The sequence below is a fragment of the Streptomyces marinisediminis genome (assembly GCF_026262575.1).
Classification (GTDB): domain Bacteria; phylum Actinomycetota; class Actinomycetes; order Streptomycetales; family Streptomycetaceae; genus Streptomyces; species Streptomyces marinisediminis.
In genome coordinates this window covers 1-56,643 of sequence record NZ_JAPKFL010000001.1, presented here as the reverse complement: position 1 = coordinate 56,643, position 56,643 = coordinate 1, and the positions used below count along the sequence as shown (strand labels likewise).

The window sequence follows — 56,643 nt, the reverse complement described above, 5'->3', positions numbered from 1 at the left end:
GGGTCAGGTGAGGGTCAGCGTCAGGACACTGGAGTAGGCGCCGGGCGCGGCCAGCTCGGGCACCGCCAGGGAGAGGCCGGCGTCGACGGCGAACTCGCCCCCGGTGACCGCGCCGTCGGGCGCGCTCGCCAGCGTCGCGCCCTCGGTGCCGACGACGCCGGGCGAGCCCGCGACGCACGCGCTCCGGGAGCCCTCGGCGGCCACGCACCGCGGCGACCAGCTCAGGTTCTCGGCCTCGATGGTGCCGCCCTCGCCGGTGAAGTCGGTGACCTTGCCGGTGAGCGACCACCCGGCCGAACCGCCGCGGAAGTCCTCCACGGTGACGGTGTGCAGGTCGCCGGTGGAGGTGCCGCCCGCGCCGTAGTCGACGGGGGTCATCCGCACGCTGTCACCGGCCTGCGACATCGACAGCAGGCCGCCGTGCACCGAGGTGTGCAGCTCCTGGCTGCCCGTCGCGCCCGGCTCACCGGGCTCCTCCGGCTCCTCGGGCTCCTCGGGCTCCTCCGGTTCCTCGGCGGGCTCGGTGATCTCGAAGGTGTGCAGCACCGTGTCCTGGTCCGCGGGGGCGAGCACGCACGGCGCCTCGAACGTGCCCAGGCCGGTCTCCCCGCCGTCGACCGTGCGCGGCGTCATGGTCAGCAGCAGGCCGGTGACGTGGATCGTCGCCGTCCCGGGCTCGACGAAGGTCAGCGACGGCGCCTCGCCTGAGGCGTACACCTCGAAGGCCGACGGCGGGCTGGGGACCGGCGTGCGCTCCACCACGTTGTCCACCACGACGTCCAGCGGACCGGCCGGCGTCTCCACGGTGACGGAGGCCGCGGCCACGCCCTCGACGGTCGCGCCGCCGACCAGGCCCATGCCCTGGGCGGCCTTCTGGCTCACCTGGGTGACCGCCTCGATGGCGAACGCCTCCGTGGGCTGCCCGGCCTCGATCTCGGCGGGCATCTCGGAGGTGATGGCGACGTTGATCGGGTCGTCGCCGATCAGCGGGAAGGTGCAGCTGTAGGTCTGCGTCAGGGACACCGGTTCGGCCGTCGCCGGGGCCGCGGCCGCGAAGCCGAGCAGCCCTGCCGTCATCCCCACCGCGGACACCGCGCCCAGCGCGGCCTTCGCTCTGGACATCCGTGCGTGTGCTCCCATGGAATACCTCTCCGAATTCCTGGTCAGGCCCGTGAGCGAACGGCGCGCGGCGCCCTGGGAAAACGCGTCACCGCAGCCCGGAGCGATCCCGGGCGGCCGATTTTCCGGCGGCTTTCACGTGATTTCCTGGACGCGCCGGGCCGCACGCACTCGGCACCTGAGATCGATACGGGTGGTTGGTGGATCGGTAAATTACGGACGAGTAGCCAACGCGGTCAAGGCCGTTGACCTGAGCGGTTGCGGGAGTGGCGAAAAGGCCCGGTGGGTGCGCACGAGCTGAGTACCCGCCGCCCGCTCTTCATCGCCCAGTGAGTGACATATCCGAGAAAGGCGTCGCCGCATTCGACCGTCCGCGCTTTCCCCGGGTTTCACCGCGGCCCACCGGTATACGGCAAGAAAACACCCGGAGTCCCGCGCCGACGGACCCGGCTCCCCGCGTCCCGCCCGGCGCGGACGGCGACCCGCGGGACGGGCCGCGCCGGGCCGCGCACGCCGCCGCCCCACCCGCCCGGCGCCGACCGCACGCCGCGCGGGCCCGGTGCCCCGGGCACCGGGGCCGACCGTCACCGCGCGGCCCCGCTCACCCCGCGAGGGCGCCCCGCGCGGCGGGTCGGCGTGTGCACGTGACGGTCCCGCTCGCCCCGGCGGCGTGGGACGCGCGTCCCCGGCGCGGACGGCGACGCCCGCGAGCGTGCGGAGCCCGCGCCCCGCCGCGCTCGGGTCCGGCCCGCCCGTCAGGGGGCGCCCGTCCTCCGCCCAGCGTGGACGGCCGTCACCGGGGCGCCCGGAGTCCCGCGAGTCCCGGCGCGGTGCCGCCCCAGCCGTCGGGGCGGGAGGGCGTGCCGCGCGGCGGATGCGCGGCGGCGGCGCGACGAGGGGCCGGGCCCGGGGGCGGGGGGCCCGCGCGGTGCCGGTCCCGGCGCCCGGGGCCGGGGTGGTGTCAGTGGGCGATGCCGTCGATGAGCTGGCGCGCGCCCTGGCGCAGCAGCGCGACGGCGACCGAGGTCCCCAGGGTGGCCGGGTCGAGCGGCCCGGCCCACTCGTGCGCGTTGAGCATCGTCTTGCCGTCGGGCGTGAAGACGCAGGCGCGCAGGGACAGGTCGCCCCTGGCGGCCTTGGCGTACCCGGCGATCGGGCTGTTGCAGTGGCCCTGGAGCACGTGCAGGAACATGCGCTCGGCGGCCGCCTCGCGGTGCGTGTCGGGGTGTCCGAGGCCGCTGACGGCGTCGATGAGGTCGGCGTCGTCCTCCCGGCACTGGAGGGCGAGGATGCCCGCGCCGATGGGCGGGCACATGTCCTCCACGGAGAGCACCTCGGTGATCACGTCCGTGCGGCCGATGCGCTCCAGGCCCGAGACGGCCAGCAGCAGCGCGTCGGCCTCCCCGGCGCGCATCTTCTCCATGCGGCGGCCCGCGTTGCCGCGCATCGGCACGCACTCCAGGTGCGGGTGTGCGGCGGCGAGCTGCGCGATCCGGCGCACGGAGGAGGTGCCGACGCGGGTGCCGGGCGGCAGCTCCGCCAGCGTCAGCCCGCCGGGGTGGATCAACGCGTCGCGCACGTCGTCGCGTTCGAGGAAGGCGGCGAACGTGGTGCCGGCGGGCAGGGGCCGGTCGGCCGGGATGTCCTTGACGCAGTGCACCGCGAGGTCGGCCTTCCCGGCCAGCAGGGCGGCGTCGACCTCCTTGGTGAACGCGCCCTTGCCACCGAGCGCTGCCAGGTCCCCCATCCAGCGGTCCCCGGCCGTGGTGACGGGCACCACCTCGGTGCGCACCCCCGGATGGAGCGCGGCCAACTCCGCGCGGACGCGCTCGACTTGCGCGAGCGCCATGGGCGAGGAGCGGGAGACGATGCGGATCAGCTCGGGCGCGGGCATGCCGGAAACGATAGCCCGTCGGCCGGTTCGGGCGCTTCGGGACCCGTAGGGTGGGCGCGGCCCGAACCGCTGTGGGAGGAGCATCCGTGGAGCAGACGCAGACCGTGCCCGGCATCCCGCCGAGCGGACGGCGGGTGCTGGTCACCGGAGCGGCGCGGGGGCTGGGGCGCGCGGTGGCGCACGCCTTCGCGGCGCACGGCGACCGGGTGGCCGTGCACTACGGCACCCGCCGCCGGGACGCGGAGGCCACCGCGGCGGCGCTGCCCGGCTCCGGACACGCGGTGCTCGGCGCGGACCTGGCCGAGCCGGAGCACGCCGTCGGCCTGGTCGACGCGGCGGCCGAGGCGCTGGGCGGCGTGGACGTGCTGGTCAACAACGCCGCCGTCAACACCGCGCATCCCCCGGCCGACACCCCGTTCGCGCAGTGGGACGCGGCCTGGCGGCAGCACGTGGCCGTCAACCTCATCGCCCCGGCCCACCTCTCCCACGCCGCCGCCCGCCGGATGATCGACCAGGGCGGCGGCGGACGCATCGTCAACGTCGGATCGCGCGGCGCCTTCCGGGGCGAGCCGGACCACCCCGCCTACGGGGCGACCAAGGCGGGCCTGCACGCGCTCGGCCAGTCCCTCGCGGTGGCCCTGGCCCCGCACGGGATCGCGGTGGCCTCGGTGGCGCCGGGCTTCGTCGACACCGAGCGCGTCGCCCACCGGCTGACCGACGCCGTGCGCGCCCAGAGCCCGTTCGGCCGCGTCGCCACCCCCGAGGAGGTGGCGGCCGCCGTGCTGTGGCTGGCGTCGCCGCAGGCCCAGTGGAGCTCGGGCACCGTGCTGGACGTCAACGGGGCGTCGTACCTGCGCACCTGACCGGCGCCGCGCTCGGCCGCCGGGCGTCCCACGGCGCGGTGCGGGCCCGCCTCCGTGCGCCGGGCTCCCGGCGCTGGGGGAACGGGCGAAGCCCGGCTGCCCCGCCTGCCCAGGGCCCGCCGCGAGCGCCACCGCCACGGCCCGCACCGCGGCGCGGGCCGACCTCCGCACCGGAGCTCCGGCCGCGCGGGAAGCCACCCGGCGCGGGCACCGGGCCACCGCGTCATCGGGCCACCGCGCCCCCGCGCGGCCCGGCCCGCTTCCGGTCCGGGCCGGGCGGTGCCGTCCGCCCCGCCCCGCGCCGGAGCGGGGCGGGGCGCCGGGCACACTGGACGGATGCATGCGCTGCGCGAGCTGAACCTGGCCGACGAGGCGACGGCCCGGGCCGTCCACCGGGTCGGGCGGGCGGCCTACGCGGTGGAGGCCGAGCTGATCGGCTTCCCCGGCATCCCCGCGCTCTCCGAGACGCTCGCGCAGCTTCGCGCCCAGCCGTGCCGCTGGCTCGGCGCGCTCCCGGGCGAGGGAACGCCCACCGGCCCCGGAGCGCCCGCGGGCCACGGCACGTGCACCGCCGACGGCGCGCCTGTCCGTGAGGGCGCGCGCGCCGGCGGCCCCGCGCTCGCCGCGTTCGTCGCCTGGAGCACGGCGCCGGAGGGCGTCACCGTCGAGCGCGTCTGCGTCTGCCCCGCCTGGTTCCGCCACGGGCTCGCCACCCGCCTGCTGCGGCACCTGCTGGACGCGCTCGCGCCCGCCGGCGACGTCCGTGTCACCACGGGGGCGGCGAACGCCCCGGCGCTCGCGCTCTACAGCCGCCTCGGCTTCACCCGCCAGGCCGACGTGCGCCCCGAGCCCGGCCTCACCCTGGCCCGCTTCGTGCTGCGCCGCTGAGCGTCAGGCCCGCCCGCCGGCCAGCGTGTGGGCGACGAGCGCGTTGGCGTGCCCGTGGCCGAGCCCGTGTTCCTCCTTGAGCCAGGTCACCAGCTCCCCGTGCCGGCTCACCGGCGCGCTGCGGATGAGTTCCTGCCACTGGGCGATGGGCCGCCCGTACGTCTTCTCGATCGACGGGAAGTAGCTCGCGGGTCCCTTGGCCGGTGTCGGCATGGCGCGTGGTCCTCTCCTGCGGCGCTGGTGTCACCCGGTCGGACCGGCGCCGCCGCGCGCACTCATCGCTCGGAGTGGGTGACGTGCACCACACCGCGCGGGGCGGTACCCGCGCGCCCCGGCCGACCCGTCACGGGCGCGGGCCGGACCGCGCCGCCCGGGCCGCGCGCCACTCGGGGGCGAGCACGGACCAGACCTCCATGTCGTGCCGCTCCCCGCGCCGCAGGTAGCTCTCCCGCAGCACGCCGTCCCGCGTCATCCCCAGCCGCCGGGCCACGGCGACGCTCGGCACGTTGCGCGCCGAGGCGTGCCACTCGATCCGGTGAACGCCGCGCCGCTCGACCGCCCAGTCGATGATGGTGCGCGCGGCCCGGGTCACCAGCCCCCGGCCCACCGCCGACGGCTCCAGCCAGCACCCCGCCTCGGCGGTGCCCTGGGCGACGTCCATCGTCCGGAACAGCACGCCGCCGACCAGCGCGCCGTCCGCCCAGATGCCGTAGAGCCGCCCGGTGTCCGCGGCGGCCTTGTCCGCGTACTCGCGCAGGAACGCCCGGCCCGCCTCCAGGTCGCCGACGGCGTCCGCCAGGCCGACGTAGCGCCCGATGAACTCCCGCCCCCGGTCGATGTGCGCGAAGAACTCCTCGGCGTGCCACGGCTCCAACGGCCGCAGCTCCGCCCCGTCCTTCCCCAGCGATACCGCGAACACCCGGTGCCTCCCCGCTCCCCCTGGCTGCGCGGGCATCCTCCCACGGCCCCCGGGCCGCGACGCACGCGGTGGGCTGCGGCCCGGCGTCGGGCCGCAGCCCACCGCCCCCGCGCCCCCGCGCCCCCGGCGGCCGTGCGGCCGCCGGGGGCGCGGGCGGAGCGGCGTCAGGACCGGGGCGGGCGGTCCTCGCCGCGCCCGCGCGGCTGGTCGCCGCCGAACTCCTGGTCGAGCTTCTCCTGGGCGGTGTCGACATGCTGGCTGTACTTGCCGCCGGTGCGGCGGTCGACGTAGTCGCCGCCCTTCTCCACGCCCTTGTGGACCTTGTCCTCGTGGCCCTTGAGCATGCCCTTGAGCTTATCCATCATGGACATGGCACTCCCTTCCGCCGTCGTGCACGGTCCTCGTCAAGCATCACCACACTTCCCGGGCCTCCGCATCCCGGGGCGGGCGGCGTGCGCGCTGCGGACACGGCGGCGCACGCCCGGTGACCGGCGCGCGCCGCCCGTGCGTGCCCTGCGGCCGGGGCGACGGAAGCGCTACCCGGGGCCCGGCCGGCCCGTGAGGAGGTCGGCGGCGCGCTCGGCGACCAGCAGGACGGTCACCATGGGGTTGATCGTCGGCATGGTGGGAAAGACGGAGGCGTCGACCACGCGGACGCCGTCGACGCCGCGCAGGCGCAGCTCGGAGTCGAGCACCGCCTGGGGGTCGTCGTTCGCGCCCATGCGGCAGGTGCCGGCCGGGTGGTACACGGTGTGGGCGACGCGGCGGCCGTACTCGGAGAGCTCCTCGTCGCTCACCAGGTCCGGCCCCGGGGCGACCTCGCGCACCAGCCAGGAGCGCAGCGGCTCCCGCCTTGCCACCTCCCGGGCGACGCGCAGCCCGTCGACGATGGTGCGCTCGTCGTGGCCCTCGGGGTCGGTGAAGTACCGGAAGTCCAGGGCGGGCTTCTCCGCCGGGTCGGCGCTGCGCAGCCACATCCGGCCGACGGAGCGGGCGCGCGGCACGTTGGGCGTCATGCACACCCCGTGCTCGGGCGTGGGGTAGCCCAGGCGCTCGGTGTTGACGGTGAAGGGCACCTGGTAGAAGTGGAACATCAGGTCGGGGCGGGGCTGGTCGCGGTCGCGGCGCAGGAACAGGCCCGCGTCGGAGTCCATCGCCGAGTTGGGCGCGAGCGGTTCGCGCGTCTCCCAGACGATGACGGACTCCGGGTGGTCGAGCAGGTTCTCGCCGACGCCGGGCAGGTCGGCGACGACGTCGATGCCGTGCCGCCGCAGCTCCTGGGCGGGGCCGATGCCCGAGAGCATGAGCAGCCGCGGCGTGTCGATGGCGCCCGCGCACAGAATCAGCTCCCGCTCGGCGCGGATCACGGCGGTGGAGCCGTCGGCGCGGCGGACGCGCACGCGGGTGTGGCGGCCGTCGCCGTCGGTAAGCAGCCGGTAGGCCCACGTCTCCAGCAGCAGGGTCAGGTTGGGCCGGTCCAGCACGGGGTGCAGGTAGGCCACGGAGGCGGAGGAGCGGTTGCCGGTGGCCGGGTCGTAGGCGAGGGAGAAGAAGCCCGCGCCCTCGGGGAAGGGGCGCGCGTTGAAGTCGTCGACGACCGGGACGTCCAGCGCGGCCGCGGCGGCGGCGACGAAGTCGACCGCGATCGGGTTACGGTCGGCCTCCGCCACGGGGACGATGGTGTTCTGCAGCCGGTCGCGGTAGGGCAGCAGCACCTCCGGTCCCCAGCCGGCGCACCCCATCGCCGTCCACTCCTGGAGGTCCTGGGGCAGCGGCAGGAAGCTGATGAGGGTGTTGTGGGAGGAGCAGCCGCCCAGCACGCGGGCGCGCGAGTGCAGGATGTGGGAGTTGCCGCGCGGCTGCTCGACGGTGGTGTAGCCGTAGTCGAACTCGGAGTCCAGCAGGTTGATCCAGTTGCGCAGCTTCAGGATGCGCTCGTCGCCGACGTCGCTGGGGCCGCCCTCGATGACGGCGACGCGGGTGCCGCGGTCCTCGGTCAGCCGGGCGGCGAGCACGGACCCGGCCGTGCCGCCGCCGACGATCACGTAGTCGTAGGTCTCTTCGCCACCGGTGTTCGTCGCCATCGTCGCGCGGCCCCTCAGCCCTTGAACCAGCCGGACGGGGCCGGCGTGAGGTTCTGGTAGATGTGCTTGCTCTCCTGGTACTCGTGCAGCCCGGACGGGCCCAGTTCGCGGCCGATGCCGGAGCGGCCGAAGCCGCCCCACTCGGCCTGCGGCACGTAGGGGTGGAAGTCGTTGATCCACACGGTGCCGTGCCGCAGCCCGTCGGCGAAGCGCTGGGCGCGGCCGGCGTCGGAGGTCCACACCCCGCCGGCGAGGCCGTAGCGCGTGTCGTTGGCCAGGCGCAGCGCCTCCTCCTCGGTGCCGAAGCGCTCGACGGTGACCACGGGGCCGAAGATCTCCTCCTGGACGACGCGCATGGAGCGGTCGCAGTCGGCCAGCACGGTCGGCAGCAGGAAGAACCCCCGCTGGAGCTCCGGGTCGTCGGGGCGGCGGCCGCCGCAGGCGACGCGGGCGCCCTCCGCGCGGCCGATCTCCAGGTAGCCCTCGACCTTCTCCCGGTGCTCGGCGGAGCTGAGCGGCCCGGACTCGGTGGCCTCGGCCATGCCGTCGCCGAGCCGGATACGGGCGGCGCGGTCGGCCAGCGCCTCGACGAAGCGGTCGTGGACGCCGTCCTGCACGATGAGCCGGGAGCCGGCCGAGCAGACCTGGCCGGAGTGGAGGAAGGCGGCGTCCAGTGCGTAGTCGAGCGCGGCGTCGAAGTCGGCGTCGTCGAAGACGACGTTCGGGTTCTTGCCGCCGAGTTCGAGGGCGATCTTCTTCACCCCGTCGGCCGCGGCCGCCATGATCCGGCGCCCGGTGTCCAGGCCGCCGGTGAAGGAGACGAGGTCCACCTCCGGGTGGGCGGTCATCGCCGCGCCGACGGTCGAGCCCTGCCCGAGCACGAGGTTGGCGACGCCGGGCGGTGCTCCGGCCTCCGCGATGAGCCGGATCATGTGCAGCGTGGACAGCGGCGTGGTCTCGCTGGGCTTGAGGACGAAGGTGTTGCCCGCCGCGAGCGCGGGCGCCACCTTCCAGGACGCCTGGAGCAGCGGGTAGTTCCACGGCGCGATGAGGGCGCAGACGCCCACCGGGTGGTAGACCACCCGGCTCAGGACGCCGGGGCCGACGTCCACCACCCGCCCGGCGTCCTTGCCCGCGAGCTCGGCGAAGTAGCGGAAGCAGTCGGCCACGTCCTCGACGTCCACCCGGGCCTCGGTGAGCGTCTTGCCGGTGTCCAGCGTCTCGGTGCGCGCGATCTCCTCCTGGTCGCGCAGCAGGAACCGGGAGACGCGGTGGAGGACGTCGGCGCGCTCGCGGGTGGGCAGTCCTGACCACTGGCCGGAGTCGAAGGCGCGGCGGGCGGCCCGGACGGCGTGGTCCACGTCGGTCTCGTCGCCGTCGTCCACCTCGGTGATCACCGAGGCGTCGAAGGGGTTGACGACCTGGTGGCGCCCTCCGGCCGCCGCGGCGACCCACTGACCGTCGATGTAGAGCTCGGGCACGCGGACACTCCCTGGAGATGGCGGCTGGACCACCACCATCGGCAGGGTGCCGCCCGCGCGCCACCCGGCACACCGTCCGCCGGGGCCACCCGGGGGCGGACGGCACCCTGTCGGGTCAGCGCGGCCCGCCCGCCCGTCCGCGCTCCGGCGCGCCGGCGGGCGGTCGCTTCGGCCACACGGTGTAGCTGACCGCGACGACCACCGCGACGAGGCTGACGAGGCTGACGAGGCCCATCTTGCTCTGCCAGGCGCGCAGCGACTCCACCTGGCCGACGTCCCCGACGTACCAGATCGCCGCCTGGAGCAGCGCGGCGGCGATCGCGGCCCCGGCGACGGCGCGGGCGGACATCCTCCACTCGTGCCGGGCCCGGGCCAGGCCGTAGCGCGGCGGCCTGACCGGCGGCGGCCCGCCCGCGAAGCGGTGCGCGAAGCGCGCGTCCGCCCAGCGGACCAGGTAGCGCCCGTGGGTGGCGGTGAAGCCGATGTAGACGGCCGCCAGCCCGTGCTTCCTTCCCAGGCCGCGGGTGCCCGCCCGCCAGTGGGGCGTCACCGGGCAGCGTGCGGCTTGCCTCGCACCATGCGCTCCGCCAACCTCCGCGGCTCCCGGCACCTCCCTCGGCACCACCTCGTGGAGCTCGCGCCCGGGGTGACTCGCGGGGTCGAGGTCCGTCCTGCGCTCACCGCCGGATTCGTCCAGGGCGGCGCGGGGCGCGGCCGTCGCCTCCGCGGCCGTCAGCGGGCTGGCGGCTGGGGGCGCCGCCGGATTCTCGGCGATCCCGCCGCAGGCCGTGAGTCCGGCGGCCAGTGGGAGCACCGTCGCGGACATTCGCAGCCGCACTCGTCTTCACCCAGGGGGTCCTTGCGTCCTCGCCCGGCACGGCTCCGGGGGTGCCGCGGCACCGTGTCGGCGGCCGGGGCGGGCCCTTGTCCGGCGGCCACCAGGAGCGGGGGCCCGCCGCCGCCCCGGCGTCCCGACGCCGCCAGGCCCGGTCGCCGGCGCCGCCGTCCGCACGGCGCGGAACGGCACCGCGCCCTCGCACATGCGAACAACGGGCGGCGCGGCGGGGACGGTTGGCGGACGCGCCGATTACGAGGACTGTGGTCCAGACCTATTGACCAGTGGTCCAGACCTCTCTAATGTCCACGGACAACTGCGGTGAGCGGGCACAGGTAAGGCCCGCTCCACGGGCGGCGCAGCGACCCCATCGGACCGGCCCCCACCGGCCCCGGCTCAGGAGCGCTCTTGAAAACAGACCGCATCACTCCGCATCGCATACGTCGGCGGGCCCTCGCGGCAGCGGCGGCTCTGCTGATCCCCGTCGGCGGCATGGTCGCCCTCGCACCGACCGCGCAGGCCGCGGAATCGGCGACGGCCACGTTCGTCCGGTCCTCGGACTGGGGCACCGGCTTCGAGGGCAAGTGGACGATCAAGAACACCGGTGACACCACGCTGAACGGCTGGGAGCTGAAGTGGGACTTCCCCTCCGGCACCACCGTCAACAGCCACTGGGACGCCACCGTCACGAAGAACGGCAACAGCTACACCGCCGTTGACAAGGGCTGGAACGGCACGCTCGCGCCGGGCGCCAGCGTCAGCTTCGGCTTCAACGGCGCCGGTTCCGGCGACCCCGCCAAGTGCACCATCAACGGCGCCGCGTGCGACGGCTCCGGCGGCCCCCCGCCGGACCCGGAGCCCGAGCCCGAACCGGAGCCCGAGCCCGAGCCGCAGCCGCCGGGCGACCACATCAACCTCGGCTACTTCACCGAGTGGGGCGTCTACGGCCGCGACTACCACGTCAAGGACCTGGTCACCTCCGGCTCCGCCGAGAAGCTGACGCACATCAACTACTCGTTCGGCAACGTCCAGGGTGGCAAGTGCACCATGGGCGACGCCTACGCGGCGACCGACAAGGCCTACACCGCCGCCGAGTCCGTCGACGGCAAGGCCGACACCTGGGACCAGCCCCTGCGCGGCAACTTCAACCAGCTCCTGAAGCTGAAGAAGATGTACCCGCACATCAAGATCCTGTGGTCCTTCGGCGGCTGGACCTGGTCCGGCGGCTTCGGTGACGCCATGAAGAACCCGGCCGCCTTCGCGTCCTCCTGCCACGACCTGGTCTACGACAAGCGCTGGGCGGGCCTGTTCGACGGCATCGACCTGGACTGGGAGTACCCCAACGCCTGTGGCCTGAGCTGTGACAGCAGCGGCCCGGACGTGATGCGCAAGATGATGCAGGCCTTCCGCGCCAAGTTCGGCCAGGACCAGCTCGTCACCGCCGCCATCACCGCCGACGCCTCCGCCGGCGGCAAGATCGACAAGGCGGACTACGCCGGTGCCGCACAGTACACCGACTGGTACAACGTCATGACGTACGACTTCTTCGGCGCCTGGGACAAGAGCGGTCCGACCGCCCCGCACTCCCCGCTGAACGCGTACGACGGCATCCCGCAGCAGGGCTTCAACACCGCTGACGCCATCGCCAAGCTGAAGGCCAAGGGCGTCCCGGCCAAGAAGCTGCTCGTGGGCATCGGCTTCTACGGCCGTGGCTGGACCGGTGTCACGCAGGCCGCACCGGGCGGCAGCGCCACCGGCGCGGCTCCGGGCACCTACGAGGCGGGCATCGAGGACTACAAGGTGCTCAAGCAGCGCTGCCCGGCCACCGGCACCATCGCCGGCACCGCCTACGCCAAGTGCGGTGACCAGTGGTGGAGCTACGACACCCCCTCCACCATCAAGGGCAAGATGTCCTGGGCCAAGCAGCAGGGCCTGGGCGGTGCCTTCTTCTGGGAGACCAGTGGCGACACCACTGACGGTGAGCTGATCACCGCCATCCACCAGGGGCTCAACGGCTGATCCGCGCCACCTGAGTTCCCCGCAGACCGCCGGGGAGACGGCCCGCCCGCCGTCTCCCCGGCTCTTTCACGTCGCTACACCCGCCGCCGGCTCCCCGACCGCGGGCGTTCACGCTCCGGCCTTCGGCCCCCGGGCCGCCCGCGGCTCCGGCTCCGGCTCCGGCTCCGGCTCCGGCTCCGGCTCCGGCTCCGGCTCCGGCTCCGGCCGCAGCGTCGCCAGGGCCTCCGTCAGCCAGCGGGTCCAGAACGTCTCCAGCTCGATGCCCGCCCGCAGGACCAGGTGCTGCATGCGCCCGACCTCGTCCCCGCGGCCCGGCGGGAAGTCCCGGCGCTCGATCTCCCGGTACTCCGCGAGCTGCCGCTCGTGCAGCGCGAGGTGGCGGGCCAGCTCCGGCGCCAGTCCCGCCGCGCCGACGACCGCCGCGGCGCGCAGCCGCAGGATCGTGGCGTCCCGCAGCGGCCGGGGGTCCTGGCGGGCGCCGACCCAGCGCACCAGCTCCGCGCGCCCGTCCGGCAGCACGGCGTACTCCCTGCGCCGGCCGCGGCTGCCCGGCTCCACCGCCGAGCGCACCCACCCGGCGCGCTCCAGCTTCCCCAGCTCGCGGTAGATCTGCTGGTGCGTGGCCGACCAGAAGAAGCCGATCGACCGGTCGAACCGGCGCGTCAGCTCCAGCCCCGAGGACGGCTTCTCCAGCAGGGCGGTCAGCAGGGCGTGCGGCAGCGACATCGTCGCACCATCCTAGGCGCGCCGCCTCACAGCGCCGCGGCCAGCCGGGTGCCCTGGTCGATGGCGCGCTTGGCGTCCAGCTCGGCGGCGACGTCCGCGCCCCCGATCAGGTGGGCGCGCAGCCCGGCGGCCGCCAGCGCCCCGTACAGGTCGCGACGCGGCTCCTGTCCCGTGCACAGCACCACGGTGTCCACCTCCAGCAGCCGGTCCTCGCCGTCGACGGTGAGGTGCAGCCCGGCGTCGTCGACGCGGCGGTAGGTCACGCCCGGCGTCATCACCACGCCGCGGTGGCGCAGCTCGCTGCGGTGGATCCACCCCGTCGTCCGGCCCAGGCCCGCCCCCACCTTGCTGGTCTTGCGCTGGAGCAGGTGGACGGTGCGGGACACCGCCGGGCGCTCGGGCGCGCACAGGCCGCCGGGGGCGCGCAGCTCGGCGTCCACCCCCCACCGCGCGAAGAAGGCCTCCGGGCGCTCGCCGGCGCCGTCCCCGGGGTCGGTGAGGTAGGCGGCGACGTCGAAGCCGATCCCGCCGGCCCCGAGTACCGCCACCCGCTCGCCCGCCTCGGCGGTGCCGCGCAGCACGTCCAGGTAGCCCAGCACGCTGGGGTGGTCGACGCCGTCCAGGTCCGGCACGCGCGGGGTGACGCCGGTGGCCAGGACGACCTCGTCGAACCCGGCGCCGGCCAGGTGCTCGGCGGTGACGGTCGTCCCGAGCCGCACGGTGACGCCGTGCGCCTGTAGCTGGTGGCGGAAGTAGCGCAGGGTCTCCTCGAACTCCCGCTTGCCCGGGACGCGCCGGGCGACGTCGAGCTGGCCGCCGATCCCGTCGGCCGCGTCGTAGAGCGTGACGTCGTGGCCGCGCTCGGCCGCCGACACCGCGCAGGCCAGCCCCGCCGGACCCGCGCCGACGACGCCGACGCGCCGCGCGCGCCGCACCGGGGCGAGCACGAGCTCGGTCTCGTGGCAGGCGCGCGGGTTGACCAGGCAGGAGGTGATCCGGCCGCTGAAGGTGTGGTCCAGGCACGCCTGGTTGCAGCCGATGCAGGTGTTGACGGCCTCCGGCCGCCCGGCGCGCGCCTTGGCCACGAAGGCGGGGTCGGCCAGCAGCGGGCGGGCCAGCGACACCAGGTCGGCGTCCCCCTCGGCGAGCACCCGCTCGGCGACCTCCGGGGTGTTGAGGCGGCCCGCGGCCACCAGCGGGACGCCGACCGCGCCCATCAGCTTCCGCGTCACCCGGGTGAAGGCGCCGCGCGGCACGGAGGTGGCGATGGTGGGCACGCGCGCCTCGTGCCAGCCGATGCCGGTGTTGATGATCGTCGCACCGGCCGCCTCGACCGCGCGGGCCAGGGCGACCACCTCCTCCAGCGTGGCGCCGCCGGGGACGAGGTCGAGCATGGACAGGCGGTAGACGAGGACGAACTCCGCGCCGACCCGCTCGCGCACCCGGCGCACGACCTCCACGGGGAAGCGCGTGCGGTGCGTGAAGGAGCCGCCCCAGCGGTCGGTGCGCCGGTTGGTGGGGGCGGCGGTGAACTCGTTGATCAGGTAGCCCTCGGAACCCATGATCTCCACCCCGTCGTACCCGGCGCGCTGGGCGAGGGCGGCGGCGTGGGCGTAGTCCTCGATGGTCTGCTCGACCTCGTCGCCGGTCAGCTCCCGCGGGGTGTACCGGCTGATCGGGGCCCGCAGGGGGCTCGGCGCGACGAGGTCGGGGTGGTCGGCGTACCGGCCGGCGTGCAGCAACTGCACCGCGATCCGGCCGCCCGCGCGGTGGACGGCGTCGGTGATCACCCGGTGCCGGTCGGCCTCCGCCGGCGTGGTCAGCGCCGCCGCCCCCGCGGTGACCCTGCCCGCGGCGTTGGGGGCGATGCCGCCGGTGACGATGAGGCCGACGCCGCCTCGCGCCCGCTCCGCGTAGAAGGCGGCCATGCGCGCGAAGCCGTCGGGGGCCTCCTCGAGACCGACGTGCATGGAGCCCATCAGCACACGGTTGGGCAGGGTGGTGAAGCCCAGGTCCAGGGGCTCCAGCAGACGGGGGTAGGCGGGCACGGCTCCTCCTCGGCAGGCGCGGTTACCGAACGGTAGCGTCGGCGCGGAGGATTCTGCAACAAGTTGCATTCCGGGGCGCGGGCTGCCCTCGTCGACCCTGCGTTCCGGCCCGCACCCGCCGGGCTTCCGTAAGGCGCCCGGGCGGCCCCGACCCGGCGGGCGGCTTGGCCCCTCACACCGCCGTGGCCACCCGCCCGGCCCGACCGCGCGCCGCGCAGGCGCGGGAAACCCTGGGAACCCTGGGAACCCGGGGAACCCGGGGAACCCGGGGAACCCAGGGAACCCAGGGAACCCAGGAAAGACGAAAACCCCGGCACCCACGGCCGGGGGAAGGGCTCACGCCACGTTGACGCGCTGGCCCGGGGGCGCGGCCTCCAGCCACGCCAGGAAGCCGGTCAGCGCGTCCTCGCTCATCGCCAGCTCCACGTGCGTGCCCCGGTGACGGCACGCCAGCACCACCGCGTCGGAGAGCAGGGCGAGCTCCTCCTCACCCTCCGGCACGCGCCGGTGCAGCACCTCGACGGCCTCGCGCTCCAGCAGCCTCCGGGGCCGGGGCGCGTAGGAGAAGACGCGGAACCACTCCACCCGGTCCCCCCGGTAGCGGGCGATGCCGTAGCTCCAGCCCTTGCCCGTCGGCTCGGCGTCCCGCGGCGCGAGGACCTCCCACCGCAGGCTGCAGTCGAAGGTGCCGCCCGAGCGCTGGATCAGCCGCCGGCGCAGACCGAAGACGAACAGCGCGAGCACCACCAATCCCACGAACGTTCCGCACAGCACCAGCGCGAGGGCCATGTGTCACCGACCTCCCCGCGTGTCGTGCGGACCGCGCCGGGTGCGCGGTGCGCCTGCCATGATGTCCCCGCCCATTATCGACGCAGCCGCGGACCGTTCCGGAGCGAGGCTCCGGAGCCGTCCGCGGCTGGGGCGATGAGGGGCGTGCGGGCTCAGCGTGCGACCGCCACTGCCCGCAGCCGGACGTCGGCGCGCCGCTCGGCCGCCGCGTCCTGTTCCGCCTTGGCCTTCTCCAGCGCGCGCTCGGCCCGCTCGACGTCGATCTCGTAGCTCAGCTCCGCGATCTCGGCCAGGAGCGAGAGCTTGTCGTCCGCGAACGAGATGAACCCCTCGTGCACGGCGGCGACGACGGTGCCGTCCTCGCCGGTGGTGCGGATGGTGACCGGGCCCGACACCAGCACACCGAGCAGCGGCTGGTGGCCGGGCATGATGCCGATCTCACCCGACGAGGTGCGCGCGACGACCAGGCTGGCCTCGCCCGACCAGACCCTGCGGTCGGCGGCGACCAACTCGACGTGCAGCTCAGCCACTGTGGCTCCTCAGACTGGGATTTTCACAAGGATACGGGGTGCGGACGGTGAGGACGGACCCGGGGCCCGTCCTCACCTCCGGTGGGCCGCGGCGCTCAGGAGACGCCGAGCTCCTTGGCCTTGGCCTTGAGGTCGTCCAGGCCACCGCACATGAAGAACGCCTGCTCGGGGAAGTGGTCGTAGTCACCGTCGGCGATCGCGTTGAACGCGGCGATCGACTCGTCCAGCGGCACGTCCGATCCGTCGAGACCGGTGAACTGCTTCGCCGCGTGGGTGTTCTGCGACAGGAAGCGCTCGATGCGGCGGGCGCGGTGGACGGTGAGCTTGTCCTCCTCGCCGAGCTCGTCGATGCCGAGAATGGCGATGATGTCCTGGAGGTCCTTGTACTTCTGCAGGATGCCCTTGACGCGCGAGGCGCACTCGTAGTGCTCCTGCGAGATGTAGCGCGGGTCCAGGATGCGCGAGGTGGAGTCCAGCGGGTCCACCGCCGGGTAGATGCCCTTCTCCGAGATCGGACGCGAGAGCACCGTGGTGGCGTCCAGGTGGGCGAAGGTGGTCGCCGGAGCCGGGTCGGTCAGGTCGTCCGCGGGGACGTAGATCGCCTGCATCGAGGTGATCGAGTGACCGCGCGTGGAGGTGATGCGCTCCTGGAGGGTGCCCATCTCGTCGGCGAGGTTGGGCTGGTAGCCCACCGCGGAGGGCATGCGGCCCAGCAGCGTGGAGACCTCGGAGCCGGCCTGGGTGAAGCGGAAGATGTTGTCGATGAAGAACAGCACGTCCTGCTTCTGCACATCGCGGAAGTACTCCGCCATGGTCAGACCGGCCAGCGCCACGCGCAGACGCGTGCCCGGCGGCTCGTCCATCTGGCCGAAGACGAGGGCGGTCTGCGGGAGCACGCCCGACTCGGCCATCTCCTCGATCAGGTCGTTGCCCTCACGGGTGCGCTCGCCCACGCCGGCGAACACGGAAACGCCCTCGTGCAGCTTGGCCACACGCATGATCATTTCCTGGATGAGCACGGTCTTGCCGACGCCCGCGCCGCCGAACAGGCCGATCTTGCCGCCCTTGACGTACGGGGTCAGCAGGTCGACGACCTTCAGGCCGGTCTCGAACATCTCGGTCTTGGACTCGAGCTGGTCGAAGGCCGGAGCCTTGCGGTGGATCGCCCAGCGCTCGGTGACCTCGGAGGCGGCCTCCGGCTCGTTGAGGATCTCGCCGAGGGTGTTGAACACACGGCCCTTGGTGACGTCGCCGACGGGCACGGTGATGCCGTCGCCGGTGTCGGTCACCGGGGCCTGGCGGACCAGGCCGTCGGTGGGCTGCATGGAGATGGCGCGCACCAGGCCCTCGCCGAGGTGCTGCGCGACCTCCAGGGTCAGCGTCTTGGTGGCGCCCTCGGCCGCCGGGTCGACGACCTCGACGGTCAGGGCGTTGTACATCTCCGGCATCGCGTCGACGGGGAACTCCACGTCGACGACCGGGCCGATGACCCGCGCGACGCGGCCCGTCGCGGCGGCCGTCTGAGCAGTGGTGGTCATAGTTATCGGTCACTCCCCGCAGAAGCGTCGGCCAGCGCGCTGGCACCACCGACGATCTCGCTGATTTCCTGGGTGATGTCGGCCTGGCGGGCCGCGTTGGCAAGCCGCGTGAGCGACTTGATGAGCTCTTCCGCGTTGTCCGTCGCCGACTTCATCGCCCGGCGGCGGGCCGCGTGCTCGGAGGCGGCGGCTTGCAGCAGGGCGTTGTAGACCCGGCTTTCGACGTAGCGCGGCAGCAGGGCGTCGAGGACTTCCTCGGCCGACGGCTCGAAGTCGTACAGCGGCTGGATCCGGGCCCGGCTCGCCGCGCCCGCGTCCGTCTCGCCGGCGCCCGCCTCGGCGGCGAACGACAGCGGGAGCATCCGGCGCTGGACGGGCGTCTGCGTCATCATCGAGACGAACTCGGTGAAGACGATGTGCAGCTCGTCCACGCCGCCCTCGGCCGCCTCCCGGCCGATCGACTCGATCAGCGGGGCCGCCACCGTCTTGGCGTCCGCGTAGGACGGCGAGTCGGTGAAGCCGGTCCAGGAGTCGGAGACCGGGCGCTCGCGGAAGTTGTAGTACGCCACGCCCTTGCGGCCGACCACGTAGGTCGTGACGTCCTTGCCCTCGCCGTCGAGCCGCCGGGTCAGCTCCTCCGCGGCCTTGATGGCGTTGGAGGAGTAGCCGCCGGCCAGCCCGCGGTCGCTCGTGACGAGCAGGACCGCGGCCCGCTTCGGCGCCTCCGCCTCGGTGGTCAGCGGGTGCTTGACGTTCGCCCCGTCGGCCACCGCGGTGACCGCGGCGGTGAGCTCCTCTGCGTACGGAGTGGAGGCCGCCACCTGGCGCTGCGCCTTGACGATGCGCGAGGCGGCGATCATCTCCATCGCCTTGGTGATCTTCTTCGTCGCCTTGACGGACTTGATCCGTCGTTTGTAGACGCGGAGCTGGGCACCCATGCTCAGCCCTCGCCCAGCAGCTTGCCGTCCGAGGTCTCGAACTGGCGCTTGAAGGAGTCGACGACCTCGCGCATCTTGCCGAGGGTGTCGTCCGACATCTTCCCGCCCTCGCGGATCGACGTCAGCAGGTCCTTGTGCTCGCGGTGCAGGTAGTCCAGCAGCTCCTTCTCGAAGCGGCGGACGTCCGCGACCGGGACCTCGTCCATCAGGCCGTTGGTGCCGGCCCAGATGGAGACGATCTGGTTCTCCGTGGGGTACGGCGCGTACTGGCTCTGCTTGAGCAGCTCGACCATGCGCTGACCGCGCTCCAGCGCCGACTTCGACGCGGCGTCCAGGTCGGAGCCGAAGGCCGCGAACGCCTCCAGCTCACGGAACTGGGCCAGGTCCACGCGCAGCCGGCCCGACACCTGGCGCATCGCCTTGTGCTGCGCGGAGCCACCGACACGGGAGACCGAGATACCGACGTTCAGCGCCGGGCGCTGGCCCGCGTTGAACAGGTCCGACTCCAGGAAGCACTGGCCGTCGGTGATGGAGATGACGTTGGTCGGGATGAACGCCGAGACGTCGTTGGCCTTCGTCTCGACGATCGGCAGACCGGTCATCGAGCCCGCGCCCATCTCGTCCGAGAGCTTGGCGCAGCGCTCCAGCAGCCGGGAGTGCAGGTAGAAGACGTCACCCGGGTAGGCCTCACGGCCCGGCGGGCGGCGCAGCAGCAGGGACACGGCGCGGTAGGCGTCGGCCTGCTTGGACAGGTCGTCGAAGACGATCAGGACGTGCTTGCCCTGGTACATCCAGTGCTGGCCGATGGCCGAGCCGGTGTAGGGCGCCAGGTACTTGAAGCCCGCCGGGTCGGACGCCGGGGCGGCGACGATGGTGGTGTACTCCAGCGCGCCGGCCTCCTCCAGCGCGGCGCGCACGCCGGCGATGGTGGAGCCCTTCTGGCCGATGGCGACGTAGATGCAGCGGACCTGCTTGCTCGGGTCGCCGGTGGCCCAGTTGGCCTTCTGGTTGATGATCGTGTCGACCGCCAGGGCCGTCTTGCCGGTCTGCCGGTCGCCGATCACGAGCTGGCGCTGACCGCGGCCGATCGGCGTCATGGCGTCGACGGCCTTGTACCCGGTCTCCATCGGCTCGTGCACCGACTTGCGCTGCATGACCGTGGGGGCCTGCAGCTCCAGCGCGCGGCGGCCGTCGGTCTCGATGTCGCCGAGACCGTCGATCGGGTTGCCCAGCGGGTCGACGACCCGGCCGAGGTAGCCCTCGCCGACCGCCACGGAGAGGACCTCGCCGGTGCGGCGCACCGTCTGGCCCTCCTCGATGCCGCTGAACTCACCGAGGACGACCGCGCCGACCTCGCGCTCTTCGAGGTTGAGGGCGAGGCCGAGCGTGCCGTCCTCGAACTTCAGCAACTCGTTCGCCATGGCCGAGGGCAGCCCCTCGACCTTCGCGATGCCGTCGCCGGCAACGCTGACCGTCCCGACCTCTTCGCGCGAGGCCGCGTCCGGCGTGTACGACTGGACAAAGTTCTCCAGCGCGTCCCGGATCTCATCCGGCCGGATCGTGAGCTCCGCCATCTGGGTTCCCTGCTCTCCTTGTTGGGCCCGTATGTATCTGCTACGGCCCAACTCGGGCCGCTACGTACTGCTTGTTGAGTTGGTTGGGGGCCGGGGGTTACCCGGCCATCCGCCGTTCGACCTCGTCGAGCCGCGAGGCGACGGTGCCGTCGATGACGTCGTCGCCGACGCGCACCGAGATCCCGCCGAGGACCGCCGGGTCCACGTCCAGGTTCAGGTGCACCTCGCGCCCGTACAGGCGGGTCAGCGCGGCGCCCAGGCGCCGCTTCTGCCCGTCCCCGAGCGGCACCGCGGAGGTGACGACGGCGACGGAGCGGTCGCGGCGCTCCGCGGCCAGCCTGGACAGGGCCTCCAGGCCGCTCTCCAGGCTACGGCCCCGCGGCGCGCTCACCAGGCGGACCACCAGCCGCTCGGTGGCCGGCTTGGCCCGGCCGCCCAGCAGGCGGTGCAGCAGCTCCGCCTTCGCGGTGCGCGCGCGCTCGTCGAGGATCTGGCCGCCGAGCACGGCCCGCAGCTCCGTGGAGGACGCGACGATCCGGCCGAACCGGAAAAGCTCGTCCTCCACCTCACCGAGCGAACCGTCCCGGTCGGCGGCGATCAGGTCGGCGCTGTCGGCGAGCTGCTCGACGGCGTCCACCAGGTCACGCGAGCGGGACCAGCGCGAGCGGACCATGCCGGAGACGAGGTCGACGACCTCCCCGCCGACCCGGCCGCCCAGCAGGCCGCCGGCCAGCTCGGCCTTGGCCTCGCCGGACCGCGCCGGGTCGGTCAGGGTCCGGCGCAGGCGCACCTCGCGGTCGAGCAGCGCGGTGACGGAGGCCAGTTCGTCCGCGAGCGCCCGCGCGTCGACGGCGGTGCTGTCCGTCAGCGCGTCGAGCCGCTCCCGGGCGGCGGCCAGTGCCTCGCGGCTCGCTCCGTTCATCGGGCGGCCCCGGCGGCGTCGGCGGCGTCGGCAGCGCCGGCCTTGGTTTCCAGCTCGTCCAGGAACCGGTCGATCGTGCGGCTCTGCCGGGCCTGGTCCTCAAGGGACTCGCCGACCAGCTTCCCCGCCAGGGTGGTCGCGAGCGCGCCCACGTCCTGGCGCAGCGACTGCGCGGCCTGCTTGCGGTCGGCCTCGAGCTGGGTGTGGCCGGCGGCGATGATCTCCTCACGCTGCCGCTGGCCCTCCGCGCGCATCTCGGCGATGAGCGCGGCACCCTGCTCCTGCGCCTCCTGGCGCAGACGCGCGGCCTCGTGCCGGGCCTCGGCGAGCTGGGCCCGGTACTCCTCCAGCGTCTGCTGCGCCTCGGCCTGGGCGGCCTCGGCCTTCTCCATGCCCCCCTCGATCGCCTCACGGCGCTCGTCCAGGGCCTTGTTGATGGCCGGGAGGAGCTTCTTGGCGAAGACGAAGAAGACGATGCCGAAGGCGAGCAGGCCGATGACGACCTCAGGCCAGACCGGAAGCAGTGGGTTCTGCGGTTCTTCGGCTGCCAGGTACATCATGGGGGACCTTTCGTCGAAAGCGGCTTGCGTTCCGGTCCTTACTGAAGGATGAACGGAACGACGAAACCGATGAGGGCGAGGGCCTCGACAACCGCGAAGCCGAGCAGCATGTTCTGACGGATCAGACCGGCGGCCTCGGGCTGGCGGGCGATGGCCTGCACACCGTTACCGAAGATGATGCCGACGCCGACACCGGGGCCGATCGCGGCGAGGCCGTAACCGATGGTGCCGACGTTGCCTTCAACCTGCGCGAGGGTCTCGAGAGCAGACATTCCCTTGGTTCCTTCTCTTGGTGGGCCGGTGGGTGGTTGGTCCACCGGACGTCTTGGGGTGGTGCGGGATGTGGCGTGTGCCTCGGCGTCAGTGCGGCTCTTCGAGCGCCTGGGCGAGGTAGGTGGCGGTCAGCACCGTGAACACGTACGCCTGGAGCGCCTGGATGAACAGCTCGAAGACCGTCAGGACGATCGTCATGGCGAACGAGGCGGTGGCGTAGACGGTGCCGAGGACCGTGCCGAGCATGTACCAGGTGGCGATCGTGAAGATCAGGATCAGCACGTGGCCCGCGAACATGTTGGCGAAAAGTCGGACGGCCAGGGTGAAGGGCCGCACGAAGATGTTCGAGATGAACTCGATCGGGGTCAGGATGACGTAGATCGGTTTCGGCAGTCCCGAGGGCACGCACAGGTTCCGGATGCCGCCGACGAAGCCGTTGGTACGGAACGTCACCGTCATGTAGGTCAGCCAGACGACGACCGCCAACCCCGCTGGGTAGGCGATGACCGAGGTGACCGGGAACTGGGCGATCGGGATGAGCGCCCACAGGTTCATCATCCAGACGAAGAAGAACAACGAGACGAGCAGGGGGACGAAGGGCTCGCCCTTCTTCCCGATCACCTCGCGAGCGATGCCCTTGCGCACGAACTCGTATCCGGCCTCGGCGACCATCTGCAGCTTGCCGGGGACGACCTTCGGGTTCGAGAACGCCATCCAGAAGAAGGTGAGGATGATGCCGGTACCGATGAGCGCCAGCAGCATCGGCTTGTTGAACTCGAACCCTCCGACCGTGAACATCGGCTCGAAGATGAACGACCACACGCTCGGGGCCTCGAAGCCACAGTCCTTGAACAGATGGCAGTCAACCTCGAAGGCGAGCAACTGATCACTACTCACCGCGAGCTCCTTCGGTCGGACGCATAGGTACGGCTACCTCGATGTGTCGGCGCGGCACAGGGCCACGGAGCGGCACTGGACTGGGTATCGCGGGAGAAGGGGCCGACCGACGCGAGGGCGTGACGGCCCGCAGAAGGGTGGGGAGCACGCGACGCTGTCCCGCACAGCGCACGCTCCGTCGCTCGCCACCCTCTCGGCGTCGGACCATAGCAGCCACCCGAGGGGGTCTTTATGTCGCCCCTACCTTCGGCACTCCCACGGACGGCGCTCATGCGCGGGGCCCCGCGTCCGCGGCTTTCCTGTCACCGGCGGGCTCCACGTACAAGGTTTTCACCCGCGTGTGCATCCACGCCTGCGCGGCGAGCCACGTCAGCAGGCAGGCGAGAACGGTCAGCCCGAACACCCGCCCGTCCAGCCACGTGGCGTCCCGCAGCAGCATGAGCAGCACGAGCATGACCCCGACCTGCGTCGTGTAGACGAGGAACCCGGCGCCCAGCAGGAACTCGGGCCAGGCCTGGCCGATGCGGCTGAGCGCGAGCAGGCCGGCTCCGAAGAAGGCGATGACCAGCACGGTGCCGAGCCCTGCGCCGAGGGCGCCCTGGCCACCGGACACCAGCGTGCCGACGAGGACGCCGACCAGCCCGGCGCACGCCGAGGGAATCGCGGCGCCGCGGAGGATCCGGGCGTCGTTCGACTGCATAAGTGCTGCTCCAGCAAGGGGACTGCGGGGGGCGACGGGACCGTCGGTGGTGAGCGTAGCCCGGCGGCGCGGACGCGTGGGACGGGGGCCTGGGAAGGCGGCCCACCGGTTCTCCTCGCCGGTCTCGTGAACGGTATCACAAACTATTTGATGAGGTCTTTACCAAGTCCGTGTGCCAGGCGTCACACTTGAGGGTGCACCTCGTCATCCGTGCACTGACGCGCGCCGGGCCCGGTGACCGCCCCCGCCGGTGGCCCGGGAGGCGCGTCAGGAGTGGGAGTCCTGGGTGCGGCGGCGGGGGTTGTGGTGCCGGTCGGACAGGGCGGTGGCGCCGCTCGGGGCGGGAGCGTGCGGCCGGGCGGGAGCGCCGACGGTCTCCGGTTCGCGCCGGGCGTCCGCGCGCTCGTCCGCCGGCCCCGGGGCCGCTGCCGACGGCCCCGGCTCCGGCGCCCGGCGGTAGCGCGGCGGCACCAGGCGCTGGGCCCACCCGGGAACCCGCGGGGTGAAGCGCGGCAGCAGCAGGACGACGAGCCCGAGTGCGCACAGCGCGACGACGGTCAAAACGATCACCAGGCTGCTGGACTTCACCGAGAAGGCGACCGCGCCGAAGGCGATCAGCGCCGACCAGAAGTACATCGTGAGCACGGCGCGGCTGTGCGAGTGGCCGATCTCCAGCAGCCGGTGGTGCAGGTGGCCCCGGTCGGCGGCGAAGGGCGACTGGCCCTTCCACGTGCGGCGGACGATCGACAGCGCCAGGTCGGCGATCGGGATGGCCAGGATCGTCAGCGGCAGCAGCAGCGGCATGTAGACCGGCACCATGGCCTGGACGGCGGAGCGCTCCGAGCCGGCGAAGAGCCGCATCGCGTCGGGGTCCACCTGGCCGGTGACCGAGACGGCGGCGGCGGCCAGGACGAGGCCGATCAGCATGGACCCCGAGTCCCCCATGAAGATGCGCGCGGGGTGCATGTTGTGCGGGAGGAAGCCGAGGCACATGCCCATGAGCACGGCCGCGAAGAGCGTCGCCGGGGACGCGGCCTCGATGCCGTAGCTGTACCAGATGCGGTACGCGTACATGAAGAACGCGGCCGCCGCGATGCCGACCACGCCCGCGGCCAGACCGTCCAGGCCGTCGACGAAGTTCACGGCGTTGATGGTGACGACGACGAGGGCCACGGTGAGCAGCGTGCCCTGGAGGGCGGTGAGCGCCACTATTCCGACGCCCGGGATGGGGAGCCACAGGATGGTCAGCCCCTGCCACACCATCGCCCCGGCGGCGATCATCTGGCCACCGAGCTTGACCAGCGCGTCCACGCCCCACTTGTCGTCCAGCACGCCCAGCAGCCAGATGATCCCGGCCCCGGCCAGCAGCGCGCGCGGTTCGTCGGACAGCGTGAAGACGTCGCCGATGTTGGTGAGCTGCGAGGCCACCAGCAGCCCCGCGCACAGCCCGCCGAACATCGCGATGCCGCCCAGCCGCGGGGTGGGCTCGCGGTGCACGTCGCGGGCGCGGATCTGGGGCATGGCACCGGCGGCGATGGCGAACTTCCGCACCGGCCCGGTCAGCAGGTAGGTGACCGCGGCCGTGACGCACAACGTCAGCAGATACTCCCGCACGGGCTCCCCTGGGGTTCTTCGGCGCCTGGGCCCTACAGCGTAGGACACGCCGGCGCTGCTGGCTGGTTCCGCACCTCGGCGACCCTACGCGGGCGCCCGCACTCCGGTGAGGGCGGTGACGACCGGGTCCAGGGCGAGGCAGATCTCCTCGCCCACGCTGCGGAAGTAGGTGATGGGCGCGCCGTAGGGGTCGTAGACCTCGTCCGCCTCCGCGCTGGGGGCCTGCAGCCAGCCGCGCAGCGCGGCGGCGGCCTGGACGAGCGCCCGGGCCCGCTCGGCCACGCCGCCGGGCGAGCCCGCGTCCGGCAGGCTGCCGGCGTCGATGGCCCGCACCAGCCGGGTGAACTCCTTGAGGGTGAACGTGCGCAGCCCCGCGGAGTGGCCCATGGAGATGACCTGGGCCCGGTGGTCGCGGGTGGCGGTCAGCACGAGGTCGGCGCGGATGACGTGCTCGTCCAGCAGCTCGCGGCCGGTGAAGCCGGTGGGGTCGGCGCCGTAGTCGGCCAGGACGGTGGCGGCGTGCTCCTCCATCGCGGCACCCTCGTGCCCCCACGTCCCGGCGCTCTCCACCAGCAGGCCGCCGGCCCGGTCGCCGTCCAGCCGCGCCGCCAGGGCGTGCCGGGTGAGCCGCTCGGTGATGGGCGAACGGCAGACGTTGCCGGTGGAGACGTGCAGGATGCGGAAGGGCGTTCCGGGCGGAGTGGAGGTCGCTATGCCACGCCCTTCGGGCGCGGTCAACTGGCCTCCTTGAGGTCGGGAACCACCGTGCGCAGCTCGTCCGCGCTGATGGCACCCGCACGCAGCAGCACCGGCTCCCGGCCGGTGACGTCGACGATGGAGGACGGCACGGTGTCCGGGGTGGGCCCGCCGTCGAGGTAGACGGCGACGGAGTCGCCCAGCATCTCCTGCGCGGCGTCGCAGTCCTGCGGGGCCGGGTGGCCGGTGCGGTTGGCCGAGGAGACGGCCATCGGGCCCACCTCGGTGAGCAGCTCGATCGCCACGGGGTGCAGCGGCATGCGCACGGCCACGGTGCCGCGCGTCTCCCCCAGGTCCCAGGTCAGCGAGGGCTGGTGCCGGGCGACGAGGGTCAGCGCGCCGGGCCAGAAGGCGTCCACGAGTTCCCAGGCGGCCTCGGAGAAGTCGGTGACCAGGCCGTGCAGGGTGTTGGGCGAGCCGACCAGCACCGGCGAGGGCATGCCCCGGCCGCGCCCCTTGGCTTCCAGGAGGTCGGCGACGGCCTCGGGCCCGAAGGCGTCGGCGCCGATGCCGTAGACCGTGTCGGTGGGCAGCACGACCAGTTCGCCGCGGCGGACGGCGGCGGCGGCCTCGCGCAGTCCGGTCCGGCGGTCGGTGGTGTCGGTGCAGTCGTAGCGCCGTGCCATTACGGCACCTCCCTGCGAGCGGTGGCGAATCGGGGGCGGTTGTTCAGGTCGGGGTGGTCGGCGGCGTCGGCCCAGCCCCGGTCCTCGGTGAAGATCCACGGCACCTGGCCGCCCTGGGTGTCGGCGTGCTCGACCACGACGAGCCCCCCGGGCCGCAGCAGGCGGTGCGCGGTGCGCTCCAGGCCCCGGATGAGGTCCAGGCCGTCCTCGCCGGAGAAGAGCGCCAGCTCCGGGTCGTGGTCGCGGGCCTCGGGGGCGACGTACTCCCACTCGGTGAGCGGGATGTAGGGCGGGTTGGAGATGACGAGGTCGACCTGGCCGTCCAGCTCCGGCAGCGCGGTGCGGGCGTCGGCGTGGTGCAGCCGCACCCGGGAGCCCTCGGTGTTCCTGCGGGCCCAGTGCAGCGCGCCCTCGTCCAGCTCCACGGCGTGCACCCGCGAGCGCGGCACCTCCTGGGCGAGCGCCAGCGCGATGGCGCCGGAGCCGGTGCACAGGTCGACGATGAGCGGCTCGGCGACGTCCATCGCGCGCACGGCGTCTATCGCCCAGCCCACGACGGACTCCGTCTCCGGGCGGGGCACGAACACCCCGCGCCCCACCTCCAGCTCCAGGTAGCGGAAGAACGCCCGGCCGGTGATGTGCTGGAGCGGCTCGCGGGCCTCGCGCCGCGCGACGGCCTCCCAGTAGCGGGCGTCGAAGTCGGCGTCGCGGACGAGGTGCAGCTCACCGCGCTTGACGCCGTGCACGAAGGAGGCCAGCTCCTCCGCGTCGAAGCGGGGCGAGGGCACGCCCGCGTCCGCCAGCCGCTGCGTGGCCTGCGCGACCTCCGCCAGCAGCACGCTGCGCGGAGAGGGGGCGCGGCCCCCGGGAGACTGCTGCATCGCTGTTCCTCACCCGTCCCGAAGTGTGCCGCTCAGCTCGCCGCGGCCAGCTTGGCCGCGGAGTCGGCGTCGACGCAGGCCTGGATGACCGCGTCGAGGTCCCCGTCGAGCACGTGGTCCAGGTTGTACGCCTTGAATCCCACGCGGTGGTCGGAGATCCGGTTCTCGGGGAAGTTGTAGGTGCGCACGCGCTCGGAGCGGTCCACCGTCCGCACCTGGCTGCGGCGCGCGTCCGACGCCTCCCGCTCGGCCTCCTCCTGGGCGGCGGCCAGCAGCCGGGCCCGCAGGATGCGCAGCGCCTGCTCCTTGTTCTGGAGCTGGCTCTTCTCGTTCTGGCAGGAGACGACGATGCCGGTGGGCAGGTGGGTGATGCGCACCGCAGAGTCGGTGGTGTTGACGGACTGGCCGCCGGGGCCCGAGGAGCGGTACACGTCGATGCGCAGGTCGTTCGGGCCGATCTCGACGTCGACGTCCTCGGCCTCGGGCAGCACGAGCACGCCCGCCGCCGAGGTGTGGATGCGGCCCTGGGACTCGGTGGCCGGCACCCGCTGCACGCGGTGCACGCCGCCCTCGTACTTCAGCCGCGCCCACACGCCCTGGCCCGGCTCGGCCCCGGCCCGGGCCTTCACGGCGACCTGCACGTCCTTGTAGCCGCCGAGGTCGGACTCGGTGGCCTCGATGATCTCCGCCTTCCAGCCCCGGCGCTCGGCGTAGCGCAGGTACATGCGCAGCAGGTCGCCGGCGAACAGCGCGGACTCGTCGCCGCCCTCCCCCGCCTTGACCTCCAGGATCACGTCCTTGTCGTCGCTCGGGTCGCGCGGGACCAGCAGGAGGCGCAGCCGCTCGGTGAGCTCCTCGCGGTGGGCCTCCAGCTCCTTGACCTCACCCGCGAACTCCGGCTCCTCGGCGATCAGCTCGCGGGCGGTCTCGATGTCCTCACCGGTCCGCTTCCAGGCGCGGTAGGCGGCGACGACGGGCGTCAGCTCGGCGTAGCGCTTGTTGAGCCTGCGGGCCCGGGCCTGGTCGGCGTGGACGGACGGGTCGGCGAGCTGCTCTTCGAGGTCGGCGTGCTCGCCGATCAGTTCCTCGACCGCCTCGAACATCGGAGGTTCCTCACTGCGGGAAACTGCGGGAAAACTGCGAGAAGGGTGGGCTAAGAGTGGCGACGACAAAGCGCCGGTCCCGCGCCCGCCGCAGAGCGGGCCGGGAACCGGCGCTGAACGTCGCTACTTGGCCGCGGCCTTCTTGCCGAAGCGGGCCTCGAAGCGGGCCACGCGGCCACCGGTGTCGAGGATCTTCTGCTTGCCGGTGTAGAAGGGGTGGCACTCGGAGCACACGTCGGTGCGGATCGCGCCGTCCTTGACGGTGCTGCGGGTGGTGAACGACGCACCGCAGGTGCAGCTCACCTGGGTCTCGACGTACTCCGGGTGGATGTCGCGCTTCACGGTTTCTCCTAGGGTTCGGGAGGGCGCCGGGTCGCCTCGCGGGTGCGGGGCGTGAACCGGGGCCGACGGTCCAGTCTGCCATTACTCGGGCCGCACCTTCAAAACGCGGTGGTGCGGTCCGCTATTCCGGTGGGCGGCGCGGACGGCCGCGGCGGCGCCGCACCGGGAGCGGGCGCCGCCCGGGGGCGGAGGCGGCTCCGGCCGCGCGCCCCCGCTTCCGGTCGCGGGGGCCGTCCCGGCACGCCGACGCCGGACGGACCCGTTCCCGGGCCCGTCCGGCGTCGGCGGACGACAGCGGCGGTGGCCCCGCTCAGTCGCCGTTGCCCGGCGTCGGCGTGTTCTTCTGGATCTGCATGAGGAACTCGCCGTTGGACTTGGTCTGCTTCATCTTGTCCAGCAGCAGTTCGATCGCCTGCTGCTGGTCCAGCGCGTGCAGGACCCGGCGCAGCTTCCAGACGACGGCCAGCTCGTCGCTGCCCATGAGGATCTCCTCCTTGCGGGTGCCGGACGCGTCCACGTCCACCGCGGGGAAGATCCGCTTGTCGGAGAGCTTGCGGTCGAGCTTGAGCTCCATGTTGCCGGTGCCCTTGAACTCCTCGAAGATCACCTCGTCCATCCGGGAGCCGGTCTCGACCAGCGCGGTGGCCAGGATCGTCAGGGAGCCGCCGTCCTCGATGTTGCGGGCGGCGCCGAAGAACTTCTTCGGCGGGTAGAGGGCCGTGGAGTCCACACCGCCGGAGAGGATGCGCCCGGAGGCCGGGGCGGCCAGGTTGTAGGCGCGGCCCAGGCGGGTGATGGAGTCCAGCAGGACGACCACGTCGTGGCCGAGCTCGACGAGCCGCTTGGCCCGCTCGATGGCCAGCTCCGCGACCGTGGTGTGGTCCTCGGCGGGGCGGTCGAAGGTCGAGGAGATGACCTCGCCCTTGACCGACCGCTGCATGTCGGTGACCTCTTCCGGACGCTCGTCGACGAGGACGACCATCAGGTGGCACTCGGGGTTGTTGCGGGTGATGGCGTTCGCCACCGCCTGCATGATCATGGTCTTGCCGGTCTTCGGCGGGGCCACGATCAGACCGCGCTGCCCCTTGCCGATGGGCGAGACCATGTCGATGATGCGGGTGGTCAGCGCGCCGGGGTCGTTCTCCAGCCGCAGCCGCTCCTGCGGGTAGAGCGGGGTGAGCTTGGTGAAGTCCGGGCGCTGGCGGCCGTTGTCCGGCGACATGCCGTTGACCGAGTCCAGCCGCACCAGCGCGTTGAACTTCTCCCGGCGCTCGCCCTCGCGGGGCTGGCGGACCGCGCCGGTGACGTGGTCGCCCTTGCGCAGCCCGTTCTTGCGGACCTGCGCGAGCGAGACGTAGACGTCGTTGGGGCCCGGCAGGTAGCCGGAGGTCCGCACGAAGGCGTAGTTGTCGAGGATGTCGAGGATGCCGGCGACCGGGATGAGCACGTCGTCCTCGGCGATCTGCGGCTCGAACTGCTCGTCGCGGTTGCGGCGGCCCCGGCGGTCGCGGTAGCGGCCCCGGCGGCCGCGGCGGCCGCCGTCGAAGTCGTCGTCGTCGCGGCTGCCCTGACGGCCGCCGCCCTGCTGCTGGCCCTGGCCGCCGTCGCCCTTGCCGCCGCCGTCGCCGCCCTTGCGGCCCCGCTGGCGCTCGCGCTTGGACTGGCGGTCCTGCTGGCCCTGGCCGCCGCCCTGGCCCTGCTGGCCGCCGCCCTGCTGGTTCTGCTGGCCCTGCTGGTTCTTGGCATCGGACTTGCCGCCGTCGGACTTCGCGTCGCCCCTGCCGGGCTCGCCCTTGGCCTGGTCGGCCTTCTGGCCGTCGGACTTCGCGCCGCCGTCGGCGTCGCCCGTCGGCGCGCTCTTGCCCTCGGCGGCGTCGGCGGACTGCTGCGCCCCCGCGTCGGCGGACTGCTCGGCGCGGGCGCGGCCGCGGCGCTGGGCGGCCTGCGGCTCGTCGCTGGCCGGCTGGCCGGGGATGTCGATCTGCTGCTGGGACCGCTCCTGGTCCTCGTCCCGCGCCGTGGCGTCGGCGTCGCCGGTGCGGGCCTTGGACGTCGTGCGGCGCTTCGGCTTGGTCTCGGCGGGCGCGGCGCTCTCGCCCTCGCCGCCGGAGGTGGGCTGCCCGCCGCCGCTCTCGGCCTGCTTCTCCTTGATGACCTCGATCAGCTGGCTCTTGCGCATGCGCGCGGTGCCCCTGATGCCGAGGGCGGAAGCGACCTGCTGCAGCTCCGCCAGGACCATGCCCTCAAGCCCCGTGCCGGAGCGGCGCCGCCGTCCGGCGGTGCCGGAGGGAGCACCGGAGGCAGGCGCGGCAGATGCGTCCGTGGCAGGCGCGTCGGCACCTGCGCCCATCAGATCGGTGGTGTCGCTCACGAAGGGTCCTTCCCTGGAGCGGACGTCGGCCTGTCTGGCTCGGCGACCGGTCGTGCTGTCCGGCTGCGGCTGCGGATACCCGAACCGTGCCGGGGCGGTGGTCCCGCCTGTGCGTACGGCGGAAAATAGAACTCGTCACAAAGGTGTGTGGCGCTTGGCGCGGCAGGGTGACCTGCGTGTTTCGCGCCGGCTCCGGGGCAGACTCGGCACTGCTCGGCATGATGCTCGGACAGTGTGGATGGCTCCCGGAAGAAGGGGTGGCCCCGAAAGGGGGCGCTGTGCACCGCACCGGTACGGCTGTGGGTGCAGACTTGAGGTTAACACTACCGGCTCTTTCAAACATTCCCCCTGTCCGGAACAGGCAATCGTGTCACTGTTCCTGGTCGGTGCGGGCAGGCCGCTCGTCGCCGTGCCCCGCGGCGACGGCCGCGTCCCTCAGCGGCAGCACCGTCGCACCCCCCAGGTCCAGGGCCAGCCGGTTCGCGGTCCAGCCCGCGCCCGCCGCCCTGGCGATCTCCTCGGCCTTGTCGACCGATCCCTCCTCCGCGAGCGCCAGCACCGTGGGACCGGCGCCGGAGATCACCGCGGGGACGCCGTCCGCGCGCAGGCGGCCGACGAGTTCCACGCTCCGCGCCATCGCGGGCGCCCGGTACTCCTGGTGGAGCCGGTCCTCGGTGGCGGGCAGGAGCAGCTCCGGGCGCCGGGTGAGCGCCTCCACCAGCAGGGCCGCGCGTCCGGCGTTGGCCGCGGCGTCGACGTGCGGCACGGTGCGCGGCAGCAGGCCGCGGGCCGTCTCCGTCAGCACCGGCTTGCCCGGCACGAAGACGACGGGGACGATGCCGGCGGCCGGGTCCATCCGGATGGCCCGGGCGGCGGCGCCCTCCGTCCAGGCGAGGGTGAAGCCGCCGAGCAGGCAGGCGGCGACGTTGTCCGGGTGGCCCTCGATCTCCGTGGCCAGCTCCAGCAGCGCGGTGTCGTCCAGCTTCTCCGGCCCGCCGGTGGTCACCGCGCGGGCGGCGACGATGCCGGCGCAGATGGCCGCCGAGGACGAGCCCAGGCCACGCCCGTGCGGGATGCGGTTGGCGCAGACGATCTCCAGCCCGCGCGGCTGCCCGCCGAGCAGGTCGAAGGCGGTGCGCAGGGAGCGCACGAGCAGGTGGCGCTCGTCGCGCGGCAGCGTGTCCGCGCCCTCGCCGGCGATGTCGAGGTGCAGCCCGGACTCGGCGACCCGCACCACGACGTCGTCGTACAGGCCGAGGGACAGACCGAGTGTGTCGAAACCGGGCCCGAGGTTGGCGCTGGTGGCGGGCACCCGTACCCGGACGGCGGCGGCGCGGAACGCGGGACCGGCCATCTGGCGGTGACTCTCCTTGGTCGGTGGTTGGAGCGAAGCCCCGGCGTCGCCGCCGTGGGGAAGCGGCGCCGCGCGCTGTGTGGGGACGCGCGGTACTGGCCCGTGGCACATGCCTGCGTGCGGGGCGGGGGCTGGTGACAGCGTATCGAAGGAAGGTTCAGTGGCGACACAGGGCGCACGGCGGGCGCACGGTGCGTGTCGTCCTCCTTTCCGTGCTCCCGGGCCGCCGTTGTGGCGGCCCGGCGGGGCGGGCCGACCGCCGCGCGCGGGCCGGGTCAGCCGCCGCGCCGCGGGCCGCGACCGGCGCGGCCCGCGGCACACCTCAGGCCAGCCCCAGGCGCGCGGCCGCGGCCGCGGCGTCCACCGGTACGGTCACCGGCTGCGGGGCGCCGGCGACGGCCCAGTCGGGGTCCTTGAGACCATTCCCCGTCACCGTGCAGACAATGCGCTGACCCCGGTCGAGCAGGCCCTGCTCGGCCGCCTTGAGCAGCCCGGCCACCGAGGCGGCCGACGCGGGCTCGACGAACACGCCCTCCTGCGCGGAGAGCAGGCGGTAGGCGGAGAGGATCTGGCGGTCCGTCACCTCGTCGATGCGCCCCCCCGAGGCGTCGCGCGCGGCCTCGGCCAGCGACCACGAGGCGGGGTTGCCGATGCGGATGGCGGTGGCGATCGTCTGGGGGTCCTTGACCGGCTCGCCGCGCACGATCGGGGCCGAGCCGGAGGCCTGGAACCCCCACATGCGCGGGGTGCGGGAGGCCAGGCCGTCGGCGGCGTACTCCTGGTAGCCCTTCCAGTAGGCGGTGATGTTCCCGGCGTTGCCGACGGGCAGGAGGTGCAGGTCGGGGGCGTCACCGAGGCGGTCGACGACCTCGAAGGCGGCCGTCTTCTGCCCCTCGATGCGCACCGGGTTCACCGAATTGACCAGCGCCACCGGGTAGTTGTCCGACAACCCGCGGGCCAGGGCGAGGCAGTCGTCGAAGTTGCCGTCGACCTGGAGGATCTTGGCGCCGTGGACGAGGGCCTGGCCCATCTTCCCCAGCGCGATCTTGCCCTGCGGGACGAGCACCGCGCACACCATCCGCGCGCGCACCGCGTAGGCGGCGGCCGAGGCGGAGGTGTTGCCGGTGGAGGCGCAGATGACCGCCTTGGCGCCCTCCTCCTTCGCCCGGGAGATCGCCATCGTCATGCCGCGGTCCTTGAACGACCCCGTCGGGTTGGCGCCCTCGACCTTCAGGTAGACCTCGCAGCCGGTGCGCTCGGAGAGCACCTGCGCGGGCACCAGCGGGGTGCCGCCCTCGCCGAGCGTGACCACCGGCGTCGCGTCGTCGACCGGGAGCCGGTCGCGGTACTCCTCGATGATGCCGCGCCACTGGTGGGTGGCCGGACGGACCGGGGCGGCGTTGGCGCTTGCGGACATCTTCCTCATTCCCCTTCGACCCGCATGATGCTCGCGACGCCGTGGACGGTGTCCAGACGACGCAGCGCCTCGACGGTGGCGGCGAGCGCGGCGTCGGAGGCGTGGTGGGTGACGACGACCAGGGAGGCGTCGCCCTCGACGCCCTCCTTGCCCTGCTGGCGGACGGTGTCGATGGACACCCCGTGCTCGGCGAAGACCAGCGCGCACTGGGCCAGCACGCCGGACTTGTCCGCCACATCCAGGCTGATGTGGTACCGCGTGACGGCCTCGCCCATCGGGCTCACCGGGAGCTGGGCGTAGGCCGACTCGCCGGGGCCGCGCGCCCCGCCGACCTTGTTGCGGCAGGCGGCCACCAGGTCGCCGAGCACGGCGGACGCGGTGGGCGACCCGCCGGCCCCGGGACCGTAGAACATGAGCTGCCCGGCGGCCTCGGCCTCGACGAAGACGGCGTTGTAGGCCTCGTGCACGGACGCCAGCGGGTGGCTGAGCGGGATCATCGCGGGGTGCACGCGGGCGGTGACCGAGCGCCCGTCGGCGGCTCGCTCGCAGATCGCCAGCAGCTTGACGGTGCAGCCCATGCGGCGCGCGGCGGCGATGTCGGCGGCGGTGATCTCGGTGATGCCCTCGCGGTGCACGTCGTCCAGGCCGACCCGGGTGTGGAAGGCGATCTTGGCGAGGATGGCGGCCTTGGCGGCGGCGTCGAAGCCCTCGACGTCGGCGGTCGGGTCGGCCTCGGCGTAGCCCAGCGCGGTGGCCTCCTCCAGCGCCTCGGCATACCCCGCGCCGGAGGTGTCCATGCGGTCGAGGATGAAGTTGGTCGTGCCGTTGACGATGCCCAGCACCCGGTTGACCTTGTCCCCGGCCAGCGACTCGCGCAGCGGCCGCACCAGCGGGATCGCCCCCGCGACGGCGGCCTCGTAGTACAGGTCCACGCCGTGCTTCTCGGCCGCCCTGTGCAGCGTGGCGCCGTCCTCGGCCAGCAGCGCCTTGTTGGCCGAGACCACGCTGGCCCCGTGCTCGAAGGCGGTGGTGATCAGCGAGCGGGCGGGCTCCAGGCCGCCGATGACCTCGACGACGACGTCCACGTCCGCGCGGGCCACCAGCGCGCCGGCGTCCGTGGTGACCAGGTGCGCGGGCACGCCCTCGCGCACCCGGCCGGGGCGCCGCACGGCGATCCCGGCCAGCTCCACGGGCGCGCCGATGCGGGCGGCGAGGTCGTCCGCGTGCGTCGTCATCAGGCGCGCCACCTCGGAGCCGACCACTCCGCAGCCCAGCAGCGCCACCTTCAGCGGACGCGTACGCATCATCCGACCTCGCCTCTTCGGTCTCTCCGGCCTGTTCGGCCCTGCCGCAATCTCGGTGCCACAAGTCTCACGCACCGGGCCCCCACTTCCGCACCGGGTCCAGCATGTGAAATGTGCCTCTCACCCTGTGTGCACCCCCACCCCGCGCACCCCCGGCCCGGGGCGGCGCTCACCCCACGTCCAGCCGCAGCAGGTCCTCCTCCGTCTCGCGGCGGACGATCACCCGGGCCGCGCCGTCGGCGACGGCCACGACGGGCGGGCGGGCGATGTGGTTGTAGTTGCTGGCCATGGAGCGGCAGTACGCGCCGGTCGCCGGGACGGCGAGCAGGTCGCCGGGGGCGGTGTCGGCGGGCAGGAAGGCGTCGCGGACGACGATATCGCCGCTCTCGCAGTGCTTGCCCACCACCCGGCTCAGCATCGGGGGGGCCGTGGAGGTGCGCGAGGCCAGCGCCACCGAGTACACGGCGTCGTAGAGCGCGGTGCGGATGTTGTCCGACATGCCGCCGTCGACGCTCACGTACGTGCGCAGGTGCGGCAGCGGCTTGACGGTGCCCACCTCGTAGAGGGTGAACGTCGTCGGCCCGGCGATGGCCCGGCCCGGCTCCACCGACAGACGCGGCACCGCCAGCCCGGCCAGCTCGCACTCGCGGCGCACGATGCGGCTGAGTGAGGCGGCGATGTCCGCCGGCTCGCGCGGGTCGTCCTCGGCGGTGTAGGCGATGCCCAGCCCCCCGCCCAGGTCGATCTCCGGCAGCTCGACGCCGTGCTCGTCGCGCACCTCCCGCAGCAGGCCGACGACGCGGTGGGCGGCGACCTCGAAGCCGGAGGTGTCGAAGATCTGCGAACCGATGTGGGAGTGGATGCCGACCAGCTCCAGGCCGTCCAGCTTCAGCGCCCGGCGCACCGCCTCGGCGGCCTGCCCTCCCCCGGGCTCCGCCGGGGAGCCGCCCCCGCCGAGCGGGATGCCGAACTTCTGGTCCTCGTGCGCGGTGGCGATGAACTCGTGGGTGTGCGCCTCGACGCCCACGGTCACCCGGATCTGCACCTTCTGGCGCACCCCGAGCTCGTCGGCGAGGTGGGCGACGCGGACCATCTCCTGGAAGGAGTCGAGCACGATCCGCCCGACGCCCGCCTCGATCGCGCGGCGCAGCTCGGCGGTGGACTTGTTGTTGCCGTGCAGCGCGAGGCGCTCGGGCGGCATCCCGGCCGTCAGCGCGGTGGCCAGCTCGCCGCCGGAGCACACGTCCAGGTTCAGCCCCTCCTCGCGCAGCCAGCGCACCACCGCGCGGGACAGGAACGCCTTGCCCGCGTAGAAGACGTCGGCGTCCGCGCCGAACGCCTCGCGCCAGGCGCGGCAGCGGGCGCGGAAGTCGGCTTCGTCCAGGAAGTAGGCCGGGGTGCCGAACTCCTCGGCCAGATCGGTGACGCGCAGCCCGCCGACGGTGAGCACGCCGTGCTCGTCGCGGGCGGCGGTACGGGGCCAGACACGGGGGTCGAGGGCGTTCACGTCCTCGGGCGGCGGGGCGTGGTGCCCTTCGGGCAGGACGTCGGCGTGGCGGGGCCCGGCGGGGTGGGCGGAACGGCTCATGGTCTTCGGTTCCTCAGAGGTGTTCGGGTGCGCTGATGCCGAGCTGGGTCAGGCCGCCGGCCAGCACCGTCCCGGTGGCCTCGGCGAAGGCCAGCCGGGCGCGGTGGGCGGCCCCGGGTTTCTCGTCGCCGCTGGGCAGGACGGGGCGGGCGTCGTGGAGGTCGAAGAAGGTGTCGGCGGTGCGGACCAGGTGGCGGGCGAGCGCGGCGTCGTCACCGGCCCCGGCCACCCGGTCGGCGTCGGCCAGCAGGGCGGTCAGCTCCCGCTCGGCGGGGCACGGGGCGCCGCCGCACGCGCCGGGTTCGGCGCGGAAGCCCAGGGCCCGCGCGCCGGCGCCCAGGGCCCGGGTGCGGGCGTGGGCGTACTGCACCCGGAACAGCGGGTTCGTGGCGCGGCGCTCGTGGGTGGGCGGCGCCCCGGTGACCCGCGCCCACCGGGCGGCGTCCCGGGCCGGGTCCTCGGGCAGCCGGGCCGGCTCCGGGCGCGCGAGCAGCTCGCGCACCGGTCCGGGGCGGGCGTCCGGGGCGAGGGTGATGTTCAGGAAGCCGGGCCCGGCGACGTCGACGGCGGCGATGCCGGGCGCTCCGGCGAGGTGGGCGCGCAGCACTGCGGCCACCTCGCGGGCCGGGCGGGCGGTGCCGGGCGCCAGGCGCAGCGCCAGGTTGGAGGCGTAGTCGGCGGCGCCGTGCGGCGGACGGCGCAGGGTGACCCGGTGCGGCGGCCCGGCGGGCGGGGGCAGGGCGCCCGCGGCCACGGCACGGTCCAGGGCGAGCCGCAGGGTGCGCGAGAGCTGGGCGGGGGTCACGGGGACCAGCGTAAGGAGGCCGGGGCGCGGCAGGCGAATCCGTTCCGCCCTCAGGGACGCCGGGCCACCCGTCCCGCACCCCCGGGCACGGAGGGTGACGGGCGGGGGCGGCACGGCGCCGCCGCCCCGGCGCGGCGCAGGCGGCGCACCAGGTGCACCAGCTCGCCCGGGTCGAACGGCTTGGCCAGGAAGGCGTCCACGCCGCACGCCGCGCCGAGCTGGGTACATGCGCTGACCACCGCGACGGGGATGTGCCGCGTCCGCGGGTCCGCGCGCAGGCGCTCGGCGGTGCGCAGGCCGTCCAGGCGCGGCATGGCCACGTCGAGGGTGATCACGTCCGGGCGCAGGCGGTGGGCGAGGTCGAGGCAGACGGCACCGTCGGCGGCGGTCAGCACCTCGAAGCCCTCCAGCTCCAGGTTGACCGTGATCAGCTCCCGGATGACCGCGCTGTCGTCGGCGACGAGCACCCGGCCGGACGCACCTGCCACGCCCCCAGCGTAGGTCGCCCCCCACCACGCCGTCCGGCGTTTCCCCGTTTCCGGAGCACGGGCGACGGCCCGGCCGCCGCGGCGCGCCACGGAGCACGGACCCGGCGGCGCGCGGCCCCCGCCGTGCCCGGATCCCGGCCAGGCGCGCCCGGCACGCCCCTGGCACGCCCCTGGCACCGCACCTCCCCCACGCCGACCGGCAACCCGCCGCGTGGACGCGGGCGCGCGGCGCGCCTGGCGCGGGTGGGCACGGCGCGGGCGGTGGGCGGCGGCGGTTCCGGCGCGGGGCGGCAAAGCGGCCGGGTCAGGCGTCCCAGACGGCGGCGACGGCCGCGGCGTGCGCGGCGGCCTGCACGCGGCCCGCGCGGGCGGCGGCGGCCCGGCGCGCCGGGTCGAGCATGTTGCGGCCGAACGCGGCGCGGGCCGCCGCGTCGGGGGTGACGACCGCGACCCGAGCGCCGGAGGCGGACAGCCGCTCGGCCTGGGCGCGCACCGACGGCGCGGGGCCCAGACCACGGGAGATCGGAGCCAGGACGACGACCCGGTCGTGCCCTTCGGCGAGGTCGGCGTTGGCGTAGGAGCGCGCGCCGCCGTCGATCCAGCGGCGCCCGTCGATCGTCATCGGCGGCCACACCCCCGGCACGGCACAGCTCGCGGCGACCGCGTCGACCAGGTCGGCGCCGTCGTCGGCGCCGAAGCACCGCAGCTCACCGCTGGCGGCGTCGACGGCGGTGACCAGCAGGCGCCGCTCCGGCCAGGTGTGCGAGGGCAGGCGGCGCGCCAGCACGGCCCGGCGCTCGGCCTCCCCGACGCTCCCGGCGCGCAGCGCCAGGCGGCCGAGCCGGGCGCCCAGGTCGCGGGTGTCCTTGGCACGCAGTGCCGCGTAGGCCCACGCACCGAGCACGCGCTTGCCCATGCGCGCGGCGATCTCGCCCTCGGGCGGCCTGAGTTGGCGCTCGTAGAGCTCCGGGAGCGAGCAGCCGCCGGAGGTGAGCTGCGCGCCCACCACGGACCCGGCCGAGGTGCCGATCACCGTGTCGGCCGCCGTCACCGCGACGCCCGCCTCGGCCAGCCCGGCCAGCAGGCCGACCTCCCAACCGATACCGGTCAACCCGCCGCCACCCAGCACCAGCGCACCGCCGCCCATGCGCGTCCCTCCTGCTCCCGCGGGGAACTACCGTTACCGGCAAGGCGTTGGGGGTGAGGACCCCTGACCGCCCACCGAGGCACCCCGCCGCGCGGCGTGCCGTCCCCGCACCTTAGGTTCTGCGGTGGGCAAGCCGGAACTTCCGAGGCGTAAAGGCACTGCATGCATTCCGTCACTCTGGCCCTTGAGGGCGAACCCTCAGGCGGCATCGCGGGTTGGGCGACCGGCTTGGTCGAGACCATGGGCGGTCCCGGTGCGGGCCTCGCCATCGCGCTGGAGAACCTCTTCCCGCCGCTGCCCAGCGAGATCATCCTGCCGCTGACCGGGTTCGCCGCCGGACGGGGCTCGCTCAGCCTCGCCTCGGCGCTGTTCTGGACCACGCTCGGCTCGGTCGTGGGCGCCGTCGCCCTGTACTGGGTGGGCGCGCTGCTGGGCCGGGACCGGATGTACGTCATCTGGGGGCGGCTGCCGCTGGTGAAGGTCTCCGACCTGGAGAAGACGGAGGCCTGGTTCTACAAGCACGGGCGCAAGGCCGTCTTCTTCGGCCGCATGGTGCCGATCTTCCGCAGCCTGATCTCGGTGCCGGCCGGCGTGGAGCGCATGTCGCTGCCGCTGTTCATCGCGCTGACGACGCTGGGCAGCCTGATCTGGAACACCGTGCTGGTGATGGCGGGCTACTGGCTGGGCGAACAGTGGCACGTGGTCGAGCAGTACGTCGGCGTATTCTCCAAGGTGGTCCTCGGGGTCGTCGCGCTGGGCGTGCTCGTCTTCATCGCCCGCCGCCTGTTCGCCCGGCCCGCGCAGACCGGCGGCGGCCGGCACCGGCGCGGCTAGCGGGCGTCCGCGGGCGGGCGAGCACGGCGCCCGCCCGCGCCCGCGCCCGCCGCGCCCGCCGGACACCGGCCCGCCCGGCCACCCGCCCGCGCCCGCGACACCCGTGCGGACGCGGGCCGGAGGGGTGAGCACCGGGCATCAACCGACCAGCTCGGACGATGCCCACCGTTCCGCTCCCACCCGCCCCCGCACCCGGCCCCCGTCCGGCGTCGCGCCCCCTGCCGCCGTCCGGACACGGGCCCGGACCGCGTCACGGGGAGGCGTCGCGGGAACGCGGGGACGCGCGCAGCATCGCGGGGACGACGCGGGGACGCGGGGAGCATCGCCGGGACGCCGAGACGCGGAGGCACGCAACAGCTCGCCGTTGACGGAACCAGCCCGGCGTCCAGAACGCCATCCGCCACCGCAGCCGCACGAGCCGGTGCCCCCACCCACACGTCGAGGCCCCACCTCCCCGCGACGCCCCGCCCGCGACGCCCCCGACGCACCGCACCCCAGCCGCACGCCACGCGCCGGAGCCCGGCCGACCGCGGGTGCGGTCGGCCGGGCTCCGGTGTCCTGGCACGGTGCCAGGGCGCGGCGACCGGGACGCATCCCCACATGGTCCCGGCCGACCGTGCCCCGTACTGACGGGTCTCAGACGCGCTGCCACAGGGCGGGCACGTTGGGCGGCTCCCAGCCCTTCTGCGCCTGGTGGCCCTGCAGGCAGCGGTAGGTGGCGCTGCCGTAGGTGACCGTGTCGCCCGCCTTGTAGGTGGTGCCGGCCGCCCAGGTGCCGCCCGGGTCGCCCGGGTCACCGGGGTCGCCCGGGTCGCCGGGGTCACCCGGGTCCGTGGTGGTCTTCAGCGTCAGGCCGTAGGCCTGGAGGATCTCGTTGATCGGCTGGTGGTACGTCGTCCCGCCGGTGCGGCAGTTGCCCGAGCCGCCGGAGGTGACGCCCTGCGCCTGGCTGCCGGAGATGTACGCACCGCCGGAGTCACCGGGCTCGGCGCACACGCTGGTGCGGGTCACGCCGGTGATGGTGCCCTCGGGGTAGGTGACCGAGGTGTTGTGCTGCTGGATGGTGCCGCAGTGCCAGCCGGTGGTGGAGCCGGACCGGCAGATGGAGGCGCCCACCGGGGCCTGCGTCGAGCCGGCGACCTGGATGTTCTGGCCGCCCGAGCCCTTGACGTACGGCGTGGCCGTCCAGCTGCTGTTCGTGGCCACCCAGGCGTAGTCGTTCCCGGGGAAGGAGGAGCCCTGGAAGGTGCCCTGGGAGACCTGGTTGTAGCCGGAGGTGGTGGTGCCGGTCCGGCCGCAGTGGCCGGCGGTGGCGAAGCCCTGCTGGCTGCCGCGGGTCACGGAGAAGCCGACCGAGCAGCGGCCGCCGCTGCCCATGTAGTACGCGTCACCGCCGCGCAGGTCGTACAGCGGGCGCGGGGACTCGTCGGAGGCGACGACGCGGACCAGGTCGGCGTCGGCACCGCTGTCGGCGACGAACTCACGGGCGTCGGCCGGGCGCGGGGAGTGGACGACGACGCTGTTGCTGGGAACGTCGACGTACCAGACGCGGGCGGCGTCCGGGGCCTGGCCCTCGGCGGCCTCGTCCAGCGCGGCCTTGGCGGCCTCCAGGTCGGACAGCCCGTGCGGGACGACCTTGGCGCGGACGCCCTCGGCGGTGATCCGCGCGGCGTCGGCGGCCTTGCTGGTGGCGACGGTCAGACGCGCGCTGTCGCCGCTGACCCAGGCACCGGCGAAGCTGTCCCCGAGCGCGGCGCGCAGGGCGTTCGCGTCGGCCGTCGCCCGGCTCTCGGCGGCCAGTCGACGCTCGGCCTCGGCCTGGCTGAGTCCCAGGTCGCGCTGGAGCGCGTCCAGAAGCTGCGGGTCGGCGGCGACCGCCGCCGGTGCGGCGGCCGGGGCGGGTTCCGCCGCGCTGGCCTGGAGCGCGCCGGCGGCCAGGGCTCCGGCCGCCACGACGGCCGCACACGCGCCCTTGAAGGATCTGTGGAGCATGAGTGTGTCTCTCCTCGGTTTTCGGGGGGTGCCGGAGACGCTAGCCGTGGTCACGTCAAACAAAGGAGAGTTCAGCTAGCCCCTACCCCGGCGTTATGACCGGCGCCTGCTCCGGCGCCCCGGCCGCCGTCTCCGCCGGGGCGGAGGGCGGTGCCACGGTGGCGCACTGGACGCCGTGGGGGTGGTGGGCGAGCCAGGCGGAGTAGCTGGTGCTGCGGGCGGCGGCGTCGGCGTGCGCGGCGCGGACGTGCCCGAGCACGGCCGGGGCGACGGCCGCCGCGGGGGCCTCCGGATGCCAGCCCAGCAGGTGCCGCCACGACAGCGGCGACCCGGCGAGCGGCCGGGTGACCACCCCCGGCGTGGGCGGGAACGTCGCCCGGCACAGCCCCACCGCGCGCCCCACCTGCACCAGATGGACGCAGGACGCCGTGTCCGTCTCGAACACCCCGGCCGGAGTGAAGCCGGCCCGGGCGCAGGCGGCGGCGAAGCAGTCGGCGAAGCAGCCGTCGCCGGGCACGTCGGCCCAGGCGGCGTCGGACAGCTCGGCGAGCGCGATCCGCGTCCGGTCCGCGAGCGGGTGGTCGTCGGGGAGCATGATGAACACCGGGTCCACCGCCACCTCGCGCCACACCAGCCCCTCCACACCGGGCGGGGAGCTGTCGCCGCAGGCCCCGACGAGCGCGAAGTCCAGCCGCCCGCCCCGCACGCCCTCGGCGATCTCCCGCTCCGACCAGGACGCCTGCGTCGTCACGGAGACACCCGGGTACGCCGACGCCAGCCGGTCCACCAGCCCGCCCAGCAGCGGGCCGTGCGTACCGCCCAGCCGGAACCCCGGCACCTGCTCGCCACCGCGCGCGAACCGCACGGCCTCGTCCTGCAACGCGGCCACCGCGGGCAGCACCACCCGCGTGCGGTGCAGCACCAACTCCCCCAGCGCCGTGGGACGTACACCCTGCCGGGAGCGTTCGAACAACCGCCCGCCGAGCATGCGCTCGACCCGCTTGAGCTGCGCGCTCAGCGCGGGCTGAGCGACACCGAGCACGGACGCGGCCTTGGTCAGACTCCCGGCCTCGGCCACGGCCCGCACCACCCGCAGATGCCGCAACTCCAACTCCATCCCCCGAGCTTGGTCCAGACCACCCGGCGGCGGCAAGGGTCGTGCCACCCCGGCCTCAACGCCCCGCACACACCGCGCAGGGGCGCACCAGCCGTCCGTCCGGGCGAGGGCGAACGCCCCGGTGGTGTGACGTGAGCGTGTTGCGCGGCACCGTGCCCGGCCAACCGGCCGCCGCGGGTGAGCATGCCCGCGTACCCGGCTGGTTCCCCCAGCGTGCCGCGGCACGGTGGCGGGCGCCGGTCCAGCCGAACGGACAGGGATGAGCGATGAGAGTCGGAGCAGGCGAGGACGACCCGGCCGACACCACGGACGTGACCGGCGAGGGCACGGCCGCCCCGGGCCCGGCCGACGCCGACGGTGGCCGTGGCGGTGGCGGTGGCGGCCGGCACAGCGACCGGCGGGCGTTCCTCCAGCGCACCGCCGGCACGACGTGCGCCGCCGTCACGGGCTTCGGTGCCCTGGGGGCGCTCGCCCCCGCGCGGGCGGCGGCCGCACCCGCCCCGGGACCGGCAGATCCGGTCCCGCACCACCCCTTCCACGGCACCCACCAGGCCGGGGTGCTCACCCCGCAGCAGCGGTGCGCCGCCTTCGTCGCCTACGACGTCCTGGCCGCGGGCCGCACCGACCTGGCCGAGTTGTTCCGGATCGTCACCGACCGCGCCCGCACCCTCGTGCGCGGGGTACGGCCCGAGGACGAGGAGGTTGCCGCGCAGCCGCGGACCCCGGACGAGCTGACCATCACCCTCGGCGTGGGCGCGTCCCTCTTCGACGACCGGTTCGGCCTCGCCGCCCGCCGCCCCCGGCGGCTCACCGCGATGCCCGCCTTCCCCGACGACGCGCTCGACCCGAAGCGGTGCCACGGCGACCTCTCCCTCCAGGTCTGCGCCAGGCACCCCGACGCGGTGGTGCACGTCCTGCGCGACCTCGCGCGCGAGACGGGGGGCCTGCTGGCCCCGCGCTGGCGCGTCGACGGCTTCCACAACCCGCCGCGGCCGAGCGGCGCCTCCCGCACGTTCATCGGCTTCAAGGACGGCATCGTCAACCCGGACACCGGTTCGCACGAGGAGATGGAGCGTCTGGTGTGGACCGGTCCCTCTGGCGGGGAGCCGGAGTGGACGGCCGGTGGCTGCTACCAGGTGCTGCGCGACATCGAGTTCCGTGTGGAGTCCTGGGACCGGGTTCCGACCCCCGCCCAGGAGAAGATGATCGGCCGGCACAAGGCGTCCGGCGCACCGCTGGGGGGCCGCCTGGAGTCGGACGTGCCGGACTACTCCCGCGACCCGCTCGGCCGCACGATCCCACTCGACGCGCACATCCGGCTCGCCAACCCGCGCACGCCGGAGACGCGGGACTCCCAGCTCCTGCGGCGCAGCTACAGCTACGACGGTGGCTTCCACCCCGATGGACGCATGCGCCTGGGGCTGCTGTTCTGCTGCTACCAGCGCGACCCGGTACGGCAGTTCACCGCGATGCAGCACCGGCTGGCCGACGAGCCCCTGGCCCGCTTCGTCACGCCCGTCGGCGGCGGCTACTTCTTCGTGCTGCCCGGCGTGCGGGACGAAACCGACTGGCTCGGCTCCGGGCTGCTCACCCGGTGACGCCCGCGCCGTCCGCGACCGGGGCGACCCGCCGCACGAAGCGGCGCTGGTCCTCCAGGAAGCCGGGGGCGAACAGCGCACGCGGGGCGAACAGCGCGGTCAGCGTCAGCCGCGTCGGGGAGGAGTCCAGGTCCTCGCGGACCAGGGAGTGCGTGGCACCGGGGTAGTGGGCCACCGTCAGCCGGCCGTCCGGCAGGTGTGCGCGGTAGACGGCCTCGGTTTCGGCGGTGTCGACGTTGCGGTCGTGCCCGGCCAGCACGAGCAGCACCGCCACGCCGGCCGGAAGGGCGGCGAGGTCGGCCGTGGCGTCGGCGGTGTGGTTGCGGCTGACGAAGCGCCAGCGCCGCGCCGACATGCGCTCGGGGTCGTCGGGGAAGGCCGCCCGGTAGACGTCGTAGGAGGCGCCGCGCCGCAGCAGCTTCAGGGTGCGTGCGCGGCGCTGGAGCGCGGCGGCCCGCTCGGCGTCCGACGCGCCCGTGTGGCGCAGCTCGGCGAGCAGGTGGTGACGGCCCTGGCGGTGCCAGTTCACCGCCGGGGAGACGGCCACCACGAAGCGCACGGCGGGCTCCTGGGCGGCGACCCTGGGCAGAACCCACCCGGCCTGGCTGGCCCCCCACAGCCCGATGCGGCCGGGGTCCACCTCGGGACGCCCCCGGGCCCAGGCGATGGCGGCGCGCGCCTCGTCCGCCCGGTCCGCCATGCTCTGCGCCAGCCAGTCGCCCTCCGTGCCCGCCACGCCCGGCTTGTGCCAGGACAGGGACGCGTACCCGGCACGGGCGAAGGACTCCCACAGCGGCCGGTAGAAGGAGTCGTGGGTGGCGTCCACCGGCCCGTCGCCGTGCACGAACACGACCAGCCCGTGGGGTCCGTCGCCCTCGGCGGGCAGGGCGAGGACGCCCTCCCTCGTCTCCCCGGCGTGCTGAAACGTCACCGCGCGTTCCCGGAGGTCGTAGCTGTGCCGCACCACCACGACGCCGAACCCCGCCCCGGTGGCCGACAGCGCGGCCACCACCGTCCACACCAGGCCGCTGCGCCACCGCCGCCTCGGTACCTCACACCGCATACAGCACACCCATCTGTCTATCGTGAAGAGAACGATCGTTGGTCAGTCGATAGTATGCTGCTTGTGTCGGACGGGCCTCCCGGGAGGCCGCTGCGGAGAGGAGAGCCGATGGACGGGGCGAGGACGGTGGTCACGGTGCGGCGCGGCGTGCCGGCGGGCGCGGAGACGCGGGTCGCCGAGCTGTACTGGGAGGCGTTCGACCGCAAGCTGGGGCCCGCCCTGAACCCGCCGGAGACGGGCCGCCGCTTCCTCGCCGCCCACCTGCGCCACGACCGCGCGGTCGTGGCGCTCCGCGCGGGAGAGGTCGTCGGCGTCGCGGGCTACCAGGCGGACGGCCGCGGGCTCGTCGGCGGCGGCGCCACCGACGTGCTGAACACCTACGGGTGGGGGCGCGGCCTCGGTCGCCTCGCGCTGCTCGTGCTGCTGGAACGGCGACCGGCCACCGCGCAGCTCGTCATGGACGGCATCGCCGTCGCCTCCGGACACCGCGGCCACGGCATCGGCGGCCTGCTGCTGGAGGAGGTGGCGCGCGTCGCCGCGGAGCGCCACTGCACCCGCGTGCGGCTCGACGTGGTCGACACCAACCCCCGCGCCCGCGCCCTCTACGAACGGCGCGGCTTCGTCGCCGTCCGCACGGAGCGGACGCCGCTGCCGCGCGGGCTGCTGGGCTTCTCGGCCGTCACCACCATGGAGCGGCCCGTCGTCCCGGACACCGGGGGTGCCCGGTGACCTTGCCGCCCCCCGCCGACGACCGTCCCGTGGCACCGCGGGTGCCCACCCGCACGCTCGTCCACGCCCTCGTCCGCGAGGACGGCACCGTGGACACCGGCGAGCTCTACGACACCGCCGCCGCCCTCGCCATGACGGACCAGCAGGTGCGACTGTGCGTCAAACGCCTGGTGGCCGAGGGACGCTTCACCCACCAGGGCCGCGGTCGCAGGGGACTGCTGACCGCCGCCCGCGACGCGGCGGGATGGCACACCCCCGAGGTCGAGTTCGTCCGCCACGCCTACCGCCAGGACGCCGGCGAGGCGCCCTGGGACGGCGGCTGGCACCTGTTCGCCTTCGCCGTCCCCGAGTCCGCCCGCCAGGCCCGCGACCGCCTGCGCCAGTCCCTGCTGTACCTGGGGGCGGCCGGGCTGCACGGGGGGCTGTACGTGAGCGCCAACGCCATCGCGGACCGCGTACGGGCCCACGCCCGCGCGCACGGCGCCGAGGGGACGCTGACCCACTGCACCACCCGCGACCTGCGCGTCGCCGACGTGGACGCGCCCCGGGAGCTGGCCGCGCGGCTGTGGCCCCTGGACGCCGTCGCCGCCCGCTACGACCGGCTCGCCGCGCTCGCCCAGGCCCACCTGGACCGCCTCGCCGGCGCCGCGGCCCTCTCCCCGGCCACGCTGGCCGCGCGCGCACTGGAGGTGGCCACGGCCTTCACCGAGGCGATGGAGCCCGACCCGCTCCTGCCCCCCGAACTCCTCCCCCGGCCCTGGGCCGGCGCCCACGCCCGCCAGCTGGCCGCCGCCTGCTGGGCCGCCCTCCTCGCGCACCCCGCCGCGCACCCCGGGCCCCGGGGCCTGCCCCGCCTCTTCCGCCTGTACGCGGACGCCGTCCCCCGGCAGCCCTGAGCACCGCCCACGGCCGCCCACCACCGGCACACACGCGGACGACGGGCGCCTGCAGCGACGGGGGCCACCCGTGCGCGGCGGCGCCCGGCGCCGCGGGCGAGGCGTCGGCGCCGGGCGCGCACAGCGGGCGCTCACCCCCGGGCGAGGCGCGCCTCGACGAGCAGGGGGCCCTCCTGCGGGCGCGCGTCGAGCGCCGCCCGCAGCGAGTCCGCGTCCACGGCCCGGCGGGCGGGCACGCCGTGCGCTGCGGCCAGCGCGGCGAAGTCCAGGCCGGGGCTGCTCAGGTTCATGCCCAGCTCGGTGTCGCCCGCCTGCGGCCGGACCCGCCAGTTGTCCTTGAGGATGCCGTACTGCCGGTCGTTGACGACGACGAAGGTCACGGGCAGGCGCAGGTGCGCCGCGCTCCACAGCGCCTGCGGCGAGTACAGCGCCGAGCCGTCGCCCACCACGCACAGCGTCTCGCGCCGGGGCTCGGCCAGCGTGGCCCCCACCGCGGCGGGCATCGCCCAGCCCAGCCCGCCCGCCGTCCACTGGTACTGGTTGGCCTCGGCCAGCCGCAACGCCCCCCGCAGGTGGGGGCTGGTGCGCGGGGCCTCGTCGAACACCCGCGTGCCCGCGTGCACCCGCTCGGCGAGCACCGCGGAGACCGCCGCGTGGTCGAAAGCCGCGTCCCCGGCGGCGCCCTCGTCCCCCGCCGCGGCCCCGGGCCCGTCCCGTCCGGCCGGCGGGAGCGCGTCGAGCAGGGAGCGCATCGTCGCGCGCAGCCCGCCCCACAGCCCCAGGTGCGCGGCGGTCGCGGTGCCGGGCGCCGCCGGGTCCTGGCTGACCTGCACCAGACGGGAACCGGACGGCAGCAGCGGACCGGGCTCGTACGGGTACAGGCGGGCCAGCGAGCGGCTGCCGCCGAACACGACCACCAGCCGGTACGCCGCCAGCGTCTCGCGCATCGCGTCGGCACGGGGCGGCAGGTACCCGGCCCACAGCGGGTGCCCGGTCGGGAAGGGGTTGGCGGCCGGCCAGCTCCCGCCCCACACGGGCACGCCCAGCCGCTCCGCGAGGCGTACCCCCTCCCGCGCCGCGCCGCGGGCCACCTCGTCCCCGTAGACAAGCGCCGTCCGCGCCGCCGGTGTCCGTTCCAGCAGCTCCCGCAACTCCGCGACCGGGGCGGCGGCGTCCGCCGCCACCGGCGTCGCCTCCGGCGCGCCCGGCCCGTGCTCGTCCAGGAGGTTCATCGGCAGCGCCAGGAAGACCGGCCCCGTCGGCGGTGTCCGGGCCAGCCGGAACGCCCGCCGCAGCGCCTCGCCCAGCTCCTCGCGCGTGCCCACCTCGAACGCCTCCTTCACGGTGGGCGCCGCCAGCCCCGCCAGGTCCCCGGCGAGTACGGGCTCGTGCACGAGGTGCCGCTGGTCCTGCTGTCCCGCGGTGACCACCAGCGGCACCTGGGCCGCGGCCGCGTTGGTCAGCGCACCGATCCCGTTCCCCAGGCCGCCGGCCGCGTGCAGGTTCACGAACGCGGGCGCACCGGTGACCCGGGCGTACCCGTCCGCCATCGCCACGGCGGACGCCTCCTGCAGCGCCAGCGCGTACCCCACGTCACCCTGCTCCGCCAGGGACTCCAGCAACGCGAGCTCCGTCGTCCCCGGATTGCCGAACACCCACTTGGCACCCTCGGACCGCAGCACGTCCACCACCGCCCGCGCGCCCGCGACCCCTAAGCTCCGTGCCCCTTGTCCCATCACGCACCTCCGTGCTCTCGTCACCGCCGGGCCACCGCCCGGTCGCATCCCGGCCTCTTCGCCTCTTCGCCTCTTCCCCTCTTCCCCTCCACCGTCGCACCGCACCGCCCGGACGGCGACCCCTCGCACGCCCGTGCCGCACACCTGCGGAGCCCGGGGCCGCCCCGGGCCCGGGGCAGCCCCGGCTGTGCGGTGGAGACCGGCGCGCCCCACCACCCGGGCGGTGAGGTGCCCCGCGAGCCGCCGTGCACCCCCCGCCTGACGGGGAGCCGGCAGCGGTGTTCCCCGCGCGGGCTGGGAGCACGGACAGCCGGCCCAGCCGCCGCCTCCAACTCCGTGCTCCCGGCGCGAGCGGCGTGGTCCGCCAGCTCGGCACCATGGATCTGTCCGCTTCGGTGGCCGCGCCAGTCGGCCCGTGCCGGCAGCGGCTGGGCCCTGGCCACGTGGGCGAACGCTCACCAGGTTTGCCACCACGGTGTTCGCGCTGGTGGGACGGGTGTCATGATCACTCAGCGGCCTCGCACCTCGGCATGGCGTCGGGCAGTGCTCGGGCCGCGGCACGACAGCGTGACCAACGGAAGGGACCCGGCATGCGCAGACTCGTCCACTACATCGCCACCACTCTCGACGGTTTCATCGCCGGCCCGGACGGCGGCGACCCCACCGGTCCCAACGGCTTCTGGCCCATACCGGAGGACTACCTGCGGCACCTCGTGGCCGAGTACCCGGAGACGCTGCCTGTCCAGGCCCGGCAGGCCCTGTCCGTCACGGCGGAGGGCACGCACTTCGACACCGTGCTGGAGGGGCGGCGCAGCTACGAGATCGGCCTTGCGGCCGGCATCACCGACGCCTACCCCCACCTGCGCCACCTGGTGTTCTCCCGGACCCTGGCCGAAAGCCCGGACCCGGCCGTCGAGTTGGTCACCGACGACCCGGTGGCGACCGTGCGCGAACTCAAGCGGCAGGACGGCAAGGACATCTGGCTGCTGGGCGGTGCCGAGCTCGCGGGCTCCCTGTACGCCGAGATCGACACGCTCATCCTCAAAGTCGGCCCGCTGACCATCGGCGACGGGATCCCGCTGTTCTCCCGCAAGGCCGCCTTCGACCCGCGCACCTGGACGCTCGCGGACCACACCGTCCTGAAGAGCGGCGCGGTGTTCCTCACCTACACGCGCGTCGGAAGCTGAGGGCTCCAGGCGGTTGGCGCTTGCGGAGACCGGGCGCGGGCGCTCAGGCGGTCACGCAAGCGCCGCCGTACCGCACGCCAGGCCCGTGGCCGGCTGCCGGAGGTGAGCAGGGCGGAAACGCCCCGTACCGGCCCGGCGCGGCGCGGCCTTCGGCGCCGGGGCATGGCCAGGCTCATACCGCGAGAACTCTGCGATGTTGTCGTGGCGCACAAGGCAAGCAAGTGCCCCCCTGCCGCCGCATAGCGTGAACACCGCCCGTTCGCGGGGCTGGGTGCCTCCGAACCACTGAACGACTGACCGCACGACTTGTGAACACGTCCAACACCACGACCGCCACCGGGCCCGCGCTTCCTCCTCCCCCCCCGAGCGGGAGTGGTCCGGAACCCGGATGACGCGGAATCTCGGACGGTGCGCTGCGCTCCCGCACGAACAGGAGTGGTCCGTCGGGCCGTTGAGGCGGCCGGCGGGAACGGCCCCTGCGTCAGCGTGAGGTGGGAGCCGTTCGCTGTCTCCCGCGGCGCTGCGCGGGTACCGTCGTGAGTGCCAGGTCACGATCGGAGGCAGTCAGTATGCCGTACCGCACCGATGCCCCGCAGGACCACGAAAGCAACGGTCAACGCCTCGCCGCACTGCGCAAGCGGCGGCGATGGACGCAGGACAAGCTCGCCCGCGAGTCCGGCTACTCCCTCTCCGCCGTGAAGGCGTTCGAGCAGGGGCGCCGCAGTCTCGACCGGGGATCCGTCATCCTCGCTTTCACACGCGCCCTCGACGCGCATCCCACGGAGATCACCGGCCAGCCCTTCGCGCCCGCCGACCGGGCCGCCCAGGACGCCGCCGCGTCCGTCGCCCCCGTGCGCCGGGCCCTGCTGCGTCACGGCCGCCCCGCCCGCCCCGACGACGCCGAGGCCGCCGCCGTCGACCTGACCGAGCTGCGCCACCGCGTGGCCGGGGCGAACCAGGCGCGGCAAAGCGCCGCGCTCAGCCGCACCGCCGCACTGCTGCCACCGCTGCTCCGCGACCTCCAGGTCGCGGTGGAGGTGTGCACCGGGGCGGAGCGGCGAGCCGCCTACGGGCTGCTCGCCTCCGGGTACGAGTGCGCCATGCAGTACCTGCACAAGCTCGGCCACTCCTCGGACGCGACGCTGGCCACCGAGCGGGTGGTGTGGGCGGCGAAGCACACCGGGGACCCGCTGCGGCTCGTGGCGGCCCGCTGGTACGAGGCCGGGGAGTACCTGTCGATCGGCGAGCACGACGACGCCGCCGACATCATCGATCGCGCTCTCACCGACCTCGGCCGGCCGCGCCACCCGGAAGCTGTGTCCCTGACGGGCGCGTTCCACCTGAAGGCGGCACTCAACACGGCCAGGGCCGGTGACCACACGGCCGCGCAGCAGCACCTGGTGCGGGCCCGCGCGGCGGCGACGGAGCTGGGTGAGGACCGCAACGACTTCGAGTTGCAGTTCGGGCCGACGAACGCGGCGATCTGGTCGGTGTCGCTCCCGGTGGAGATGGGCCGGGGGCGGGAGGCGGTGCGCGCGGCCGAGCGAGTGACCGCCGATCTGCCGGAGGACTACGCGCCGGAGCGCCGCAGCCACCACTTCATCGATGTGGGCCGGGGGTACTGGTACAACGGCCAGCGGGACGAGGCGCTGACGGCGTTCTTGACGGCGGAGGCGATCGCGCCGTCCGCGACACGGATGAACGCAGGCGTGCGGGAGACGGTGCGCACGATGATCCGCACCCAGCGACGAGGGCGCCTGCTGGAGCTGGGCCTTCGGGTGGGAGCACTGTAGGGGTCACACCTTGTAGCCCTTCCGTCACTTCAGGAGTCCTACGGTCGGTGACACTGCGATCACCGATCTGGGAGCCGCCATGCACCCGTGTCCGACCTGGGCGCCGCCGTCCGGCCCGGCGCCAGAACATCAGCGTGCGGGGCTGTGGTGGGACGCCGTGCGCGTCCCCGCACCCCTCGCCCCCGCCGTCCTCGACGCCCTCGCCGGACGTTCCGGCGCCGTCGTCGAAGACACCGTGGACCGGCTGTACACGTGGTTCGTCCCGCCCGGGGCCGCCGCCCCGTGGCCGCCGCTGCACGGCGTCGCGGTGCTGTCCCGGGGCAGCACCGCGGTCCTCGTGCCCCCGGCCGGGCAGCGCTGGGGTGCCCTGCGCTGGCTCGTCCTCCCCGAACCGGACGGTCCCTGGACGGACCCGGACGCGCTGGGGCAGGCCCTCACCGTCGGCCTCGCCACCACGGTCGGACCCCGCCGACCGGTGACGGCGCCGTGCCCGGGGTGCGGACGGCAGACCGCGGCGGGAGCCCTCGTCCCCGCGATGCCCGGCCCGGACGCCGACGCGTGGGCGTGCACGGCCTGTGCGCCCACTCCGCACGGCCGGGCGGTGACGCCGTGACGGCCTCCGGAGCCGGGCCCTTTGCTCCTGCCGCGCCCGCTCCGCCGTCCCCGGGGCTGATCGCGTCGCTGCGGGTGCGGGCCTGGCTGGACCACACCGTCGACGGGCGGGCGTTCGCGCCCGTGCTGATCACCCACCCCGCCAACGCCGGGGACCTGCCCGGCGTCGTCGAGCCGCGCATGCGCACGGTGGCCCGGGCGCTGGGTGCCCGGCCAGCGGGCGCGCACGTCCCCGACGTCGGGCCGCGCGTCATCGTCCGCCGGGGCGGGCTGCTGGTGCGGTTCGACGGGACGCCGTTCGTGCTGCGCGTGGCGAAGCCGGCCCGGTGGGGGACGGCGCTCGCCGCACTGGGCCGGGCTCTCCTGGTCGTCGGCCTGGACCCGCTGCCCGCCCGGGCTGCGCAGCCCGAGGTCGACGCCTACCTGGAACACGCGTGCGCCGACGACCGCGTACACGTCGCCGCCGCGGGCGTGCGGGTGGCCGGCCGGTGAGCCGCCGACTGGTCATCGCCGCCCGCGCGCGCGTGCCGGGTTCGCCGGTGGGGTACACGGTGGCGTCGCGGGTGCGGCCCTACGCTCTCCTGCCCTACTCGATCTGGCGGCGGCCCGGAGGGCGGCCCCTACGCGCCCCGCCGTCACGCGAAGGGCCAGGCCGGGCCGGACCGGGCGGCGAGCCCACCGCGCACCGCTCCGGAGACCCCGGGCGCCTCCGCGGTGTGCGTCGGCCGGTCGAGTCCGGCCGACCGCGCGTCGACCTCCGCCCGGTAGGCGCGGCCACGGCGGGTCACCGACCGGGCGGCACTCGATCGCCTCGCTCGTCTCCGGCCGGTCGGCCGGGTGGCGGTCGCGGCTCTCGGGCCGGGTCCGCGCGTGGTCACCGCTCCCCGGCCGTCAGCCGTGCTCGGGCTCCACCGGGAGCCACAGTTCGGCGTCGGCCTCGTTGTTCTCCGGCGACAGGTGGGCGCGCAGGATCTCGGGGCCGGTGCGGGTGCGGTACGGGTTCGACGGGAACCACTCGGTGAACACGTCCCGCCACAGCTCCTGGATGGCCCGTGGCGCAGGCCCGGAGGTGGTGAAGACCGCCCAGGTGCCGGCCGGGACGGCCAACGTGGTCGTGCCCTCCGGAGCGACCGCGGAGGTGATCACGCCATGGTGGTAGTCGAGGTCGGTGCCCTCGGCGCGGCTGGGGTCCATGCCGTCGCAGACCGCGACGATGCCGTGCGGCTCCTGGTCCGACAGCTTCTCCAGGCGCTCCAGAGCCCGTGGCCCGATCCCCCGTACGAAGTCCATGATCGCCTGGTTCGGGCCCGCGTGCACCAGCGGTACCCGGGTCGTGAACCCGACGACGGTGAAGTCCGCCCTGTCCACGATGCGGTACCGCATGCTGCTGCTCCCCTCGATGGTGAGGCGGAAGGCCATCCGGGGCTGGGAGTTGAGCGCGGCGCCGGTACGCCGGGCCTCGCCCGGCCCGATGCCGTGCATGGCACGGAACGCCCGCGCGAACGCCTCGCCGGAGCCGTAGCCATAGCGCACCGCGATCTCCAGCAGCGTCTCCCGCCCCGCGAGGACCTCGGCGCCCGCGAGGGTGAGCCGACGGCGCCGGACGTACTCCGACAGCGGCATGCCCGCGAGCGCGGAGAACATCCGGCGCAGGTGGTGCTCCGAGGTGGCCGCGACGCGCGCCAGCTCCGCCCCGTCGACGGCCTGGTCGAGATGGCACTCGATGTGCTCCATGGCCTGGTTCAGCCGCTCCAGCACGCCCGGCCTCCTTCCTCGTCCCTCTCGTCCCCTCGTCCATCGTCCCTCTTCCCGGCCACCGTGCCGACGATGGTCGTCGAGCACGTCTACGCAGCGCCGTGGTCGGTGCCGTCCCCGTCCGGGCCGGGCGTTCCCAGCCCCAGGCCCCGGCGGATCGCGATTTCCACGGGCGAGTACGCGCCGTCGGCCCGCTCCAGTTCGTACGGCGCGGCCGGCATCAGCGGGGGCTGGGCCATGAAGCGCGGCCGCACCCCGTGGTGCGGCTGCGCGGCGTGGACCAGGAACGGATGGCACAGGAAGACGTCGCCCGGGGACCCGGTGGCGAGGGCGAGTGGCCGGTGGTCGGACGCCGCCACCAGATCGGGTGCGAGGGTCAGCCCGCTCGCCCCGTCCTCCCCGTACTTCTCCAGCACCTTCGGCACGTCCAGGTGTGAGCCGACCCGGATCCGGGTCGGGGCGTCCTCCGCACCGACCTCGCTGAACAGGAACAGCATCAGCAGTGCCCGACCCTGGGAGCGCAGATTCGTGAAGTACCAGCTCTCGCCCTCCGGCAGATAGCTCCCCTCGATGTGCCAGCCCGCATCGTCCGGCTCCTCCTCGTGCGGGAAGCGCAGCGGGAACGTGCCCAGCGAGTAGCGTGGCTCCCAGCGCCCCGGGCCGACGAGCAGGTCGTACGCGTGGTGCAGGAACGGGGAGTTGGGCGCGGCGGCGAACGGCCCCTGCGCCATGCCGCCCACCCAGTGCACAGGTTGAGCCCATGTCGACGGGTCGTCCGGGTCGCAGCCCGTCTCCCGCCACAGCAGCCGCGCGCAGTCCGCGGCCACGCGCGGCGCGACGGCGCCCGCCACCTTCACGAAGCCGTCGCGCAGGAATCGGGATACCAGGGTCGTGTCGTCCATGCCCCCATCGTGCGACGACACCGGCCCCGACCACCCGACATTCTCCGCACCGCATGTGTCGGGTACGTGCACGCGCGCGCGGTCCCCCCCAGTCACACCGCCCGCCTGGCCTCGCGCCCGGAAGAGCTGGCGCGTCGGCCGTCAGCCTTCGTCCTCGTCGACGGCGTCCGGACCCCGGGAGGAGCGAAGCCCCTGGCCGGGGCCGCTCCCCTCGCTGTCGAACAGCTAGCGGCCCGGGAAGTCGATGCGCCTGTCCTTGAGCGGGAAAACTGGGCGACGTCCTCGTCCATGTTGTCGTGGCCCTCGACGCGGAGTTGGGCAACAGCAGCGTCCAAGTAGCGGGCGTTCCACAGCACGACGGCAAGAACGTTCCGATCGCCGCGCTCGCGCCTGCGGCCCCGACAGCGGGGCACGCACCGAGCACCGGTCCGTGCCGCCCGCGCCACCGGCCCCCACGACCCGCCCCTGCACACGACACCGCACGGAACCAGGTCCGGCTGGAGATCGTCCAGCTCGCCCCTCGACCTCCTCATATGCGTGCCCGTGCGCGCTCCACCCGGCGAAGCCCGCGGGCGGGGGCCTGCCACCTGCGGCTCCGCCTGTTCTCCGCACCTGAACCCTCGCCACCACCCGTCGCCGACGGTTGGGTACGCACCCTCCTGGCCTTGGACGGGCGTGATCACCGACGCCCAGGCACGGCTCGCGACTCTCCCGAACCCCGGCTGACCAGCACCTTCCCGTCTATGCCGACAGCACCAATGGCCGGAGCCGTGGGATCCGGCACCCACTCGACGCGACGGCCTGGGTCACTACACGAACACCCCGGAACGGGCGCCGGAGAAACCGACGGACCACCACGAGAGATCGAGATTGGTCGGTACTCTGTCCGCGCATAGTCCGCGGCAACGGGTAAGGGAGGACAGGCGCACATTCGTGCAGGTGATTTATGCACGATCGCCCTGTTTGCGGATTCAGACTCGCTACCACCCTTCCGCACGTTGACTGCCCGTGAAGTCTGGCGAGAGAAGGGGTACAG

Annotated in this window: 51 protein-coding genes; 11 read left to right on the top strand and 40 right to left on the bottom strand. The window is 74.3% G+C overall.

The window, feature by feature from the left end; genetic code table 11:
* Positions 1 to 3: 3 nt before the first annotated feature.
* Both OSB71_RS00255 and hemC read right to left on the bottom strand, forming a co-directional pair.
* Positions 4 to 1,122 (bottom strand): DUF6801 domain-containing protein, encoded by a 1,119-nt coding sequence (locus tag OSB71_RS00255; protein ID WP_265942802.1) that lies wholly within the window; start codon positions 1,120 to 1,122, stop codon positions 4 to 6.
* Between the two features lie 958 nt (positions 1,123 to 2,080).
* A complete protein-coding gene (gene hemC / locus OSB71_RS00250; RefSeq protein WP_265942800.1) occupies positions 2,081 to 3,013 on the bottom strand; it encodes a hydroxymethylbilane synthase in 933 nt (310 codons plus the stop codon).
* A gap of 86 nt (positions 3,014 to 3,099) precedes the next feature.
* Here hemC and OSB71_RS00245 point away from each other — a divergent pair, with 86 nt between their 5' ends.
* Together OSB71_RS00245 and OSB71_RS00240 are read left to right on the top strand one after the other, a co-directional pair.
* Positions 3,100 to 3,876, top strand: coding sequence for an SDR family NAD(P)-dependent oxidoreductase (locus OSB71_RS00245; RefSeq protein ID WP_265942798.1), 777 nt, complete (start codon positions 3,100 to 3,102; stop codon positions 3,874 to 3,876).
* Positions 3,877 to 4,212: 336 nt separating this feature from the next.
* Entirely contained in the window at positions 4,213 to 4,764 is a 552-nt protein-coding gene (locus OSB71_RS00240) for a GNAT family N-acetyltransferase (protein ID WP_265942796.1), read from the top strand.
* Positions 4,765 to 4,767: 3 nt separating this feature from the next.
* On the opposite strand, the gene OSB71_RS00235 is transcribed toward OSB71_RS00240, so the two are convergent.
* From OSB71_RS00235 to OSB71_RS00210, 6 genes are all read right to left on the bottom strand, one after another.
* Positions 4,768 to 4,977, bottom strand: a complete 210-nt coding sequence (locus OSB71_RS00235) for a DUF4287 domain-containing protein (protein WP_265942794.1) — start codon at positions 4,975 to 4,977, stop codon at positions 4,768 to 4,770.
* A 130-nt stretch (positions 4,978 to 5,107) separates the two neighbouring features.
* The gene (locus tag OSB71_RS00230; RefSeq protein WP_265942792.1) at positions 5,108 to 5,683 is read right to left on the bottom strand and encodes a GNAT family N-acetyltransferase; all 576 of its coding nucleotides are present in this window, start codon (positions 5,681 to 5,683) and stop codon (positions 5,108 to 5,110) included.
* A gap of 164 nt (positions 5,684 to 5,847) precedes the next feature.
* Positions 5,848 to 6,054, bottom strand: a complete 207-nt coding sequence (locus OSB71_RS00225; RefSeq protein WP_265942790.1) for an antitoxin — start codon at positions 6,052 to 6,054, stop codon at positions 5,848 to 5,850.
* Between the two features lie 165 nt (positions 6,055 to 6,219).
* Positions 6,220 to 7,767: a GMC family oxidoreductase gene (locus tag OSB71_RS00220; protein WP_265942788.1), complete on the bottom strand. Its 1,548-nt coding sequence runs from the start codon at positions 7,765 to 7,767 to the stop codon at positions 6,220 to 6,222.
* A gap of 14 nt (positions 7,768 to 7,781) precedes the next feature.
* Positions 7,782 to 9,248, bottom strand: a complete 1,467-nt coding sequence (locus OSB71_RS00215) for an aldehyde dehydrogenase family protein (protein WP_265942786.1) — start codon at positions 9,246 to 9,248, stop codon at positions 7,782 to 7,784.
* Positions 9,249 to 9,363: 115 nt separating this feature from the next.
* Positions 9,364 to 9,798 carry a hypothetical protein gene (locus OSB71_RS00210; protein WP_323055238.1) on the bottom strand — a complete coding sequence of 145 codons (435 nt, stop codon included), beginning with the start codon at positions 9,796 to 9,798 and terminating at the stop codon, positions 9,364 to 9,366.
* Positions 9,799 to 10,575: 777 nt separating this feature from the next.
* Here OSB71_RS00210 and OSB71_RS00205 point away from each other — a divergent pair.
* The gene (locus OSB71_RS00205; protein ID WP_265943323.1) at positions 10,576 to 12,102 is read left to right on the top strand and encodes a glycosyl hydrolase family 18 protein; all 1,527 of its coding nucleotides are present in this window, start codon (positions 10,576 to 10,578) and stop codon (positions 12,100 to 12,102) included.
* 108 nt (positions 12,103 to 12,210) lie between these two features.
* Here the strand turns inward: OSB71_RS00205 and OSB71_RS00200 are convergent, their stop codons facing one another.
* The 26 genes from OSB71_RS00200 to OSB71_RS00075 all read right to left on the bottom strand — a co-directional run bounded on the left by OSB71_RS00200 (position 12,211) and on the right by OSB71_RS00075 (position 39,393).
* Entirely contained in the window at positions 12,211 to 12,828 is a 618-nt protein-coding gene (locus OSB71_RS00200; protein ID WP_265942784.1) for a PadR family transcriptional regulator, read from the bottom strand.
* 26 nt (positions 12,829 to 12,854) lie between these two features.
* Positions 12,855 to 14,876 (bottom strand): NADPH-dependent 2,4-dienoyl-CoA reductase, encoded by a 2,022-nt coding sequence (locus tag OSB71_RS00195; RefSeq protein WP_265942782.1) that lies wholly within the window; start codon positions 14,874 to 14,876, stop codon positions 12,855 to 12,857.
* 336 nt (positions 14,877 to 15,212) lie between these two features.
* Positions 15,213 to 15,665 (bottom strand): DUF2550 domain-containing protein, encoded by a 453-nt coding sequence (locus tag OSB71_RS00190; protein WP_265942780.1) that lies wholly within the window; start codon positions 15,663 to 15,665, stop codon positions 15,213 to 15,215.
* 152 nt (positions 15,666 to 15,817) lie between these two features.
* The gene (locus OSB71_RS00185; protein ID WP_265942778.1) at positions 15,818 to 16,195 is read right to left on the bottom strand and encodes a F0F1 ATP synthase subunit epsilon; all 378 of its coding nucleotides are present in this window, start codon (positions 16,193 to 16,195) and stop codon (positions 15,818 to 15,820) included.
* Between the two features lie 95 nt (positions 16,196 to 16,290).
* On the bottom strand, positions 16,291 to 17,733 hold the full coding sequence (gene atpD / locus OSB71_RS00180) for a F0F1 ATP synthase subunit beta (protein WP_265942776.1): 1,443 nt from the start codon (positions 17,731 to 17,733) through the stop codon (positions 16,291 to 16,293).
* A gap of 2 nt (positions 17,734 to 17,735) precedes the next feature.
* Positions 17,736 to 18,671: a F0F1 ATP synthase subunit gamma gene (locus tag OSB71_RS00175; RefSeq protein ID WP_265942774.1), complete on the bottom strand. Its 936-nt coding sequence runs from the start codon at positions 18,669 to 18,671 to the stop codon at positions 17,736 to 17,738.
* A 2-nt stretch (positions 18,672 to 18,673) separates the two neighbouring features.
* A complete protein-coding gene (atpA, locus tag OSB71_RS00170; RefSeq protein ID WP_265942772.1) occupies positions 18,674 to 20,245 on the bottom strand; it encodes a F0F1 ATP synthase subunit alpha in 1,572 nt (523 codons plus the stop codon).
* Positions 20,246 to 20,342: 97 nt separating this feature from the next.
* The gene (locus OSB71_RS00165; protein WP_265942770.1) at positions 20,343 to 21,167 is read right to left on the bottom strand and encodes a F0F1 ATP synthase subunit delta; all 825 of its coding nucleotides are present in this window, start codon (positions 21,165 to 21,167) and stop codon (positions 20,343 to 20,345) included.
* Positions 21,164 to 21,727, bottom strand: coding sequence for a F0F1 ATP synthase subunit B (locus tag OSB71_RS00160; protein WP_265942768.1), 564 nt, complete (start codon positions 21,725 to 21,727; stop codon positions 21,164 to 21,166). Before OSB71_RS00160 ends, OSB71_RS00165 begins: the two co-directional genes overlap by 4 nt.
* Positions 21,728 to 21,765: 38 nt before the next feature.
* A complete protein-coding gene (atpE, locus tag OSB71_RS00155) occupies positions 21,766 to 21,999 on the bottom strand; it encodes an ATP synthase F0 subunit C (protein WP_265942766.1) in 234 nt (77 codons plus the stop codon).
* An 88-nt stretch (positions 22,000 to 22,087) separates the two neighbouring features.
* A complete protein-coding gene (gene atpB / locus OSB71_RS00150) occupies positions 22,088 to 22,897 on the bottom strand; it encodes a F0F1 ATP synthase subunit A (RefSeq protein ID WP_265942764.1) in 810 nt (269 codons plus the stop codon).
* Positions 22,898 to 23,165: 268 nt separating this feature from the next.
* Positions 23,166 to 23,597 (bottom strand): Cg1360 family ATP-synthase-associated protein, encoded by a 432-nt coding sequence (locus tag OSB71_RS00145; protein WP_265942762.1) that lies wholly within the window; start codon positions 23,595 to 23,597, stop codon positions 23,166 to 23,168.
* 267 nt (positions 23,598 to 23,864) lie between these two features.
* A complete protein-coding gene (locus OSB71_RS00140) occupies positions 23,865 to 25,211 on the bottom strand; it encodes an MraY family glycosyltransferase (protein WP_265942759.1) in 1,347 nt (448 codons plus the stop codon).
* An 84-nt stretch (positions 25,212 to 25,295) separates the two neighbouring features.
* Positions 25,296 to 25,949: an arsenate reductase/protein-tyrosine-phosphatase family protein gene (locus OSB71_RS00135; protein WP_265942757.1), complete on the bottom strand. Its 654-nt coding sequence runs from the start codon at positions 25,947 to 25,949 to the stop codon at positions 25,296 to 25,298.
* The gene (locus OSB71_RS00130) at positions 25,946 to 26,593 is read right to left on the bottom strand and encodes an L-threonylcarbamoyladenylate synthase (protein ID WP_265942755.1); all 648 of its coding nucleotides are present in this window, start codon (positions 26,591 to 26,593) and stop codon (positions 25,946 to 25,948) included. Before OSB71_RS00130 ends, OSB71_RS00135 begins: the two co-directional genes overlap by 4 nt.
* A complete protein-coding gene (prmC, locus tag OSB71_RS00125; RefSeq protein ID WP_265942753.1) occupies positions 26,593 to 27,474 on the bottom strand; it encodes a peptide chain release factor N(5)-glutamine methyltransferase in 882 nt (293 codons plus the stop codon). Before prmC ends, OSB71_RS00130 begins: the two co-directional genes overlap by 1 nt.
* A gap of 32 nt (positions 27,475 to 27,506) precedes the next feature.
* Positions 27,507 to 28,577, bottom strand: a complete 1,071-nt coding sequence (gene prfA / locus OSB71_RS00120) for a peptide chain release factor 1 (protein WP_265942751.1) — start codon at positions 28,575 to 28,577, stop codon at positions 27,507 to 27,509.
* Between the two features lie 123 nt (positions 28,578 to 28,700).
* Positions 28,701 to 28,919 carry a 50S ribosomal protein L31 gene (gene rpmE / locus OSB71_RS00115; RefSeq protein ID WP_265942748.1) on the bottom strand — a complete coding sequence of 73 codons (219 nt, stop codon included), beginning with the start codon at positions 28,917 to 28,919 and terminating at the stop codon, positions 28,701 to 28,703.
* 310 nt (positions 28,920 to 29,229) lie between these two features.
* Complete coding sequence (rho, locus tag OSB71_RS00110; RefSeq protein ID WP_265942746.1) at positions 29,230 to 31,290, bottom strand: transcription termination factor Rho; 2,061 nt, start codon at positions 31,288 to 31,290, stop codon at positions 29,230 to 29,232.
* A gap of 370 nt (positions 31,291 to 31,660) precedes the next feature.
* Complete coding sequence (gene thrB, locus OSB71_RS00105; protein ID WP_265942744.1) at positions 31,661 to 32,644, bottom strand: homoserine kinase; 984 nt, start codon at positions 32,642 to 32,644, stop codon at positions 31,661 to 31,663.
* Between the two features lie 322 nt (positions 32,645 to 32,966).
* Positions 32,967 to 34,061 (bottom strand): threonine synthase, encoded by a 1,095-nt coding sequence (gene thrC, locus OSB71_RS00100; protein WP_265942742.1) that lies wholly within the window; start codon positions 34,059 to 34,061, stop codon positions 32,967 to 32,969.
* Positions 34,062 to 34,066: 5 nt separating this feature from the next.
* Positions 34,067 to 35,368, bottom strand: coding sequence for a homoserine dehydrogenase (locus OSB71_RS00095; protein WP_265942740.1), 1,302 nt, complete (start codon positions 35,366 to 35,368; stop codon positions 34,067 to 34,069).
* Positions 35,369 to 35,534: 166 nt separating this feature from the next.
* Positions 35,535 to 36,953 (bottom strand): diaminopimelate decarboxylase, encoded by a 1,419-nt coding sequence (gene lysA, locus OSB71_RS00090; RefSeq protein WP_265942738.1) that lies wholly within the window; start codon positions 36,951 to 36,953, stop codon positions 35,535 to 35,537.
* A gap of 13 nt (positions 36,954 to 36,966) precedes the next feature.
* Positions 36,967 to 37,758 (bottom strand): DALR anticodon-binding domain-containing protein, encoded by a 792-nt coding sequence (locus OSB71_RS00085; RefSeq protein ID WP_265942736.1) that lies wholly within the window; start codon positions 37,756 to 37,758, stop codon positions 36,967 to 36,969.
* Positions 37,759 to 37,808: 50 nt separating this feature from the next.
* Complete coding sequence (locus OSB71_RS00080; protein WP_265942734.1) at positions 37,809 to 38,246, bottom strand: response regulator; 438 nt, start codon at positions 38,244 to 38,246, stop codon at positions 37,809 to 37,811.
* 304 nt (positions 38,247 to 38,550) lie between these two features.
* Positions 38,551 to 39,393, bottom strand: coding sequence for a patatin-like phospholipase family protein (locus tag OSB71_RS00075; protein WP_265942732.1), 843 nt, complete (start codon positions 39,391 to 39,393; stop codon positions 38,551 to 38,553).
* 162 nt (positions 39,394 to 39,555) lie between these two features.
* Between OSB71_RS00075 and OSB71_RS00070 the strand changes: the two genes are divergently transcribed.
* A complete protein-coding gene (locus tag OSB71_RS00070; protein WP_265942730.1) occupies positions 39,556 to 40,227 on the top strand; it encodes a DedA family protein in 672 nt (223 codons plus the stop codon).
* A gap of 636 nt (positions 40,228 to 40,863) precedes the next feature.
* On the opposite strand, the gene OSB71_RS00065 is transcribed toward OSB71_RS00070, so the two are convergent.
* Positions 40,864 to 42,219 carry a carbohydrate-binding protein gene (locus OSB71_RS00065; protein WP_265942728.1) on the bottom strand — a complete coding sequence of 452 codons (1,356 nt, stop codon included), beginning with the start codon at positions 42,217 to 42,219 and terminating at the stop codon, positions 40,864 to 40,866.
* Between the two features lie 82 nt (positions 42,220 to 42,301).
* On the bottom strand, positions 42,302 to 43,336 hold the full coding sequence (locus tag OSB71_RS00060; protein WP_265942726.1) for a LysR family transcriptional regulator: 1,035 nt from the start codon (positions 43,334 to 43,336) through the stop codon (positions 42,302 to 42,304).
* A gap of 266 nt (positions 43,337 to 43,602) precedes the next feature.
* Between OSB71_RS00060 and OSB71_RS00055 the strand changes: the two genes are divergently transcribed.
* Positions 43,603 to 44,934 carry a Dyp-type peroxidase gene (locus tag OSB71_RS00055; protein WP_265942724.1) on the top strand — a complete coding sequence of 444 codons (1,332 nt, stop codon included), beginning with the start codon at positions 43,603 to 43,605 and terminating at the stop codon, positions 44,932 to 44,934.
* Here OSB71_RS00055 and OSB71_RS00050 read toward each other — a convergent pair.
* Positions 44,924 to 45,997, bottom strand: coding sequence for an alpha/beta hydrolase family protein (locus OSB71_RS00050; RefSeq protein WP_265942722.1), 1,074 nt, complete (start codon positions 45,995 to 45,997; stop codon positions 44,924 to 44,926). The two genes, OSB71_RS00055 and OSB71_RS00050, sit on opposite strands and share 11 nt — an antisense overlap.
* A gap of 108 nt (positions 45,998 to 46,105) precedes the next feature.
* Here OSB71_RS00050 and OSB71_RS00045 point away from each other — a divergent pair, with 108 nt between their 5' ends.
* Both OSB71_RS00045 and OSB71_RS00040 read left to right on the top strand, forming a co-directional pair.
* Positions 46,106 to 46,726, top strand: a complete 621-nt coding sequence (locus OSB71_RS00045) for a GNAT family N-acetyltransferase (protein ID WP_265942720.1) — start codon at positions 46,106 to 46,108, stop codon at positions 46,724 to 46,726.
* Positions 46,723 to 47,622, top strand: a complete 900-nt coding sequence (locus tag OSB71_RS00040; protein WP_265942719.1) for a PaaX family transcriptional regulator C-terminal domain-containing protein — start codon at positions 46,723 to 46,725, stop codon at positions 47,620 to 47,622. The genes OSB71_RS00045 and OSB71_RS00040 overlap by 4 nt, the downstream gene beginning before the upstream one ends.
* 131 nt (positions 47,623 to 47,753) lie before the next feature.
* Here OSB71_RS00040 and OSB71_RS00035 read toward each other — a convergent pair whose 3' ends face one another.
* Positions 47,754 to 49,358 carry a thiamine pyrophosphate-dependent enzyme gene (locus tag OSB71_RS00035; RefSeq protein WP_265942717.1) on the bottom strand — a complete coding sequence of 535 codons (1,605 nt, stop codon included), beginning with the start codon at positions 49,356 to 49,358 and terminating at the stop codon, positions 47,754 to 47,756.
* A gap of 590 nt (positions 49,359 to 49,948) precedes the next feature.
* Here OSB71_RS00035 and OSB71_RS00030 point away from each other — a divergent pair.
* From OSB71_RS00030 to OSB71_RS00015, 4 genes are all read left to right on the top strand, one after another.
* On the top strand, positions 49,949 to 50,545 hold the full coding sequence (locus OSB71_RS00030) for a dihydrofolate reductase family protein (protein ID WP_265942715.1): 597 nt from the start codon (positions 49,949 to 49,951) through the stop codon (positions 50,543 to 50,545).
* A 569-nt stretch (positions 50,546 to 51,114) separates the two neighbouring features.
* Entirely contained in the window at positions 51,115 to 52,338 is a 1,224-nt protein-coding gene (locus OSB71_RS00025) for a helix-turn-helix domain-containing protein (protein WP_265942713.1), read from the top strand.
* A gap of 157 nt (positions 52,339 to 52,495) precedes the next feature.
* On the top strand, positions 52,496 to 52,951 hold the full coding sequence (locus OSB71_RS00020; protein WP_265942711.1) for a hypothetical protein: 456 nt from the start codon (positions 52,496 to 52,498) through the stop codon (positions 52,949 to 52,951).
* On the top strand, positions 52,948 to 53,442 hold the full coding sequence (locus tag OSB71_RS00015; RefSeq protein ID WP_265942709.1) for a hypothetical protein: 495 nt from the start codon (positions 52,948 to 52,950) through the stop codon (positions 53,440 to 53,442). The genes OSB71_RS00020 and OSB71_RS00015 overlap by 4 nt, the downstream gene beginning before the upstream one ends.
* Before the next feature lie 399 nt (positions 53,443 to 53,841).
* Here the strand turns inward: OSB71_RS00015 and OSB71_RS00010 are convergent, their stop codons facing one another.
* Positions 53,842 to 54,708, bottom strand: coding sequence for an AraC family transcriptional regulator (locus tag OSB71_RS00010; RefSeq protein ID WP_265942707.1), 867 nt, complete (start codon positions 54,706 to 54,708; stop codon positions 53,842 to 53,844).
* Between the two features lie 86 nt (positions 54,709 to 54,794).
* Positions 54,795 to 55,607, bottom strand: coding sequence for a phytanoyl-CoA dioxygenase family protein (locus OSB71_RS00005; protein WP_265942705.1), 813 nt, complete (start codon positions 55,605 to 55,607; stop codon positions 54,795 to 54,797).
* Positions 55,608 to 56,643: the final 1,036 nt, after the last annotated feature.

Excerpts from the sequence above, each read along its gene's own strand:
- OSB71_RS00255 (WP_265942802.1), bottom strand. The coding sequence starts at position 1,122 with ATGTCCAGAGCGAAGGCCGCGCTGGGCGCGGTGTCCGCGGTGGGGATG.
- hemC (WP_265942800.1), bottom strand. The coding sequence starts at position 3,013 with ATGCCCGCGCCCGAGCTGATCCGCATCGTCTCCCGCTCCTCGCCCATG.
- OSB71_RS00240 (WP_265942796.1), top strand. The coding sequence starts at position 4,213 with ATGCATGCGCTGCGCGAGCTGAACCTGGCCGACGAGGCGACGGCCCGG.
- OSB71_RS00235 (WP_265942794.1), bottom strand. The coding sequence starts at position 4,977 with ATGCCGACACCGGCCAAGGGACCCGCGAGCTACTTCCCGTCGATCGAG.
- OSB71_RS00225 (WP_265942790.1), bottom strand. The coding sequence starts at position 6,054 with ATGTCCATGATGGATAAGCTCAAGGGCATGCTCAAGGGCCACGAGGAC.
- OSB71_RS00220 (WP_265942788.1), bottom strand. The coding sequence starts at position 7,767 with ATGGCGACGAACACCGGTGGCGAAGAGACCTACGACTACGTGATCGTC.
- OSB71_RS00205 (WP_265943323.1), top strand. The coding sequence starts at position 10,576 with ATGGTCGCCCTCGCACCGACCGCGCAGGCCGCGGAATCGGCGACGGCC.
- OSB71_RS00200 (WP_265942784.1), bottom strand. The coding sequence starts at position 12,828 with ATGTCGCTGCCGCACGCCCTGCTGACCGCCCTGCTGGAGAAGCCGTCC.
- OSB71_RS00190 (WP_265942780.1), bottom strand. The coding sequence starts at position 15,665 with ATGGCCCTCGCGCTGGTGCTGTGCGGAACGTTCGTGGGATTGGTGGTG.
- atpD (WP_265942776.1), bottom strand. The coding sequence starts at position 17,733 with ATGACCACCACTGCTCAGACGGCCGCCGCGACGGGCCGCGTCGCGCGG.
- OSB71_RS00175 (WP_265942774.1), bottom strand. The coding sequence starts at position 18,671 with ATGGGTGCCCAGCTCCGCGTCTACAAACGACGGATCAAGTCCGTCAAG.
- atpA (WP_265942772.1), bottom strand. The coding sequence starts at position 20,245 with ATGGCGGAGCTCACGATCCGGCCGGATGAGATCCGGGACGCGCTGGAG.
- OSB71_RS00165 (WP_265942770.1), bottom strand. The coding sequence starts at position 21,167 with ATGAACGGAGCGAGCCGCGAGGCACTGGCCGCCGCCCGGGAGCGGCTC.
- OSB71_RS00160 (WP_265942768.1), bottom strand. The coding sequence starts at position 21,727 with ATGATGTACCTGGCAGCCGAAGAACCGCAGAACCCACTGCTTCCGGTC.
- atpE (WP_265942766.1), bottom strand. The coding sequence starts at position 21,999 with ATGTCTGCTCTCGAGACCCTCGCGCAGGTTGAAGGCAACGTCGGCACC.
- OSB71_RS00145 (WP_265942762.1), bottom strand. The coding sequence starts at position 23,597 with ATGCAGTCGAACGACGCCCGGATCCTCCGCGGCGCCGCGATTCCCTCG.
- OSB71_RS00130 (WP_265942755.1), bottom strand. The coding sequence starts at position 26,593 with ATGGCACGGCGCTACGACTGCACCGACACCACCGACCGCCGGACCGGA.
- prmC (WP_265942753.1), bottom strand. The coding sequence starts at position 27,474 with ATGCAGCAGTCTCCCGGGGGCCGCGCCCCCTCTCCGCGCAGCGTGCTG.
- prfA (WP_265942751.1), bottom strand. The coding sequence starts at position 28,577 with ATGTTCGAGGCGGTCGAGGAACTGATCGGCGAGCACGCCGACCTCGAA.
- thrB (WP_265942744.1), bottom strand. The coding sequence starts at position 32,644 with ATGGCCGGTCCCGCGTTCCGCGCCGCCGCCGTCCGGGTACGGGTGCCC.
- thrC (WP_265942742.1), bottom strand. The coding sequence starts at position 34,061 with ATGTCCGCAAGCGCCAACGCCGCCCCGGTCCGTCCGGCCACCCACCAG.
- OSB71_RS00095 (WP_265942740.1), bottom strand. The coding sequence starts at position 35,368 with ATGATGCGTACGCGTCCGCTGAAGGTGGCGCTGCTGGGCTGCGGAGTG.
- lysA (WP_265942738.1), bottom strand. The coding sequence starts at position 36,953 with ATGAGCCGTTCCGCCCACCCCGCCGGGCCCCGCCACGCCGACGTCCTG.
- OSB71_RS00075 (WP_265942732.1), bottom strand. The coding sequence starts at position 39,393 with ATGGGCGGCGGTGCGCTGGTGCTGGGTGGCGGCGGGTTGACCGGTATC.
- OSB71_RS00070 (WP_265942730.1), top strand. The coding sequence starts at position 39,556 with ATGCATTCCGTCACTCTGGCCCTTGAGGGCGAACCCTCAGGCGGCATC.
- OSB71_RS00065 (WP_265942728.1), bottom strand. The coding sequence starts at position 42,219 with ATGCTCCACAGATCCTTCAAGGGCGCGTGTGCGGCCGTCGTGGCGGCC.
- OSB71_RS00060 (WP_265942726.1), bottom strand. The coding sequence starts at position 43,336 with ATGGAGTTGGAGTTGCGGCATCTGCGGGTGGTGCGGGCCGTGGCCGAG.
- OSB71_RS00055 (WP_265942724.1), top strand. The coding sequence starts at position 43,603 with ATGAGAGTCGGAGCAGGCGAGGACGACCCGGCCGACACCACGGACGTG.
- OSB71_RS00050 (WP_265942722.1), bottom strand. The coding sequence starts at position 45,997 with ATGCGGTGTGAGGTACCGAGGCGGCGGTGGCGCAGCGGCCTGGTGTGG.
- OSB71_RS00045 (WP_265942720.1), top strand. The coding sequence starts at position 46,106 with ATGGACGGGGCGAGGACGGTGGTCACGGTGCGGCGCGGCGTGCCGGCG.
- OSB71_RS00035 (WP_265942717.1), bottom strand. The coding sequence starts at position 49,358 with ATGGGACAAGGGGCACGGAGCTTAGGGGTCGCGGGCGCGCGGGCGGTG.
- OSB71_RS00030 (WP_265942715.1), top strand. The coding sequence starts at position 49,949 with ATGCGCAGACTCGTCCACTACATCGCCACCACTCTCGACGGTTTCATC.
- OSB71_RS00025 (WP_265942713.1), top strand. The coding sequence starts at position 51,115 with ATGCCGTACCGCACCGATGCCCCGCAGGACCACGAAAGCAACGGTCAA.
- OSB71_RS00005 (WP_265942705.1), bottom strand. The coding sequence starts at position 55,607 with ATGGACGACACGACCCTGGTATCCCGATTCCTGCGCGACGGCTTCGTG.